General features: G+C 42.7%; 55 protein-coding genes and 1 pseudogene (2 of these 56 cut by a window edge). 14 read left to right on the top strand and 42 right to left on the bottom strand.

Going from position 1 to position 57,671, the window contains the following annotated elements:
* Together IGJ44_RS13495 and IGJ44_RS13500 are read right to left on the bottom strand one after the other, a co-directional pair.
* Window positions 1-400 carry the 5' portion of an ABC transporter substrate-binding protein gene (locus IGJ44_RS13495; RefSeq protein WP_074535427.1) on the bottom strand. Its footprint begins 926 nt before the window's first position, so 400 of the gene's 1,326 nt are visible here — the first part of the coding sequence; it begins with the start codon at window positions 398-400; its stop codon lies beyond the left edge, outside the window.
* On the bottom strand, window positions 397-2,013 hold the full coding sequence (locus IGJ44_RS13500) for a glycoside hydrolase family 43 protein (RefSeq protein ID WP_074535426.1): 1,617 nt from the start codon (window positions 2,011-2,013) through the stop codon (window positions 397-399). Before IGJ44_RS13500 ends, IGJ44_RS13495 begins: the two co-directional genes overlap by 4 nt.
* 266 nt (window positions 2,014-2,279) lie before the next feature.
* Between IGJ44_RS13500 and IGJ44_RS13505 the strand changes: the two genes are divergently transcribed.
* Entirely contained in the window at window positions 2,280-3,074 is a 795-nt protein-coding gene (locus tag IGJ44_RS13505; protein ID WP_074535425.1) for a helix-turn-helix transcriptional regulator, read from the top strand.
* A 262-nt stretch (window positions 3,075-3,336) separates the two neighbouring features.
* Here the strand turns inward: IGJ44_RS13505 and IGJ44_RS13510 are convergent.
* From IGJ44_RS13510 to gnd, 11 genes and pseudogenes are all read right to left on the bottom strand, one after another.
* Window positions 3,337-4,059, bottom strand: a pseudogene (locus IGJ44_RS13510) (HAD family hydrolase).
* Window positions 4,060-4,155: 96 nt separating this feature from the next.
* Window positions 4,156-4,773: a bifunctional 4-hydroxy-2-oxoglutarate aldolase/2-dehydro-3-deoxy-phosphogluconate aldolase gene (locus tag IGJ44_RS13515; RefSeq protein ID WP_074535424.1), complete on the bottom strand. Its 618-nt coding sequence runs from the start codon at window positions 4,771-4,773 to the stop codon at window positions 4,156-4,158.
* Window positions 4,770-5,867: a mannonate dehydratase gene (gene uxuA / locus IGJ44_RS13520; RefSeq protein ID WP_074535423.1), complete on the bottom strand. Its 1,098-nt coding sequence runs from the start codon at window positions 5,865-5,867 to the stop codon at window positions 4,770-4,772. The genes IGJ44_RS13515 and uxuA overlap by 4 nt, the downstream gene beginning before the upstream one ends.
* A 20-nt stretch (window positions 5,868-5,887) precedes the next feature.
* Window positions 5,888-6,343 carry a PTS sugar transporter subunit IIA gene (locus IGJ44_RS13525; RefSeq protein WP_005228436.1) on the bottom strand — a complete coding sequence of 152 codons (456 nt, stop codon included), beginning with the start codon at window positions 6,341-6,343 and terminating at the stop codon, window positions 5,888-5,890.
* A 24-nt stretch (window positions 6,344-6,367) separates the two neighbouring features.
* Complete coding sequence (locus IGJ44_RS13530) at window positions 6,368-7,243, bottom strand: hypothetical protein (protein WP_074535422.1); 876 nt, start codon at window positions 7,241-7,243, stop codon at window positions 6,368-6,370.
* 103 nt (window positions 7,244-7,346) lie between these two features.
* Window positions 7,347-7,853 (bottom strand): PTS system mannose/fructose/N-acetylgalactosamine-transporter subunit IIB, encoded by a 507-nt coding sequence (locus IGJ44_RS13535; RefSeq protein ID WP_005228434.1) that lies wholly within the window; start codon window positions 7,851-7,853, stop codon window positions 7,347-7,349.
* A gap of 18 nt (window positions 7,854-7,871) precedes the next feature.
* Entirely contained in the window at window positions 7,872-8,729 is an 858-nt protein-coding gene (locus tag IGJ44_RS13540; protein WP_430605803.1) for a PTS system mannose/fructose/sorbose family transporter subunit IID, read from the bottom strand.
* Window positions 8,730-8,748: 19 nt separating this feature from the next.
* On the bottom strand, window positions 8,749-9,582 hold the full coding sequence (locus tag IGJ44_RS13545) for a PTS mannose/fructose/sorbose/N-acetylgalactosamine transporter subunit IIC (RefSeq protein WP_005228432.1): 834 nt from the start codon (window positions 9,580-9,582) through the stop codon (window positions 8,749-8,751).
* 11 nt (window positions 9,583-9,593) lie between these two features.
* Window positions 9,594-10,697 (bottom strand): iron-containing alcohol dehydrogenase family protein, encoded by a 1,104-nt coding sequence (locus tag IGJ44_RS13550; protein WP_005228431.1) that lies wholly within the window; start codon window positions 10,695-10,697, stop codon window positions 9,594-9,596.
* 15 nt (window positions 10,698-10,712) lie between these two features.
* Entirely contained in the window at window positions 10,713-11,714 is a 1,002-nt protein-coding gene (locus IGJ44_RS13555; protein ID WP_074535420.1) for a D-isomer specific 2-hydroxyacid dehydrogenase family protein, read from the bottom strand.
* 11 nt (window positions 11,715-11,725) lie between these two features.
* Window positions 11,726-12,625 (bottom strand): phosphogluconate dehydrogenase (NAD(+)-dependent, decarboxylating), encoded by a 900-nt coding sequence (gene gnd / locus IGJ44_RS13560; protein WP_074535419.1) that lies wholly within the window; start codon window positions 12,623-12,625, stop codon window positions 11,726-11,728.
* Window positions 12,626-12,777: 152 nt separating this feature from the next.
* Between gnd and IGJ44_RS13565 the strand changes: the two genes are divergently transcribed.
* The gene (locus IGJ44_RS13565; RefSeq protein ID WP_005228428.1) at window positions 12,778-13,629 is read left to right on the top strand and encodes a MurR/RpiR family transcriptional regulator; all 852 of its coding nucleotides are present in this window, start codon (window positions 12,778-12,780) and stop codon (window positions 13,627-13,629) included.
* Window positions 13,630-13,874: 245 nt separating this feature from the next.
* On the opposite strand, the gene IGJ44_RS13570 is transcribed toward IGJ44_RS13565, so the two are convergent.
* The 3 genes from IGJ44_RS13570 to IGJ44_RS13580 all read right to left on the bottom strand — a co-directional run bounded on the left by IGJ44_RS13570 (window position 13,875) and on the right by IGJ44_RS13580 (window position 16,664).
* Window positions 13,875-14,246: a YccF domain-containing protein gene (locus IGJ44_RS13570; protein WP_074535418.1), complete on the bottom strand. Its 372-nt coding sequence runs from the start codon at window positions 14,244-14,246 to the stop codon at window positions 13,875-13,877.
* A gap of 162 nt (window positions 14,247-14,408) precedes the next feature.
* Window positions 14,409-15,473 (bottom strand): DUF1002 domain-containing protein, encoded by a 1,065-nt coding sequence (locus tag IGJ44_RS13575; protein WP_015510302.1) that lies wholly within the window; start codon window positions 15,471-15,473, stop codon window positions 14,409-14,411.
* A 177-nt stretch (window positions 15,474-15,650) separates the two neighbouring features.
* Window positions 15,651-16,664: an acyltransferase family protein gene (locus IGJ44_RS13580; protein WP_074535417.1), complete on the bottom strand. Its 1,014-nt coding sequence runs from the start codon at window positions 16,662-16,664 to the stop codon at window positions 15,651-15,653.
* A gap of 232 nt (window positions 16,665-16,896) precedes the next feature.
* Here IGJ44_RS13580 and IGJ44_RS13585 point away from each other — a divergent pair, with 232 nt between their 5' ends.
* Entirely contained in the window at window positions 16,897-17,688 is a 792-nt protein-coding gene (locus IGJ44_RS13585; RefSeq protein WP_015510303.1) for a helix-turn-helix domain-containing protein, read from the top strand.
* A 48-nt stretch (window positions 17,689-17,736) separates the two neighbouring features.
* On the opposite strand, the gene IGJ44_RS13590 is transcribed toward IGJ44_RS13585, so the two are convergent.
* The gene (locus IGJ44_RS13590) at window positions 17,737-18,405 is read right to left on the bottom strand and encodes a CPBP family intramembrane glutamic endopeptidase (protein WP_060791459.1); all 669 of its coding nucleotides are present in this window, start codon (window positions 18,403-18,405) and stop codon (window positions 17,737-17,739) included.
* 399 nt (window positions 18,406-18,804) lie between these two features.
* On the opposite strand from IGJ44_RS13590, the gene IGJ44_RS13595 reads away from it, so the two are divergent.
* The 3 genes from IGJ44_RS13595 to IGJ44_RS13605 are packed head-to-tail and all read left to right on the top strand — an operon-like array spanning window position 18,805 to window position 21,358.
* Window positions 18,805-19,779 (top strand): ABC transporter ATP-binding protein, encoded by a 975-nt coding sequence (locus IGJ44_RS13595; RefSeq protein WP_015510305.1) that lies wholly within the window; start codon window positions 18,805-18,807, stop codon window positions 19,777-19,779.
* Window positions 19,776-20,579 carry an ABC transporter permease gene (locus IGJ44_RS13600; RefSeq protein ID WP_430605807.1) on the top strand — a complete coding sequence of 268 codons (804 nt, stop codon included), beginning with the start codon at window positions 19,776-19,778 and terminating at the stop codon, window positions 20,577-20,579. The genes IGJ44_RS13595 and IGJ44_RS13600 overlap by 4 nt, the downstream gene beginning before the upstream one ends.
* Window positions 20,580-20,584: 5 nt before the next feature.
* Window positions 20,585-21,358 carry an ABC transporter permease gene (locus tag IGJ44_RS13605; protein ID WP_167826902.1) on the top strand — a complete coding sequence of 258 codons (774 nt, stop codon included), beginning with the start codon at window positions 20,585-20,587 and terminating at the stop codon, window positions 21,356-21,358.
* A 55-nt stretch (window positions 21,359-21,413) separates the two neighbouring features.
* On the opposite strand, the gene IGJ44_RS13610 is transcribed toward IGJ44_RS13605, so the two are convergent.
* The 4 genes from IGJ44_RS13610 to IGJ44_RS13625 all read right to left on the bottom strand — a co-directional run bounded on the left by IGJ44_RS13610 (window position 21,414) and on the right by IGJ44_RS13625 (window position 26,049).
* The gene (locus IGJ44_RS13610; protein ID WP_167826901.1) at window positions 21,414-21,872 is read right to left on the bottom strand and encodes a PTS sugar transporter subunit IIA; all 459 of its coding nucleotides are present in this window, start codon (window positions 21,870-21,872) and stop codon (window positions 21,414-21,416) included.
* 13 nt (window positions 21,873-21,885) lie between these two features.
* A complete protein-coding gene (locus tag IGJ44_RS13615; protein WP_128488517.1) occupies window positions 21,886-23,052 on the bottom strand; it encodes an MFS transporter in 1,167 nt (388 codons plus the stop codon).
* Between the two features lie 65 nt (window positions 23,053-23,117).
* Window positions 23,118-24,449, bottom strand: coding sequence for a 6-phospho-alpha-glucosidase (locus tag IGJ44_RS13620; RefSeq protein ID WP_010749959.1), 1,332 nt, complete (start codon window positions 24,447-24,449; stop codon window positions 23,118-23,120).
* A 28-nt stretch (window positions 24,450-24,477) separates the two neighbouring features.
* The gene (locus tag IGJ44_RS13625; protein WP_016612789.1) at window positions 24,478-26,049 is read right to left on the bottom strand and encodes an alpha-glucoside-specific PTS transporter subunit IIBC; all 1,572 of its coding nucleotides are present in this window, start codon (window positions 26,047-26,049) and stop codon (window positions 24,478-24,480) included.
* 180 nt (window positions 26,050-26,229) lie between these two features.
* On the opposite strand from IGJ44_RS13625, the gene IGJ44_RS13630 reads away from it, so the two are divergent.
* On the top strand, window positions 26,230-27,003 hold the full coding sequence (locus IGJ44_RS13630; protein WP_167826900.1) for a MurR/RpiR family transcriptional regulator: 774 nt from the start codon (window positions 26,230-26,232) through the stop codon (window positions 27,001-27,003).
* A gap of 27 nt (window positions 27,004-27,030) precedes the next feature.
* Here IGJ44_RS13630 and IGJ44_RS13635 read toward each other — a convergent pair whose 3' ends face one another.
* The 9 genes from IGJ44_RS13635 to IGJ44_RS13675 all read right to left on the bottom strand — a co-directional run bounded on the left by IGJ44_RS13635 (window position 27,031) and on the right by IGJ44_RS13675 (window position 39,195).
* A complete protein-coding gene (locus IGJ44_RS13635) occupies window positions 27,031-27,276 on the bottom strand; it encodes a hypothetical protein (RefSeq protein WP_016608418.1) in 246 nt (81 codons plus the stop codon).
* Between the two features lie 572 nt (window positions 27,277-27,848).
* Window positions 27,849-30,764, bottom strand: a complete 2,916-nt coding sequence (locus IGJ44_RS13640) for an NADH-dependent flavin oxidoreductase (protein ID WP_167826899.1) — start codon at window positions 30,762-30,764, stop codon at window positions 27,849-27,851.
* Window positions 30,765-30,902: 138 nt separating this feature from the next.
* Window positions 30,903-31,742 carry an SDR family NAD(P)-dependent oxidoreductase gene (locus IGJ44_RS13645; protein WP_074535410.1) on the bottom strand — a complete coding sequence of 280 codons (840 nt, stop codon included), beginning with the start codon at window positions 31,740-31,742 and terminating at the stop codon, window positions 30,903-30,905.
* 87 nt (window positions 31,743-31,829) lie between these two features.
* On the bottom strand, window positions 31,830-32,489 hold the full coding sequence (locus tag IGJ44_RS13650; RefSeq protein ID WP_074535409.1) for a hypothetical protein: 660 nt from the start codon (window positions 32,487-32,489) through the stop codon (window positions 31,830-31,832).
* A 24-nt stretch (window positions 32,490-32,513) separates the two neighbouring features.
* On the bottom strand, window positions 32,514-34,634 hold the full coding sequence (locus IGJ44_RS13655; RefSeq protein ID WP_430605809.1) for a hydantoinase/oxoprolinase family protein: 2,121 nt from the start codon (window positions 34,632-34,634) through the stop codon (window positions 32,514-32,516).
* A 17-nt stretch (window positions 34,635-34,651) separates the two neighbouring features.
* Window positions 34,652-35,980: a citrate transporter gene (locus IGJ44_RS13660; protein WP_074535407.1), complete on the bottom strand. Its 1,329-nt coding sequence runs from the start codon at window positions 35,978-35,980 to the stop codon at window positions 34,652-34,654.
* 115 nt (window positions 35,981-36,095) lie between these two features.
* Entirely contained in the window at window positions 36,096-37,379 is a 1,284-nt protein-coding gene (locus IGJ44_RS13665; RefSeq protein ID WP_015510311.1) for an MFS transporter, read from the bottom strand.
* An 87-nt stretch (window positions 37,380-37,466) separates the two neighbouring features.
* A complete protein-coding gene (gene aroE / locus IGJ44_RS13670) occupies window positions 37,467-38,315 on the bottom strand; it encodes a shikimate dehydrogenase (protein WP_074535406.1) in 849 nt (282 codons plus the stop codon).
* 28 nt (window positions 38,316-38,343) lie between these two features.
* Window positions 38,344-39,195: a sugar phosphate isomerase/epimerase family protein gene (locus IGJ44_RS13675; RefSeq protein ID WP_074535405.1), complete on the bottom strand. Its 852-nt coding sequence runs from the start codon at window positions 39,193-39,195 to the stop codon at window positions 38,344-38,346.
* Between the two features lie 236 nt (window positions 39,196-39,431).
* Here IGJ44_RS13675 and IGJ44_RS13680 point away from each other — a divergent pair, with 236 nt between their 5' ends.
* A complete protein-coding gene (locus tag IGJ44_RS13680; RefSeq protein WP_074535404.1) occupies window positions 39,432-40,331 on the top strand; it encodes a LysR family transcriptional regulator in 900 nt (299 codons plus the stop codon).
* Between the two features lie 140 nt (window positions 40,332-40,471).
* Here IGJ44_RS13680 and IGJ44_RS13685 read toward each other — a convergent pair whose 3' ends face one another.
* The 5 genes from IGJ44_RS13685 to IGJ44_RS13705 form a co-directional block, all read right to left on the bottom strand.
* On the bottom strand, window positions 40,472-41,098 hold the full coding sequence (locus IGJ44_RS13685) for a restriction endonuclease (RefSeq protein WP_074535403.1): 627 nt from the start codon (window positions 41,096-41,098) through the stop codon (window positions 40,472-40,474).
* A gap of 492 nt (window positions 41,099-41,590) precedes the next feature.
* On the bottom strand, window positions 41,591-41,854 hold the full coding sequence (locus tag IGJ44_RS13690) for a type B 50S ribosomal protein L31 (RefSeq protein ID WP_005233979.1): 264 nt from the start codon (window positions 41,852-41,854) through the stop codon (window positions 41,591-41,593).
* A gap of 99 nt (window positions 41,855-41,953) precedes the next feature.
* Window positions 41,954-43,249: a transcription termination factor Rho gene (gene rho, locus IGJ44_RS13695; RefSeq protein ID WP_005228301.1), complete on the bottom strand. Its 1,296-nt coding sequence runs from the start codon at window positions 43,247-43,249 to the stop codon at window positions 41,954-41,956.
* Window positions 43,250-43,251: 2 nt separating this feature from the next.
* Complete coding sequence (locus IGJ44_RS13700; RefSeq protein WP_074536819.1) at window positions 43,252-44,511, bottom strand: UDP-N-acetylglucosamine 1-carboxyvinyltransferase; 1,260 nt, start codon at window positions 44,509-44,511, stop codon at window positions 43,252-43,254.
* A gap of 173 nt (window positions 44,512-44,684) precedes the next feature.
* Window positions 44,685-45,554 (bottom strand): class II fructose-bisphosphate aldolase, encoded by an 870-nt coding sequence (locus tag IGJ44_RS13705; protein ID WP_005228297.1) that lies wholly within the window; start codon window positions 45,552-45,554, stop codon window positions 44,685-44,687.
* Window positions 45,555-45,922: 368 nt separating this feature from the next.
* On the opposite strand from IGJ44_RS13705, the gene IGJ44_RS13710 reads away from it, so the two are divergent.
* Window positions 45,923-46,378, top strand: a complete 456-nt coding sequence (locus IGJ44_RS13710) for a YehR family lipoprotein (RefSeq protein WP_005233973.1) — start codon at window positions 45,923-45,925, stop codon at window positions 46,376-46,378.
* A 263-nt stretch (window positions 46,379-46,641) separates the two neighbouring features.
* Here IGJ44_RS13710 and IGJ44_RS13715 read toward each other — a convergent pair whose 3' ends face one another.
* A complete protein-coding gene (locus IGJ44_RS13715) occupies window positions 46,642-48,249 on the bottom strand; it encodes a CTP synthase (RefSeq protein WP_005228290.1) in 1,608 nt (535 codons plus the stop codon).
* Window positions 48,250-48,969: 720 nt separating this feature from the next.
* On the opposite strand from IGJ44_RS13715, the gene IGJ44_RS13720 reads away from it, so the two are divergent.
* Both IGJ44_RS13720 and IGJ44_RS13725 read left to right on the top strand, forming a co-directional pair.
* Complete coding sequence (locus tag IGJ44_RS13720) at window positions 48,970-49,455, top strand: RNA polymerase sigma factor (protein WP_074536817.1); 486 nt, start codon at window positions 48,970-48,972, stop codon at window positions 49,453-49,455.
* Window positions 49,445-50,134, top strand: coding sequence for a hypothetical protein (locus IGJ44_RS13725; protein WP_074536816.1), 690 nt, complete (start codon window positions 49,445-49,447; stop codon window positions 50,132-50,134). The genes IGJ44_RS13720 and IGJ44_RS13725 overlap by 11 nt, the downstream gene beginning before the upstream one ends.
* A gap of 56 nt (window positions 50,135-50,190) precedes the next feature.
* Here IGJ44_RS13725 and IGJ44_RS13730 read toward each other — a convergent pair whose 3' ends face one another.
* From IGJ44_RS13730 to IGJ44_RS13750, 5 genes are all read right to left on the bottom strand, one after another.
* Window positions 50,191-50,898, bottom strand: coding sequence for a zinc metallopeptidase (locus IGJ44_RS13730; protein WP_005228270.1), 708 nt, complete (start codon window positions 50,896-50,898; stop codon window positions 50,191-50,193).
* Window positions 50,899-50,992: 94 nt separating this feature from the next.
* Window positions 50,993-51,325 (bottom strand): zinc ribbon domain-containing protein YjdM, encoded by a 333-nt coding sequence (locus tag IGJ44_RS13735; RefSeq protein WP_010749972.1) that lies wholly within the window; start codon window positions 51,323-51,325, stop codon window positions 50,993-50,995.
* A 243-nt stretch (window positions 51,326-51,568) separates the two neighbouring features.
* A complete protein-coding gene (gene dapF / locus IGJ44_RS13740; protein ID WP_005228261.1) occupies window positions 51,569-52,402 on the bottom strand; it encodes a diaminopimelate epimerase in 834 nt (277 codons plus the stop codon).
* Window positions 52,403-52,425: 23 nt separating this feature from the next.
* On the bottom strand, window positions 52,426-53,742 hold the full coding sequence (gene lysA, locus IGJ44_RS13745; RefSeq protein WP_005228260.1) for a diaminopimelate decarboxylase: 1,317 nt from the start codon (window positions 53,740-53,742) through the stop codon (window positions 52,426-52,428).
* Between the two features lie 4 nt (window positions 53,743-53,746).
* Window positions 53,747-54,916, bottom strand: a complete 1,170-nt coding sequence (locus tag IGJ44_RS13750) for a M20 metallopeptidase family protein (RefSeq protein WP_005228259.1) — start codon at window positions 54,914-54,916, stop codon at window positions 53,747-53,749.
* 222 nt (window positions 54,917-55,138) lie between these two features.
* On the opposite strand from IGJ44_RS13750, the gene dapA reads away from it, so the two are divergent.
* From dapA to dapD, 3 genes are read left to right on the top strand one after another with little or no spacing between them, the layout of a single operon-like run.
* The gene (dapA, locus tag IGJ44_RS13755; protein ID WP_008380503.1) at window positions 55,139-56,020 is read left to right on the top strand and encodes a 4-hydroxy-tetrahydrodipicolinate synthase; all 882 of its coding nucleotides are present in this window, start codon (window positions 55,139-55,141) and stop codon (window positions 56,018-56,020) included.
* Window positions 56,021-56,033: 13 nt separating this feature from the next.
* Entirely contained in the window at window positions 56,034-56,789 is a 756-nt protein-coding gene (gene dapB / locus IGJ44_RS13760) for a 4-hydroxy-tetrahydrodipicolinate reductase (RefSeq protein ID WP_015510324.1), read from the top strand.
* Between the two features lie 12 nt (window positions 56,790-56,801).
* The gene (gene dapD, locus IGJ44_RS13765; RefSeq protein WP_005228253.1) at window positions 56,802-57,515 is read left to right on the top strand and encodes a 2,3,4,5-tetrahydropyridine-2,6-dicarboxylate N-acetyltransferase; all 714 of its coding nucleotides are present in this window, start codon (window positions 56,802-56,804) and stop codon (window positions 57,513-57,515) included.
* 140 nt (window positions 57,516-57,655) lie between these two features.
* On the opposite strand, the gene IGJ44_RS13770 is transcribed toward dapD, so the two are convergent.
* Window positions 57,656-57,671, bottom strand: the final stretch of a protein-coding gene (locus IGJ44_RS13770; protein WP_074536814.1) for a DHH family phosphoesterase. It continues 938 nt past the right edge of the window; only the last 16 of its 954 coding nucleotides appear in the window; its start codon lies off the right edge, out of view — the gene reads right to left on this strand; the stop codon is at window positions 57,656-57,658.

Consider the following 57,671-nt stretch of genomic DNA (forward strand, 5'->3'; position numbering starts at 1 on the left):
GATACGTATCTGCCGCGGCTTCATCAAGTCCCAGTGAACCAAGGTCTGCCATCATCCCTGATTCCACATATTTTTTGACAAAGGCAGATTCTAAAGCAATCACATCTGGTGCATCTTTGGAACCGAGAATCGGATCGAGCTTGGTCTCGAATTGGTCAGAAGGAATCTCCACGATCCGAATGTCATAGGCCAAATCGTCATGCGCCGGCAAATAGTAATCATTGATCATCGTTGATAATTCTGAAGTAAAGGTCCAAACCACGAGTTCATCCTTGCCACTACTTCCTGATGCGCTGTTATCCGAGCCGCTGTTTCCTGAACCATTCCCGCAGCCACTAAGCATAAAAGCCGCTAAGCTAGCCACTGACGCTGTTTGTAAGACCCGTTTCCAATTTTTCATCTTTCTTCCTCCTCGATTTTTTGATAGTCAAATGAATCAAAATCAGCCGCCAAACGATTACCAGTCGTATCGATCGCAAACATCCCCACAAAAGCCCCCGTAAAGAACCCACCGTAATGTTCTGCCACATAGTCGTCAGACAATTGCAAGCTGTCAAATAGCTGATCGATGACCTGCCACTCTTTTTGATCAAACGAGTACGCGTATTGATAGTGGGCATAATGAACGATCGTTTTGAAGTAGACTGTTTGTACATCGGCTGGTATCACAACTTCTGGTGCTTTTTGACTCTTCAGTTGGCCCTTTTCGCTTGCCAATACAGTGATGATTCTGCCTTTCGTCTCATCATGAGTGATGTAGATCGCCGACCAGTTTTGTGTATTGTAGTAATTCGTCATGCCTGCTAACTGTAGAAACGAGGTCGGTGAAAATTCAACGGCAGTCGTTGCTTCGAAACGAAAATCGCTCCATCTTCTTGCCACCAGTGCTTGATGGAACAAGGAATTGAACGACTCTCGCCCATACAAGCGCAAGTACCCTGGTCGTGCGGTCAAACTACCGATTTCCTCAGAAAAAGGAATCCGCAAGGTTTGAAACACTGGTGCCAACGACGCCTCTTCAAAATCATTAAAGCCTGATTCTGTTTCCCACGGATGTTCGGGCAGCTGTGGCTGTGGGACTTCCTCTTTTGGAAAGTTTCCGCCTGTGATATACGGCCAATCATTTTCCCAATAAACAGACTGGATCGCTGTTTCTCGTCCGAGCGGGCAATAGCCGCGATTTTCTAAGAGGGGCGTTTCGGGATACTTCAGCGCTCGCCCTGTTAAGTGAACAAAATACCATTCATCGGTCTGCGTTTTCACAAATGAACCATGGCCAGCTTTTTGTAGCAGGATCTCTGGCTGTCCCCAGGAACTGATCAGAGGGTTTTGAGGATGAACTTCATAAGGCCCTTCGATGTGCGTCCCACGAGCGATGGTACTTGCATGTTCAAACTTGGTGCCGCCTTCTGCCGTCAATAAATAATAATAGCCGTTCACTTTATACATAACCGGTGCTTCCGTCAATTTGCGCTCTGTTCCTTTGAAGATGATTTTGGGCTGCCCCACCAATTTCTTGGCTTGCCAATCAAACTCTTGGAGAGAGATCCCATAAAAGGAATGGTTTGTCGGACGATAATCCCAAACCATGTTCAGAAAATATTTTTTGCCGTCGTCGTCATGAAATAACGAGGGATCGAAACCAGAAGAATTCATATAGATTGGTTCTGACCAATCCCCATCAATGGTTTCACAGGTGATCAAATAATTGTTCACATCTTTCCAACTATTAGATTGTGTTTTGACATCTGAATAAATCAACCAAAAACGACCATCACTGTAACTTAAGTTTGGCGCCCAAACACCCCCAGAATCTGGGTTTCCCAGCATATTCAACTGACTGACACGATTGACTGGTGTACTGATCAAGCGCCAGTTCTTCAAATCCTTCGAATGGAAGATGCGCACACCTGGAAACCATTCAAAGGTCGACGTAGCAATGTAATAATCTTCACCTGCACGACAAATACTCGGGTCTGGATGAAAGCCTGTTAGTATCGGATTGGTAATCAAAAAAATTTCCTCCTCTTTCCCTTTTTGGCATTTTGTGATTCAACTGAGTGTCAGTAGGAATGAGCTTCATTCAGTTAGTAAGTTTTCTTTACTAATATACCTAACAAAAAAAAGAAACTTACTGCTGCAGATCATTTTAAAAATATTCACTAATCATTGTTCTATTTACTTTCTTCAGCTGAACTGTCATAATTATAGAATGAAATCGCTATCATTCACAGGACGATTTCCACACAACGATAGACAAAAAATGGAGGATAGATCGCGTGACCATTTTAGAAGAATACCATTTCGGCGAATACCTAGGCGTTTCCAGTTACCATCCCTACTCGCTTAATTACATGGAACATTTTCATCGTTCCTTTGAATTGCTTTTTTGTAGTGATGGCGAAGCGGTTGTCAAAATCGAAGAAAGTCCCTATGTCCTTACGACAGGCCAAGTGTTATTAGTCATGCCTTATCAGACTCATGCCATTGAAACCCCTAAGGAATCACAATTGCATATTCTGGTGTTTTCACCTGAGTATATTCCAGATTTTTACGCCAAAACGAAAGATTTCGCTTTGTCAGATCCGGTGATCACCATTGATTCCTCTGTTGCCAAGCAGCTCTACTATCCTTTATTTGAAACGGATTCCCTCTATTTACGAAAATCGGCACTGTATCAAGTCCTTTACCTTTTTGAACACCAAACGACTTTATTACCAGCCAAAAATCAAGAGGATATCCTGATCCAGCTACTTGTTTACATCGAATCCCACTTCAAAGAAGAACTGACGCTCGAAAAACTAAGCAGCAGTATCGGTTATAGTAGCGTCTACGTTTCCAGAATGATCACTGAGAAATTGAAAAGCACCTTTCCTCGGCTTTTGAATCAAGCAAGAATTCGCCATGCCTCTTTTTTGCTGACCCATAGTCTCTTGCCGATTACGGAAGTAGCAGAACAAGCAGGCTTTCAAAATGTGCGAACCTTCAATCGAAATTTCAAAGCATTGACCTCACTGACGCCAAAAGAATACCGTTTAAAACACAATGCTCATTTTTCGTTGCTGAAGGAATAGCGTAAAAAAGCAGCTTCACTTAGCTGTAAAGTGAGCTGCTACAATCTTATTCGTTTTTCTAGTCAGCCTTTTGCCTCATTCCCAGAAACTAGTGAAAAACGCTCTAACTCCCCCTTCTTCATAGAGAAATGAGCAGGAAAAAAACAATTGCAAAAATGAACCTTTGTTGTTTTACTGATTCCACAAAACTATGCCTGTTTTAAAACACCGTACTTTCTTGCTTCATACCCTTTTGCTTTGTCGATACTTCTTGGAATATCGATCAATCCCAAGAAAAATGATTCACGACGAGCCAGTCTTTGACTTCCGTCAGATCAGAAAAAGTTTCCACCTGTGCAGCTACTTCTTGCTCAAGTTTTGGCTGTTTAAGCAAAGGATACTTCCCATTTTTCTTGACTGGCAAAGCACTCAAATCATCCGCAATCAGAAAAGCTGGGATCTCAGCTTGTTTTGCGGCTTTTATGCCAGCTAGAGAATCTTCTAATACTAAGGCTTCTTCAGGCTTTACGCCTAATTGTTGGCAAGCTGTTAGAAAGATTTCTGGATCAGGTTTGCCCTTTCGCACTTGATCCCCAGAAACCACCGTATCAAACCAATCTGGCATCTGTTCCATTTCAAAGTACGCCTTGATTTTTTCTTTCGATGAAGAGGATGCCACGGCTATCAAGCAATCTTGTTTTTTTTAAGCTTCCAACAGTTCAAGAAGGCCGGGCTTTTTGAATACCCGTTTTTCTTCAGCTAAAATCACTTCTTTCTGACGATTCATCGCTTCTCGCCACCGATCCGTCGGTACTTGATTGCCATAAAGTTTCTGCATCCCTATACGAATATCTGCTTCCGTTCTGCCAGTCAGGTAATAATAAACTTCTTGGCAAACTTCAAAATCATATTCCTCCGCGGCTCTTAAATAAGCGCGGTAAGCTAGACGACCTGTTTCAAACATCAAACCGTCCATATCAAAAATCACCAGTTTTATCTTTTTCATCCTATAACCTCCTTTACTTTTCTGCGAATAAAAAAGCAATGGTACCAAAATCCTTTGGCACCCATTGCTTCACCTTGTTTATTTACAGCTGACTGCTCAACTTAGCAATGATTTTACATGCGCCAAATGGCTGTCAGCCTTTTCCCGACCTTCTTTTACTAGTGATTCTGAAAGAATGAAGGAGCCGCCAACTGCTAGCACTTGCGGATCAGATAAATAGTCTTGCATATTTTCGAGGTTGATTCCGCCAGTTGGGACAAATCGAATATCATAAAATGGACCGCTGAGGGCTTTGATCGCCGGCAAGCCCCCGTAGATATCCGCGGGGAAAAATTTCACAACTGATAAGCCATAAGCCACTGCTCGTTGAATGTCATTTGGGGTAGCTGTTCCTGGAAACACTGGAATGTTTTCGGCAAGACAAAATTCCACCACATCAGGTACAAGAGCAGGGGAAACAATAAAGCGCGCCCCTTTCTCAACTGCTGCTTTCGCTTGTTCTAAGGTGCGCACCGTGCCTGCGCCTACGATCAATTTGCCTGATTGAGAGAGTTTTTCAATCGCTGCTAAAGCAAGGTCACTGCGGAAGGTCACTTCAATAAAGGGTAGTTCATGTTCGATCAACAGTGATTCTACTACTGGCAAATAGGTAAGATCTGTTGCAGTGTAAAGAGGCAATACCCTTGTTTTTGCCAATTGTTCATCGAGTGTCATACACTCTTTCCTCCCTTCGTTTCCTTCGATTGCATTTGTTCTTTCAAGACGGCTTCATGAAGCCCTTGAAGATAACTGATCCCAATCGCGCGATCATACAGACCATAGCCTGGCATCGCCACTTCCCCCCAGATCGTCCGCCCGTGATCTGGACGGATGACGCCATCAAAACCGATCTCAACCAAGGCTTTCATGATGGCATACATATCTAATGATCCTTCGGTGGACAGATGGGCGGACTCTTTAAATTTACGTTCCCCCATAAACAACACATTGCGGAAATGAACAAAGTTGATGCGTCCTTTTAAGGCATGAACGATCTCCACCATGTCGTTTTCTGGATCGGCACCTAACGAACCGGTGCACAACGTTACCCCATTATAAGGCGAATCCACGATGGCCATGATTTTTTTCAAATCCTCTAAATTTTTGGTGATTCGTGGCAAGCCAAAAATTTCCCAAGGTGGATCGTCGGGATGGATCGCCATTTTCACATCTACTTCTTCACACACAGGAATGATCCGCTTTAAGAAATAGCTTAAGTTATCAAAGAGGATCTCTTGAGTGACCCCTTCATAAGTTGCCATCAAACGCTGGAACTTTTTCAGTCGTTCTTCTTCCCAACCTGGTAATTTAAAGCCTTTTGATTGGCTATGGATCAGCGTATACATCTCACTAGGTTCCATATCATCCACAACGGCTTGATCATAGAGCAAAGAGAAGCTGCCATCCTCGTTTTGATAAAATAGATTTGTTTTTGCCCAGCCGAAGATCGGTTTGAAGCTATAGCAGATCATATGTACATCACAAGCTGCTAAATTCCGAATTGTTTGAATATATTGATCGATGTAGTGATCCCGTTCCTCTGTTCCGGCTTTGATCGCATCGTGGATCGCCACACTCTCAATCCCTAATAGTGAAAGATGCTCTTTTTCAATTGATGCTTTTAGTGCGTTGATTTCGGAAATCTCCCAGACATCTCCGGGCATTTTATTCAGAAGTGTTCCTACAATGCCGCGCATTCCTGGAATTTGTCGAATATTCGTTAACGGGATCGTATCCCCTTCCCCGTACCATCGAAACCCCCATTGCATTTGCTGTCATCCTTTCGTTTTTAAAAATCATCGTCCTCATCAGTTTCTTCGCTACTATCACCTGCTGAAGAATTGTGCCAAAGCGCTACACTATTTTCTCCTTGCTGGATCACTGCTGCTACCGCCTGTTCAATCGGTGTTGCCAAAAATTGGTGATTGATCGCTTCTAATACCATCGGCAGATTCACTCCGCCGATCACATACGTCTTTTCCTGAAGAGGTTCTTCTAATTGATTGATCGTTACAACCGACTGATTGTAGGGACTCGCACTCAATAGATCAGCAAACACCACTACACCGTCCCCTTGATCTGTTTCGTGGATCGCTTCATGGATTTTGTTTCCCAGAAGTTGAATATCCTCTCCGTGGTTCAAATTAACGACCGCAATATTTTCGACACTGCCCATGATCACCTCTGCAGCATCTTTAAAACCAGTACTCAGCTGTCCGTGAGTTGCCAATACGATTCCTAACAAATGTTGTTCCTCCTTTTTCGCTTCCTAACCAAATAACGCAAGGACTTTTTGCATATTCCTACTATTCAGCTCTTTTTGCTTTAATTGTTTTCTAGGCAACACATACGTCTGATCCTGCTGCTTTTCTGCACAAAACAGATAGTTGATGCTGCCCATCGCTTCACTACTGTGTTCGATCGCCAGCTGCTGCAGTTGCCCTTCATTGAATTGCTTGCCGATAGCTCGAATCGGAGCATCGGCGCCGATAGAATCTAAATAATAAATCTTCGCATTCGGCCCTACTGAATCACGTAACACTTCCAACCCGCGTTCTCCAAAACTTCCTTCATCAAGAAACGCAAAAGCAGTCGCTGTTTGACTGTTTTGACTGATCAGTGACAGCAGCGCTAAGATAGAGGAGGTATTGCGGGTTAGATTTTGCTCAAATCCTGCCCCGCGGCTTACGCGATTTAATAGCAGAAAATAAATACCGACTCCTAAAGCAAAAAGCGCTGTTTGCCATGACAACAAGGGAAATCTCCCTGATGCAAAGTGGATATAAAGCCAGGTACCTAACAACCCAAAAAAAATCATCACTGCTGAAGCAGTCAGAATAAATTGATTTGTTTTAAGCCCTTGCTCCTGCCGATCAAAAAAATGGTAATCGCCGAAATGCTGTGGCGGTGTATCATAATATGTGCAGATGATCCGTTTTGCTTTGGTCAGATCGCCAACATACAAATTGCGTGAGGCGTTTTTTTTCGTGTGATCATACTCGATCACCTGAAGATCTTTGCGAAACGGAATGATATCTGCGATGAGTGCCTTCAAAAATCTTTGTTTGCTTTTATCCGTGGAACGCGATCGGTAGACATACCGATAACGAAAAAGCCAATCACGAAATGTTTCTGTTTGATTCATGGCGGATTCTCCTATTCACAAATTACTGACAAGGAAGGAGGAACTCTATTTTTTATAAGATCCTCCGCCTTCCTCTTCAACAGATGACGAACGCGCTCAATGATTACAAATTGAACTGCTTCAACACATCTTTAAGCGTTGATTTCGGTGCAGAAGGTGTTGCTTGAAAATAGATTGATTCCACACCGTACGCTTCGTTCATTTCTTTGAGTTTTTGCGCATCAGCTTGATTTAAATAAACAGATTTTGTTACCAAGAGATCTTTCTCGGGATCTTTTTGGGCGATACCGCCTATGTTCAATTCTTTCATTGGCACGCCGTGTTTGACTAAGTCGTACATCACACTGACGGTTTTAGCGATCAAAATACAGTTGTAATCTTTGAAGTTGTATTCATCCCAGTAAAATTTGGCTTTTTCTGGTGTAACGACGATCGTTTTTTGCCCTGTGCGGCTACCGGCATTTTTGTATAATTCCCGCATGAACTTATCCTTAGCTACTACCTCATCCACTACAAAAATCGAGTTGACTCCGCTTTTTTGTGACAAAGTCATCATGACCTGCCCATGGATCAATCGTTCATCTACTCGTGCTAAATTTACTACACCCATTTTTTCCACTTCCTTTTCTTATAAAATACCGACACCGGCTAAAATAATCAGAATCAAGGTCAGCCATAGTAATGCTTGCGTGACTTTTAATCCTTTCTTTGTATAGAACCAGGAGACGCCCATTACAACTGCTAACGGCAAGATCCCTGGTACAATCTGATCAAGGATATCTTGGATAATAAATTCTCGTCCAGAAATATCAAACTGTAGCGAAGAACTGACTTTGACATAGTTTCCAGCCAGAACCCCCATCATAAATAAACCGAGAACCGACAGTGTTTCAATTGCGGTTTGGACGCCTGTACTCTGCATCAAACCAGTTGCATTGCGCCCCATCGAAAATGCTTGACGGGCGAAAAACATTCCTAGAGAAACTTGATACAGTGCAAAGCAAATGAATGGGAACAACGCACCTAGTGGACTTCCTTGCTGTGCCCAAGGAACAGCAATCGCAATAAAGATATATTGAACGGTTCCTGAGTCGATGGCATCCCCGATTCCTGCTAAAGCACCCATCAAACCAGCTTTCGTGTTGTACATTAGATCATCTTGCATCAAAATCTCTTTTTTCTCATGCTCTTCCTCGGCCCGCTGTTGTTCCATTGACGACATCAGCCCAGTGATGACTCCGCCCCCCCAACTCAGCTGGGTATTGAAAAACAGCAGTTGGCGTTTGTAGGCAGCTTTCAGTGCCTCATCGTCTTTGTAAAGTTTGCGCAAAATCGGCATCATGGCGTATAAAAGCGAGGGTGATAAATACCGTTCAAATGAATGCGGGATCTCATTGGCGAAATGCCATCTTAGGTATGCTTTTGTGACATCTTTCTTCGTGATTTCTTCTGGTGCGCCTTGCGCTTTTTGAATTGTTTCGGTCATTACTGCTCCTCCTTATCGATTAGAACCCGTCATCATAGTCATCGTCATCATCAAAGGATGGTGATGCTGTATTCGTTTCTGGGGCTGGGACCAATTTTCCTTTTTGTGACTGAACAAAAATCAACGCGATCAAAATGCCAAAAATCGCATAGGTGACCATGGTAATTTCCAGCGAACTGAAAACTACACTCATGAAATAGGCCAAGAAGAAAAAGACCATATAATCTTTTCGACCGATCACATAGACGGTAGTTGCAATCCCGATCGCTGCCAATCCTCCGCCGACTACTTCTAAAATATGAATAACGACTGTCCCCTCAAGAGCATTGATGACATCAGCAATCAGTGGAGCGCCTAAATAAAGTGCAATAAATACCAGCGGAACAAATAAAATAAATGAAGCCAGCGTTGGGTATAAAATAATTGAACGCGTCATTGCCTTGGCATTAAGATCTTCTACTGCTTTATCCGTATACTTTCCTAAGAAGGTATTGATAAAGAAACGGAACTGATACAAATAACTCCCTAGCAACCCAACAGGAACGGCAACAGCAATCGCTGCTTCTGGTTGCAGATTTCCTAGCAAAGCTACCGGTACGGCAATCGCCGCAGCAATCGAAGGTTCCGCTGGCATGGATCCGCCAGGAGAAAATACCCCCATGTAAATCATTTGTAAAGCGGCAGTAACGATCATGGCTTGAGCCACATTTCCCATCACCAGTCCGACAACTAATCCCGTCATCAATGGTGAAAAACGTAAAGTCAGTGTGGCGCCTCCGCCGAGCCAACGAGACATGACTGCTGCAACCCATAGCGCAATCAGTAAACTTTGTGTAACACTTAATGTATCCATTTTTCCTCCTCCTAAACTTCTTTCAAATAGTTTTCTAAATCAAGAACAGCTTCTTTCAAGCGTTCTTTGGTGATTAAGACTGGAATCAAGTGTACTTTTTCTTTCGAATCTATGAACTGCACCAACTGATCGATGACTTGTGCATCTTCAGGAAAAATACCCATTTGATGTAAACTCATTGGTAAGTGCAATTCTTGATAAAAGGGGATCAACTGATCGATGACCGTCCATTTTTCTTCAAGGGCTAATTGATAAAACATCCCATAGGCAACCTTTTCCCCGTGAAGAAAACGATGACTTTCAGGCAGATATTTACTGATGGCATCATGCATCGCATGCGCCGCTGCATTGCGGGCATATTTATCGCCTAGCCCGCCTACCATTCCAGCAACTGCAATAACGATCTCCGACAAGTGACAAAAGGCGTCTGTCACTTCCTGCCGCTTCATATCTTCAATCGCTTGTTTCGATTGTGTCAAAATAGCTGTTTCGCATAATTTTGCTGTATAGCCTGCCATTTGCAAGAAGGGCTCATTTTTCAAATGTGGTTGGGCTAAGATTGCTTCCGATTCAATCCACTTTGCCAACGTATCTGCTAAACCGGCGATGAAGTAGGAGACTGGTGCATCGATCACTAACGTCGGATCGGTAATCAAAAAAGCAGCCTGTCTTAAATAGTGTTCCGACTTTCCTTCAGATTCTCCCGACTCTTTATACATGACAGACAAGGGTGTCCATGGTGCACAATTACTGGCCAATGTTGGGATCAGTCCAAAGGGTCGATTGACTACATGTGCTGCATATCCCACTAAGTCGGCTAACTTCCCGCCGCCAACCCCCAGAATAAAATCGATCGCCAGTTCTTCAACAAGATCAGCAATCAGCCCAGCGCCATAATAGCTGCATTCTCCCGTGTAGCGATGATAAAAAATTTCCAAATGCGCATCTTCTAAAAAGAGTAATTTTGGTTTCGCTTTTTCCCATGAAACCGTTCCATGTACGAGCAGCAGTCGTTTTACTTTGTACTCTTTTAATACTTCCGGCACATAGTCGATCGCGCCTTCATGGTAACGATAAACTTGCGGTCCAACCTTTACTTTTAAATCCGTTAGCACGAGTTTCACTCTCCTTTATACAGCCAAAAACCGACTTTCCGCTTGAACAGCACGGTCTGGCAGCAGCCCCTTAACGATTCGTTCAATATCCGTTACACATTTGTTTCCCATCTCTTCTAAGCATTCCATAGTATAAGCCGATGTATGCGGTGTCATAACTACATTTTCAAAAGCTAAATACGGATGATCTTTATGACCAGGCTCTTCCTCTAAGACATCGGTGGCAAGACCAGCGATTTTCCCACTTTTTAATCCGCTTACAATTGCCTCTTCATTCAAAAGTGCGCCACGGGCACTATTGGAGAGATATACTTGATCTTTCATTTTTGAAATTTCTTCAAATGAAATCATATGATAATTTTCCTCCGTCAAGTTAGCACATAGACAAATAATATCTGATTTTGCTAGCAGCTCGTCTAGCTCGACTTTTTTTCCGCCATAGCTTTGAATATGCAAAGCGGACTTATATGGATCGTATGCCAAAACCTCGCAGCGGAAACCATTTCTCAATATTTCTACTACACAACTTCCAGTATTGCCGACACCGATCACCCCTACCGTCTTGTTAAATAATGCGCGTCCGACAAAGTCCGCTCGTTTTTCCCATTGATCTTCGCGGACCTTTGTATTCGATTCAACTGTACAGCGCAGAAGCGCCAATAGATTGGTCACGTTATTTTCTGCTACTGCATCTCGCTCGACCAAAGCTGGAATGATCGAAACAATCGTTTGGTGGTCCTTCGCTGCTTCTAAATCAATATTGTTATAGCCGATCCCGTGGCGTGTGATCAGTAGCAATTCATCTTTGTACTCAAAAAACTCTTTGGTAAAAAATGGGGTAACACTTGCTATAATGATGTTGTATCCCTTAAGCTTTTCTGCCAATTCTTTCCCATTGATTTCGCTATCGAACGTGAAGTGACTGACAGTTCCGATTGCTTTCAACCGCTCGATATGTTGCGGAAAGATTTTTCCAAAGCTGCTGGAATTCACTATAGCGATCTTAAACTGTTCCATGTTCTTCCTCCTTACTCTTTTGCAACAATCTCGTGACCACCAAAACCATTCCTTAGCGCTGAGACGACTTTTGCTGAGAAACTGTCTTCTTCTTGGGACAAATTTCTCATAAACAAACTCATAGCGATCGTCGGTACAGCAACATTCATCTCCAAAGCCGTTTCCACTGTCCACCTAGCTTCACCAGAAGCTGCAACAACCCCGCGATATTCCTCCAACTTAGGGCTCTCATTAAATTGGGCCGCTGCGATTTCCATCAGCCAGCTGCGAATAACCGATCCATGATTCCATACCTCTGCGACGGAAGCCAAATCAAAGTCATAGGCACTTTGTTCAATCAATTGAAAGCCTTCACCGATGGCTTGCATCATTCCGTATTCGATACCGTTATGGACCATCTTTAGAAAATGACCGCTTCCTGATTCCCCTGCATAAAGGTAGCCTCCTAAAACAGCCACATCTGCAAACAAAGATTCCACCTCTGAAAAAGCGATTTCATTCCCGCCAATCATCAAACATGCATCTTTTCTAGCTCCGGAAACCCCACCAGAAGTCCCACAATCAAAGTAATGCACCTCTTTTTCTTTAAACCAGGCTGCTCGGCGAATCGAATCTTTGTAATTAGAATTTCCGCCTTCAATCACGATGTCTTTCGCTGATACAAGGGGCCATAGTTCTTCAAGAATTCCCTCAGTCACAGTTCCCGCAGGAAGCATCAACCATAAAACCCGTCGGCCGCTAAAAGAATTCGTTAAATCAGCTAGCGTTTGATAGGGTGTAATTCCAGCTTCTTGCGCTGTTTTCTGCGCATGTATCGAAAGATCCAGCCCTTTTACTTGATAACCTTGATCTTTTAAATTGAGGGCCAAGTTCAATCCCATTTTTCCAAGTCCGATAATTCCTATCTCCATGACAGCGCCTCCATTTCATACTTTCATTATACAAAAAAATATTTTTTTGTAAACACAAAAAATAAAAATAATTTTTATTTGCTTTTTTTCTTTAAAAGAGGTAACGTAACAATACAAAGATAATAATGTTCATATAAAGGAGGTAACCGTCTTTGACTGTTTCGATTCGCCTGCAAATAAAAACGCTTTATAAAGACTTAAGTCTCAAAGAACAAGCGATTGCCGACTACATTTTGGAAAATCCTAGTAAAGTCAGCCACAGTTCAATCAGTGATTTATCCAATGAATTAGGCATCGCTGATTCGACCTTTTTTCAATTCACAAAAAAACTCGGTTACAACGGATTTAAAGACTTCAAAATGGCAATGCTGATGCAGGAAAATGATTTTTCTGCCATTTCGATCCATGAAAATATCCAGAAGTCTGATAATGAATTGACTATGGCTCAAAAAGTATTTGATTCCAATATGACCACATTGACTGATACCAAAAATCTTTTGAAAGAAGAAGATTTAAAGCTTGCTGCTGCAATGATCAATCAATCTAAACGACTTTTTTTCTTCGGCGTTGGTGGTTCAGAGATCGTGGCAACCGATGCCTATCACAAATTTTTGCGCTCGCCGATCACTGTTTTTCACAGCAGTGATTATCACATCCAACTGATGGAGGCTTCATTGTTGACGCCAGATGATTGCGGCATTTTTATCTCTCATACTGGAAAATCAAGAGAAACCATTGAACTAGCTCAAGTTGCCAAAAACAATGGGGCCAAAATTATCGTCATTACTAGCCATGCTGCTTCCCCTTTAGCCAAACTCGGCGACGTGGTTTTCATCTCTATTTCCGAAGAAACTGAGTTTCGCTCAGAGGCATTGGCATCCAGAATCGCTCAACTGAGCATCATGGATTCCCTCTATGTCATCTTAATGTTTATTAATCGAGACAAAGCGCAACAATCGATTGCCAAAATTCGGCGCTCCATTTCAAAAATCAAAGAACCCTGAGAAGGGAAGAAAAAACTTAGATTTTTCTGCGTTTCGCTAATTCTTTTGTGAATCACAGTTGATATGCAAAAAAGCTTGTGCTTTTTTCTGTACTCTTCTTTGGTTTCTTATCAACTTTTTCAGTTCTGAATCTCAAATGCGCTGAGCCTGCCAAAAATCCTGTCCCTTACTCTCGCAAAAAAACCACATCACAAAGCTATCCGCTCTGTAATGTGGTTTTTTAAGACTATCTTTTTTTAGGTAAATCAATAACGACTAGACACAATCTCTGCTCCAAAGGGCATCAACGCTAAGCGCGCCATCTTCAATGATTGCGCCGCAAATGGAATGCCGATGATCGTGATGGCTAGAATGACTGCGCTAGCTAAATGTCCTAAAGCCAGTGGTATACCAGAAAAAATCAACCATAAAATATTTAGAAACACGGACACGCCACCGCCACGGTAAGCGATGTCTTTCCCAAATGGTGCGAGTGACAACGTCGCAAACTTAAAACATTGCAGACCAATGGGAATGCCGATGATGGTGATACACCATAAACACCCAGCCAAAAACCATGAGATCGCACCGATCAAGCCGCCAAAGACAAACCAAATCACGTTGCCTAAAAAATTCATCTGATTGCCCTCCTTCTTTTTTTAATAAAGACTGCTCCTGTTTTAGCAAAGAAAGCAGAGGACATCGAAAGCCCTCAGACGTGCGCTATCGTCTGGTGCTCCTTCCCCTGCGCGCTTCTCTTTTTTCTTAATACAAGCGAAATGTGTTATTTTGTAAAATGCTTATTGCCCAGAATCAACCGTTGATTCGCTGCTATTGTTGGACTCATTTGAGTCATTACCGAAGACACCGGTGATCGAAGACCAGATGCCGCTAAAGAAGCTCTTGATATTTTCCCAAAGGCCCTTAGAGGTTTCTTCGATTTGCTTGCGGGCTTCTGACAGATCCAATTCTTTGATGAAGTCATCGAAGATATTGTTGTCTCGCATGTCGCTCATCAAAGAGGTCAATTCAGAAATTTGATTTTCCGTAACGATTCCTTCCAGTCCGTTGTCTTTCAAGGCTTTTTCTACTGTCTCTTGAATATCGGCTTGGGTTAATTCCGTACCATCTGCGGTTTGAGCAGCCAAATCGGTTTTCGCTTGTTCTTGCGCTGCATTCAAAGCTTCATCGGAATAGCCTTCTTTATCTTTATTCTCTTCGGTGATCGTAGACAGCACATCCATCTCATCTTGAGCTACGGCTACTCGATTCTGATTGATGACACCGCCTGATTCTTCAACGATTTTGTATACCCCAGCTAAAGCTCCGGAACCGTCGATCGGTACGGCAGAAGCGACCGTTAGCTTCGCATCAGTGATCCCTGCAGTCAGCGCTGCATTTTGGTACTGGGCTGCAGTGATGCGGGTAATGTTATCTGGTGTCGCGATATCGACAGTGATTCCTGCACCGCTTTCTAGCGTCTGCATTCTGACCGAGCTATAGACCGCCCAATCTGCAGTAAAGCCGCCATCGGGAATGTATTTCATCAAGTCATTACCGTTTGTCGTATAAATCGGTGTTTCGCCTTGAATGCCTAAGCGTTCCAGTGTGTAGTCTTCTTGTGCTTTCGTCAAGGCATTTCCGATCGCCACGGCATTGACTTGCAAACGATCTGAACTGCTGTCAGAAGTACTTGTTTGACTATCGGTAGTGGCTGTCGTTGCGGTAGAATTGCTCGTTGCAGTGGAACTGCTGGTCGTTGAATTGGTTTCGTCAGCAAAAACTTGTGGTGCTGCTAATAAAACTTGGCTAGATACCAAGAGAGTCGCTAAAATCATCGCTGGTTTTCGAGTCTGTTTTTTCATCACTATATCCTCCAAGTGTTGATCTCTTTTTCAGGGATTTTTCCCTCTTACTGCTGTAATTGTACTATAGGTTTTCTTGCAAAGCCTACGTCTAGGGTCTGAAATGAAGAAAAACTTAGAACTCTGCTGCTATTTAAAAAAGGCGTAACTTGGTATTATCCTTGGTACAGCAATACTTTAGACGCTTTTCTTTTCATCAACTGTTTTTTTAGCAAACCCAACAGTATAGGATTTTAAACGGCTGCCCACTTTCCTCAAACCAAGAAAGGCTCCCGTTAAAGCTATCGTATAAAAGAACAACGGAAACCCTGCGAGTGAAAAAAAGACCTTCCCGGTTTCTAGAAACAGCGGGTGACTCAGAAAGATCAATCGACTAGCCTCAACTGCTTGTTTTGCTTGCCAAGTCCGCTTTGGGGGTTGCTGCTTGATCAGCCAAGCAAGGAAAAAAAGAGTCGTCGGCACAAAAAACAGCATGAAATTCTTATCGTCCCCCTGATTGAGATACACCAGTCGACCTTCAATGCCTAATAAGCAAAGAGAGACCGCGAGTTTTCTACCAAGATGCTTCGTAAAAAAAGGGTGTTTTTGGTGTTCTCTTAAACAAACCCCACACAGTAAAAATAAAAACCCATAAAAGAGTCCGTTTCTCGTTGTAAAAAATAGTGTCCGATAGCTTTGATAGCATACCAATAAAGGTCCCCTTAAATAACTGCTGTACGTTTCAAGACAGCCAATCACATACAAACTGATCGCCAGTAAAAACTGCCGCCGATAGCCAAGAAAGCGAGTTTTTCGTACTAACCACATGCCAAAGAGCAACGCTGGAAAATACCAAAGATGGTACCAGACCCCTACTGTAAAAAAGCCAGTAGCCAAACCGATGACCCGTAATGAATCAGCAAGATTTTGCTGCCCTAAGTAAAACCAGCCTAAGGGAAGATACACGATCGACCAACGCAAATAAAGCTTGAGTTGTCGTTTGCACCATTGCTGCCATGAACAGGTACTCTTTTGAAAAAAATAGCCATTCAGCAGCAGAAAAAAAGGAACCGCCAAACGACATAAGAGACTCTTTAACAAAAAATGAAGCCCGTTGTTTTCTGCCAGTCGGCCACAATGAACGAGAATCACCAATAAGGAAGCGATGAATTGGATGTAGCCAATTGGAACCATAGGTTGTTTTGTCTTCATTCGATCGTTTCTCCTTTCTCCGTCAAATTTGATCAAACATACTTCACTCTACTGGTCCTTTCTTTTTGTGACCAGCACGGAAAGCTTCCAAGATAGAAAGGCAGCGCAACAAGTAGAAACATTGATAAATAAAGATGTTACCCTTTGTTGCATCGCTAATTTCATAGATCCTCGTTCGCATAGAAAAGAGTTTGCTATAATATAAGAAGAATGATGGAGGCAAAACAGACACATGGATATTGGGAAAATTATCAAAGAAGAACGCACCAAACGAAATCTCACACAAGAACAATTGGCGCAGGAATTTTTTGTCACTCGGCAACTGATTTCAAAATGGGAAAACGGCAAGAGCTATCCTGATCTAGACCAAGTAGTCAAGCTGAGCAGCTATTTTGAATTGACCTTGGACTATTTATTAAAAGAAGATCAGCAGATGGTCCAAGAACTTAATCTGACCACCCACCGCAAACGAATTGGCCTCGTATTGATCGCCCTTTTGACTATTCTCAGTATTAGCTTAAGTACGATTTTGTTGGCAGCATTTTGGATCGATCCAGTCTTTTTTACAAAAGAAGACCTAACGATCACTTCTATAAAAAAGTATCGCTTGCCTGCCACTGAGATAACGAATGAGGCAACCGGACAAGTGATTCAACTGCCTGAAGATACGGAATACTTGATCACTTATACGATCGATCGGCCGCTGGTAAAAACGGATCGTCTGTCGGGTTATAAAGAATACAGCAGCGAAAATGCCAGCCAATTAACGGCTTTGGGTCATCGCGGTTTTCATTTTGGCGCGCAAACAAGCAAAATCGTCATTCGCAGCAATCGCGAAGACAATTTAGCTGCACCAGAATTAAATGCAGGCAAGGATCTTTATCTTCGTAATATGAATAAAGCGCGCGTCTATCAAAAATCTGCAGCTGGTGTCGCATTTTCTATCGAAGATGAAGGCGACCTCCTCTTTACTGCAGAAGAACTGGCGCAATTGCCCTTTGAACAAGGACAGCTGCCAGAGTAAACAAAAACCACCGAATCGTTTTGATTTGGTGGTTTTTTGCTGACTTTCTTATCCTAGCAAGATCATTGCGATCGCCGCCAAGGCGTTGTTGAGAAAATGCATGGCGATGGCTGTTTCTAGACGCTTAGTTTTTACATAAATCAACGCCATGATCAGTCCCATAGCACCATAAATCAAAAACTCGACCAGATTGGTGACGGAATGGATGATACTAAAAACCGCTACACTTGAAATGATCCCGACTATTGGGTATTTCTCGAATAAAAGGCCAATAAACCCACCACGAAAAACGATCTCTTCCATAATTGGCGCAGCAACAGCGATCAATAAAAAGATCAAAAGCGGATTTTCGCCTGTAAACAGTTCCCCTAACAATGCATCATTGGCGGTCGCCTCTTGATCGGATATATGCTGCAGATAGAGCGTTCCGCCAACTGCAACGACTCGACCTAAAACAAACCCTCCGACGATCCATAGCCAATTTTTCTTCGTTGACCAGCCAAAGTCAAAGGTGGCAAGTCCTAACTTTTTAGCCAAAAACATCAGTAGACCAATGTTTGCCAAAAGCAAGGCAATCAACCCATAGCTGATCATCGCAGGAATCGTCGGTTCTCCTGCTTCCAAATAATAGATTTTTACCACGCTAAATGCGGTCATCCCTACTTGACTAAGTAAGAATAAGCCAATCAAAATAAAGACATTCTTTACTGCTTTCATGCTCTCCTCCATTGTTTGCTCATTGCATTTTTCAGGATTGGGTTACGACAAATCATGACACAGCCCATCATTTGGTTCCCCATGTTTCCAGAAAATGCTTAGCCACTATCGGCTTGTTTCTAATGATACTGAGTTTCCTCAGTATTTACAACTAATAAAAAATAAAAATAGTTATTTTGCTCATTTTATCGAATAAACCACGCTTTTTCATTCCCATTCTTTTCAAAAAAAATATAAGTAATGTTTGAAAAAAGCGCTCTCTTATGCTACACTGTTCCTACTTTTGTTTGGCTGACGAACCGCTGCCCCAACCATGTTCGTTTGGACCAACTCGTTGCGAGTATTCGATTTCGAATGCTCTTTTTGTCGCGTTTGTCAAAAGAAAGTGAGTGAATCCAAATGATCCAAGTAGAACACCTCAGCAAGACCTTCCAAGTATCCAAGCGAAAAAGCGGCTTTCGCCAAGCAGCCAAAGCCTTTCTTTCTCGTGAAACCACCACCGTCCATGCGTTGCAAGACATCAGCTTTACCATCAATGAAGGCGAAATGGTTGGATACATCGGGCCTAATGGTGCTGGAAAAAGTACCACCATCAAAATCATGTGCGGGATTTTGACCCCTGATCAAGGCGTTTGTCACATCAATGGTCGTACGCCTTGGCAAGAACGTATTCAACATGTCAAAGACATCGGCGTCGTCTTCGGGCAACGCAGTCAACTCTGGTGGGATGTCCCCGTCAATGACAGCTTTGATTTGATTCGTGATATCTACAAAGTCGACGCTGCTAGTTATCAACGCAACCTAGAAGAATTAGTCACCTTACTAGATTTAGGTGAGATCTTAAAAACCCCTGCTCGTTCCTTAAGTCTCGGTCAGCGTATGCGCTGTGAGATCGCAGCCTCCTTACTCCATGACCCCAAAATCTTATTTCTTGATGAACCCACCATCGGTTTAGATGCTGTGTCAAAAATCGCCGTGCGTCAGTTCATCAAAAAAAGAAACCAAGAAAAAGGTACCACAGTCATCCTGACGACCCACGATATGCAAGATATCGAGGCGCTGACACAACGAATTCTGTTGATCGGCAAAGGGCAAATTTTGCTAGATGGTCGCCTCGATGAACTAAAGCACCGTTTTTCTGATGTCAAAACGCTGGAGGTCGACTATCAAGGGAATGAGCCCCATCTGCCAGAAAATGTCCAACTTCTTCAAAAAGACGTCGGTCGCCTTGTTCTGAAGCTTGATCCCAAAGAAGTGTCGGTCGCTCAGCTGCTCAGTCTGCTCAGCAGTCAAGTCGAGATCACCGATTTGGCCGTTGCCAGTATCACCGCCGAAGAAATGGTCGCCAAGCTGTATCAGGAGTATCAGATATGAGGAAGTATCAGGCATTTTTCCGCATCCGCTTTATCAATACCTTGCAATACCGCTCGGCGGCAATTGCCGGGATGGCTACGCAACTAGCTTGGGGCTTGATGGAAATTCTGGCATTCCACGCCTTTTACCAAGCAGATCCTAGTGCCTTTCCCATGACCTTTCAACAAACCGTCTCCTATGTTTGGCTCCAGAAAGCCTTCTTGTCTTTATTTATGTTGTGGTTCTTTGAGGCAGAAATTTTCAATACCATCACCACAGGGTCGATCGCCTATGAACTTGTGCGGCCGATGGATCTATACAATCGCTGGTTTTGGCAATCGGCTGCCAATCGCTTAGCAAAAGCCGTCTTGCGTTGCGGACCGATTTTTGTGATTGCCTTTTTACTGCCAGCACCTTATCGTTTAATTCTGCCAGCAAACATCGTTGCCCTGTTCTTGTTTCTTTTGTCCATGGCGCTGAGTTTAGGTGTAGTGATCGCTATGTCGCAGCTGGTCTACATCTCGACTTTTTATACATTATCCTCCATCGGGGTGCGGATCGTCATCAGCTCCATCGGTGAATTTTTAGCTGGTGGGGTCATTCCTCTGCCTTTCTTTCCGCAGCCTTTTCGCCAATTCGTGGAACTACTGCCTTTTGCTTCCATGCAAAACGTCCCGCTGCGAATTTACAACGGGGATCTGACTGGCTTTGCGCTTGTTTCAGCATTGCTCTTACAAGCGTTTTGGCTCGTACTTTTGATCGTGATCGGAAAAATTTGGCTGCAGCAGGCGCTCAAACGCGTCGTTGTGCAAGGAGGTTAAGGAATATGGTTTATTGGCATTATTTTTGTATTCATCTCAAAAGTCAGATGCAGTATAAAGTTTCCTTTGTGTTAACCGCTTTGGGACAATTTTTAGGTTCCTTTACTGCTTTTTTAGGCATTTGGTTTATGTTTACCCGTTTTCATCAAGTGAATGGCTTCACCTTTGAGGAAGTCCTGCTTTCCTTTGCGACGGTTTTGTTTGCCTTTTCGATTGCGGAATGCTTCTTTCGCGGGTTCGATCTTTTTCCGCAAATGATCAGTAATGGCGAGTTCGATCGAGCACTCGTGCGCCCTCGCTCCTTGATTTTTCAAGTCTTAGCTTCCAAAATGGAATTCTCGCGTCTCGGCCGTTTTATTCAAGCCTTGCTGTTGTTTGCTTATGCGATTCCTAATAGTGGAATTGCTTGGCATTTTGGAAATGTCCTAACTCTTTTTCTAATGATCGTCTGCGGCGCCCTCTTTTTCGCCCTATTGTTCCTAGTGTATGCCGCCATTTCCTTCTTTACGATCCAAGGACTTGAATTTATGAATATTTTTACCGATGGTGCCCGCGAGTTCGGCCGCTACCCCTTCAGTATCTACGGAAAACACGTCTTGCGTTTATTGACCTACGTCGTGCCGATGGCTTGGTTTCAGTATTATCCGTTTCTGTATGTCATTGGTCGCGTAACTAATCCTTGGTGGATCTTATCACCCTTGGTTTGTCTACTCTTTGCCTTTCCCACCTTCTTCTTTTGGCGAGTAGGTTTGAAGAATTATATTTCTACGGGTTCGTAAATAAAAAGGAGCGCCTCTCTTTGAAACTAAGAGAATGCGCTCCTTTTTTATTCGGTTATTTCAAGTGAAAAACAGCCTCTCCTTGCTGAATATCGCCGCCAGTTCGCAGGCACTTCCCGCCTTGTTCCTCCATGAAGGCAACGATCACCATGGTCTCTTTGCCCATTTCCTCAACTGCTGCTACATCCATTTCTGCCAGCAGCTCACCTGTCGTGACTGACTGGTTTTCTTGGACCGCGATCGTGAAGGGCTCCCCAGCTAACGCCACTGTTTCAATTCCCATATGGATCAAAAGAGAACGGCCATCCACCAACTCAACGGCTAAGGCATGCTGTGTTGGAAAAATCGTTCGAACCGTCCCGGCTGCTGGTGCATAGATTTTTCCGTGATGGTGAGAAACGGCAAATCCATTTCCCATCATTTTAGATGAAAATACCTCATCTGGTACTTCTTCGATCGGTAGCAGTCGGCCTGTTGCCGGTGCACAGATTTCTATTTTTCTTTTAAAAAGCATCCGTAATCCCTCCTTAGATTGCCGACAGTGTTCTCTGACAGCTAGAATAGATAAGAAAAGCTACGAAGGGCAATAAACCAAAGATAAAGATGGCAGTATCGAGGGACAGCACCTGAGAAAGAAAGCCGCCAGCTAATGGCGAAAGAAACGATGCCGCACCAATGTACACACTGATTGATATCAGTTGTCCAGAAGAAAAAACAGCTGGCGGTGTAATAGCACTGATAATCATTCGACTGCCGATAGTAAATGCCGGTACAGTGAAAAACTGCAGAAAACTGGCTGCCAAAAGTAAGAATGGGCTACTAGCAAGCCAATAGACAAAAAATTGTAAGGTTAAAAATATGCCTGCAATCAAAATCAAGCGCTCATTTTTCCATTTAGCAATCATGCGATTCAGCAAAAGGTACGCTGGAATTTCACAAAAGGATTGGATCGACCATTTCAGACCAACAAATTCACTGCCTCTTTCCATTGTAATCAGCTTGTCGATAACGACCGTATTGTTCGCAACGATCGTCAAGTACAAGAGAAAGAACAGTCCCGTATAAACCAAAAAGCGTCGGTCTTTGCATAACAGAAGAATGTCTGCCAGCGAGACACCGCTGTTTGTTGTTGTTCCTTGCTTTTGCGGTAAGGCGTTTTTCTCTGGGATCGTTCGTGAAAATGTATAATTGATAAGCAAAAAGAGGAGCAGCGGCAAACTAAACCAGCGATAATTATTGGAAAATAAAAAGAATGGCACGCAGACACTCATCATACTCCACCCTAAAGAGCCGTTTGCTTTGATTGAAGCAATTCTTTTTGAAGTACTGGACTCCGATAATACCCAGTTATCGAGCACCGTTGCTGTTGTATTGGCTAATCCACCCGCAATAGCCAATACCAGAAGATGGATCAGCCAGTGGTCTTTTCCTAACCAATAAAAACTAATGGAGAAGAAAACCAGAAAGATCATCAGAAGCATCGAAATACGTTTTAATCGTTTGCTCTTGTCCGAATAATAGCCGATCACTAACTGAAAAAGAATTGTCGTGATGCTGTAGGAGGCTAAAAACCAGCCTCTTTCAAGCGCATCATAGCCTTGCTCAGTTAAAAAAGGAACGATTTGTGTCATCAAAATCGCCATCGTTGCATATTGAACAAAATAGATTACTTGAAATTTGTGTTTGATTTCCATTCTTTGTTTATGATCGGCTGAAGGAAATTCCTTCAGCCGATCCCTTTCCTTTTTACCTGCTGAACCTATTTAAGTTCTGGCCAATATGGTTCGTTCGCCACAATCATTTCATCTAATATTTCTTTGGCGACTTTCGCACTTGGTACAGTTTTATTCATAGTAAAGGATTGCCACAATTTTTGGTAAGACTCTTGTTCCCAAGCATCAACTGCCAATTTTTCAGATGCGATCTGCTGCTCCATCAATCCCTTTTGGAATGTTGGAATATCACCGATCGACAAGACTTCGTAGCCATCTTTTCCAACTAGACAAGGCAGTTCCACCATTGCATCATGGGCAAAGTTGGCAATTGCGCCGTTGTTTTCAACAATAAGAATCATGCGTTCTTTCGTATTAAAGGTTAGTGCGCAAGCAAGGTCTGTAATAAAGGACGCATGTTCGTTTGAGGCAAATGTTGTATCAACTGCTGTGTTGTTTGCAACGATTCGTCGGCATTCATCAAACACATACTTCTCTCGTCCGTCAATGATCTCATTGGCACGGGTATACTCTTTGTCCGCATGAGCCACCGTTTCATCAGCCATCAAATAATATTTCAGATAGGTATTCGATAAAAATTCTGGTTCAATTTCGTGCAGATCTTTAGCCGCCCACATCGTTTCCAGCCAACTGCTTTCTTTATGCTGGCCTTTTTGTGTTTGTTCGGTGTAGCCGTACTTTTGAACATGCGCACTGATTTGAGGCATCAAGTCATTGCCGTCATGGTCTTTGATGCTGGTCCACCAGCCAAAATGATTCAAGCCGAAATAGCTCGTCTCAAATTCTTTCCGATCCTTCAACCCAATCACTCGCGCCATGATATCTTCCAAACAAACTGGCATATCACAAATATTGATGATTCTTGAATTTGGTCGGAATCTTCTGGTCGCTTCGGCAACGACTGCTGCTGGGTTGGAATAGTTCAAAAGCCAGGCATCTGGCGAGTATTTTTCCATGTAGTCGACTAGTTCTAAGATCGGTCCAATCGAGCGCAGACCATAAGCTAAACCACCAGGTCCGCAGGTCTCTTGTCCGACAACATTATGCCTGAAAGGAATTTTCTCATCTTGTTCCCGCATAGCATATTTGCCGACACGAAGCTGTGCCATTACGATATCGACATCCGTAAAAGCTTCCTTTGGATCGGTTGAATATTCGAACTGTACTTCTGGCGCTCGCTCAGCAATAATGATCGCACAAGCTTTTGCTACGGTTTCTTGTCGCTTTTCATCGTTGTCATAAAATTTGATTTTTCTAACTGGAAAGCGCTCTTGACTTTCTAATAACATCATAACTAGCGATGGTGTATAGGTACTTCCGCCACCTGCAATTAAAATTGAACTTTTTTTCTTACTCATGGTACTTGTTCCTCCTTGTGATTCTGTTTTATTCGGCCATTAGTTCTTCGAATGATTCTCTAACCGTTGGTACCGTTAATCCTACAATGATTTGAATGCCGCCATTTCCAGGGTTGACCAATCCTGAGGCACCTGCTTCTTGAAACTGCGTACTATCTGCAACTTTGTCGGCATCCTTAACAGTCAAACGCAGCCGTGTCGCACAATTCGTTACATCAATGACATTGTCTTTCCCACCTACCAAGTGCATATAGGCCTGTGCTTGCCGCACATGTTTTGGTAATTTTTCATCTTGCTTTTTGTTGTCATAATCTGCTTTTGTATACAACTGCATTGCTGCAGTATCATCCTCACGTCCAGGCGTTTTTAAGTTGAACTTCTTGATCATAAAGGAGAACACAAAATACCAGATAGCGGTAAAAATCAGCCCGATAATGATTTGGGTAATATAAGTTGAGCTGTGGAATTTCCACAAGGGCAGCCAATTTAGACCTAACCAGTTGATCAATCCGCCACCAAAGTCCCCGACTACCCCGAAAGCATAGGAGATTGTGGCGATCGAAGCATCCAGTAAAGCATGAACGAACCATAATGCTGGTGCAACAAACAAGAAAGTAAACTCGATTGGTTCAGTGATTCCGGTCAAAATAGCCGTCAATGCTGCCGGTGCAATCAATGCGATCACTTTTTTCTTTTTATCAGGCCGAGCCGCTTGGATCATCGCTAAACTCAGACCTGCCGTTCCAAAGACTTTCGACATTCCTGATAGTGAGAAACCGCCAAACGGATAGAGCTCTTTCAGCGAAAACGCAGTAGTTTGGAACTCGCCAATGTGGGAGGCCCAATAAACGGCCATTCCCCCTTCGACAACCGCACTGTCATAGGCAAACGGTGCATAAACAAAGTGATGCAAGCCTGTTGGAATCAGTATTTTTTGCAAGAACTGATAAATAAAGACACCGAAGTTTCCTGATTCAATGAAAAAGCCTTGCATGCTTCTCATTCCCTCTTGGATAACTGGCCAGACAAAACACATGAGTACTGCCAAAGGAACCATGGCAAAAAAGGAAATCATGGTTACAAAGACTGATCCGCTGAAATTCGACAGCATTTCTGGCAATTCTTTTTCATAGAAGCGATTGTGGAGATAGACAACGATTCCCGAAATCAGCAAGCCGCCCATCATGCCGGTATCTAAGGTGATGATTCCTGCAATCGAGGTCAACCCAGAACCAGCAGTTGCCCCTTGAGCTAAATCTACCGCAAATGATTCTGGCCACAAAGTTAAAATTGCATTTACAAAATAATTAAAAGCGATATAAGTAACGAGTGCCTCCATCGTAGCGCGAGCGGCATATTTTTTAGCTAGACTGATCGGCAGCCCTACTACAAATAAAAGCGGTAATTGGAAAAAGGGCGTCCAGCCTCCTGCTGCGATCACATTCCAAAATTTGAACCAGAGGGTATCTGGTGCTGCGATATCCCCCATAATCGTCTGATTCGAAAATAGCAGAGAAAAGCCGATAACGATCCCAAAAAAGGAAAACAGCATGACCGGTGCCAGCATCGCTCCGCCGAACCTTTGAATTTTTTTCATCATAGTTTTTCGTCCTTCACGTTTTTTAGTTAAGCGCTTTACTGATTCTCATTTTACTATTAAAATGATGCTATGAAACCCTTTTCCGTTGTTTAAAAGTTTCTCACATTTGAAAGGTTTTTTTCACAACAAATGTGAATTGTCACACATTATCAATGGAGAGATAAAATGAGGAGATAGCCTATGCTGCAAGACCGTATCACTACCTACCAGTCAAGATTAACCGAGAATGACTTTTTGATCTGGTCCTACATCACCACTCACAAAAAGCACTGCTTGGCAATGTCCATCAATGATTTAGCCAAGGAGTGCATCGTTTCTAGGACGACGATTATGCGCTTTTGTCAAAAAATCGGCTTTGATGGTTTTTCAGAATTCAAATACCATTTAAAGAACGAGGTACAACAAGAAAATGCCCTACTCTCTGAGATTGAAGGCGAAATTCTAGACAATCATATTCAAACGATTGAAAATTTAAAAAAGAAAGATTTTACAGCATTGTGCAAGATGATGGCTCATGCCAAACGAATCTTTGTCTATGGTTCAGGGGACATTCAAAACCTTGTTTCCAATTATATGAAACTCTTATTTTTGCCTAATGGACTACTTGTCTACGATTTTGGTGCGATCTCAGTCAATGAACAATTTTATCGCATCATCGAGCCAGATGATTTAGTGATTTTGATTACTTTAAATGGTGAGTCACCCACCGTTGTCAAACTAGCAAAGCAACTGAAACAGCGCAACATCCACACGATCGGGATTACGAAGCTGAGAAACTCAACGGTTTCTAAACTTTGTTCTGAAACGATTTTCTTTTTAAATCCAGAGATCCAGTCAACCGAAAATGCGATCGCTCCCTTTGAAACGACCGCCACACTTTTCTTTGTGATCGAGTACTTATTGTTAAAATATGATGCTTGGCAAAAACAAGCCGCAAGCGTCTCAGAGCCATAAAAGTTCTCCTGATTTTCCTTCATTCATTTAACTTACAGTATTTTGAAAGACGCTTGAATAAGCCATTTTCAGCCAATTTCTGCTAGGAAAAGCCGCCAATCTCTGGTAAGATAAATAAAAACGTAAAAGAGGACCAGTTATGGAATATTTAGCGATTTTACTTGTTTTCTTTCTATTGAATGTAGTAATACTTGTACTTGGATTGAAGAAGAAACGAATCATGCTGCTTTTTCTGTCACTCTCTGGTTTATTGTTGGTTTGCTTGATTGCCATTTCTTACGTTTTCTTCTATTCAAATACACTTTAAATCGTCAAAAACACGGGAAGCTGGCTACGAACCTACCGAAACAAACGAGACTGTTTTAGTCATTACACCCGATTTAGAAGCTATTGGACACACAATTTGCGTCCACCTTCAAACAAATCGCTGTTCTTTTGCTCTTTATCAAGTCTAGCGAAAGCAACATATGCACCTTTGATGTCGGTGATACCGTCCCCATCTTCGCACCAACCTTTGTGGATGCCCGTGCGTTCGCCGATCACTCTTCCAAGTCCGAGGTGGAACGATGTACCACTTATGTTTTTTTGCAAAGTAGATAGACAGTGGCTACAGGCGATCAACCAGTCGTATACGACAAGTTTGTTAAAATCACATAAAAAAAACAAAAAACCAGAACCTCCCAAAGGATCGTTCTGGTTTTTTTGCTGATTTGATTGTCCAGAGAAACGACCTAAATCGCTCAGATTCTAGCCAATTTTCAGGAAGAGTATATAGAAGGATTCTCCTAGACGATCAGTCATCGACACTGTTTTCTCAATTTAGTAATAAAGCTAAAAAGCGGATCCTACGCTTTTTTCGGTCCTTTCGTCACTTCCCAAACAGCTTCTGCTGCTAGTTTACCAGAAGTCAATGCCCAGGCATTATTGGCACCAGATGGAGAGTCTGATCCCATGACGCCTCCCACTACCTCACCTGCAGCATAGAGCCCTTTAATGGGCTGGTTTTGCTGATTCAAAACTTGTAACGAGCGATTGACCGCTAGTCCACCCAAAGTAGTCGCAAACCGAGGTTTTTGTTCGATAAGATAATAAGGTCCTACACCAATCGGTTCTTGCAAGTATTCAGTTGCACGGTGAAATTCTTCATCTCTACCTTGCGCTACCCAGTAGTTAAAATTATCCACTGTTTCGATCAATTGTTCTACAGGCATCTGCGCTTTGATGGCTAACTGTTCTAATGTGGCTGCTTTAAGGATGCGAGGCGTGGCCTTCCCCTCTTGAGCAATCCAACAAGCCAACTCTTCACTGGTGATTCCTCCTTCTGCTACGCCTTGGCTAAAATGCTCAAAGTGTTTGCCGTCTAGCAATAAATACAGCATTGGCGGGGTTTGTTTTAATAATGCTTCTAATACTTTCTTGTTACTAGCTCGTTCGTTGACTACCCGCTTTCCAAGTTGATTCACTAGAATACCATTTTCTTTCAGCACGATCAGATTGCCGCCAATCGTTGATTTCGCCACACCTTGAGAAATTTCCAATCCATTCGGATAGATTTTCCCTTGATCCATCGCTCGCGTTTGTGCTTTTAAAGCAGGGATCGTTGCCATCAAAAGACCATCGCCGGTGGCAGATTTTGGTCCATAATACAAAATTTGCTTGAATCTTTCCTTGAGTAAAGCGGCATTATTCCCATAGCCACCGGTTGTCACAATGACAGTTGAGGCGTAGATCATATACGTTTTCCCTGATTCTTCAAGGGCTTTGACGCCTATGACATTATTTTGATCATCTACTAATAGCTGTTGGGCTTTCGTTTGTAGTAAGACCTGAACCCCACTATTTTGTAATGTTTTACGGACGGTTTGGGCAAATCCAGCACCGCCCCCTTGATAGGCAAGTTCACGATTTTTTAGATATTCTGCTAAAACGTGCAGCCCTTGTTTTATATCGTACGCCACACCTAAGTACTCATGGACCCAATCTGTGGTTTCTCCTATATTCTCAGCGAAAAGGGTCAAAAGTTTTTGATCGTTCAGCCCATTTCCGTTTTCTAGAAAATCAGCCACCATGGCTGCCGGCGTATCATCTTTTACACCAGCTACTTGTTGTAGTTTCGAACCAGTTACGACTTGGTTTCCACCACTAATAGAGATCGCTCCGCCAACAAAACTCAATTTTTCCATTAAAATGACTTTTAATCCTAATTGATCCGCCCGCAGTGCAGCAGCAAGCCCAGCAGCTCCTGAACCAATGATCACTACATCAACTGATTCTTCAACCACCTCTTCTGACCAAGACACGACTGGCTTTGGCCGTGCTTTGAGGACTTCTACATCGGCGCCCGCAAGTTTTACCGCTTCTTCCACGCCTGCGATCACCCCTTGACTGGAAGCAGAAGCACCAGAAACAGCATCGACATTCAATGTCTGCCCTTCAATGATCTGTTCCGGGATTCGCGTAAAGACTAAATCAGACAAGCCTTCAGATTCATTGCCTTTATCAATGGTGATCTTTTCAATCTTCTCTTTTGAAAACGTCACTTGCATTTCGATTGGACTATTATGCCCTTGGGCTTGTACAAGATATGTCCCCGGTTGGTAAGCAACTTTCCGCTTTTGGAGTTCTTTCAAGCGTTCATGCTTTTGTTTCTCCTCTTCTGGATCAATGACCATTTCTTCCATAAACTGCCACAATTGTGTTGGGATTTTCAACTCACTTTGCGCATGACTAAGAGCAAAATGACGAACAACTTTCTTCTCGGCGATCATCTGAACCCAATTAGGTTCGACTAAAAACCCTTTCCCGATGGCGAGCAAATCGTAGCCAATTTCCAATGCTGCTTCTGCGTCTTCTCGTTGCAAGATAGAGCCCACTCCTACAATCGGAATAGTAGAAAGTTCAGGCGAACGCATTGTTAAAAACTTCACAATTAATGGTTCGCTGCTCTCGGTATCGATAATAGAGCTTCGTTGGTACGTTCCCATTGAAAAATGAAGGTACTCTGGCTTGCTTTTCGCTAGTTGATTCAACAAGTACATCGTTTCTTCAAAACAAATCCCAGGCTTTTCCATTTCTTCTGGCGAAAAACGATAGCCGATAATAAAGCCCTCAGCAGCTTCTTCTTGACGGACCCGCTGAACTTCTTCTAATACGGCTAGTGGAAAGTGCGCTCTTTTTTCCAGACTGCCTCCCCAATGGTCGTTTCTGAGATTTGAGTGGGGCGAGAAGAATTGTTGGATCAAAAAAGTATTCGCACCATGTATCTCTACACCATCGTAACCAGCTTTGATCGCACGCCTAGTCGCGTCTCCAAATCGTTGGATCATCGTTAGGATCTCATCATCACTCATTTCTTTCGGCACAGGTGCATTCGGTCGTAAAGCTGCGACGGGACTTGCGCAAATCGGGTGTGCTCCACCATTGTACTCAGGCCAAGCCATTCGTCCAGCATGATAAATTTGCAGGATCGCTTTCGATCCTTTTTCTTTGATGGCTTTTGCTAATCTAGTGAGCCCAGCAATTTTCTTGTCCGTATCTACCCCGAGTGCTCCCGGAAACCCACGCCCATGTTCTTCGATAAAACAGCTTTCTACGATCACTGCCGCAGCTCCACCGGCACGACAGCGATAGTATTCAATGATCTCTTCCGTTATCTCACCATCGTAAAAAGCAGATTGGGTCGTCATAGGTGCCATAACGAGTCGATTTTTAAGTTCAACGCCAGAAGATAGTTTGATCGGTTCAAATAATTTTTTTTTCATAAAAATCAATTCCTTTCAAATAGCTTGCTTCGTCAGACCGCATGTATTAAGGCATCACGAAATACACCCATCTTTTTCTAAATATTAGGAAAGGATGAGTGTACTTCTTATTCAATTGTTTTCTATTTCATTTCCCCGTTAGTTTTGATTTTCTGGACGAGAATTGATGGCATACTGTTTCCGTCCACCAGGTTTTGGTACTTGATCCCCCATCATTATTCCAAAACCACCTTCTACCCGAAGTTCATGACCATTCGTGTAATCAGAACGTTCGCTAGCTAGGTAAAGGACCGCATTGGCAATGTCTTGCACATCACCGATTCGTTTGTTGGCCGTCAAGCGTTTGCGCCCTTCTTCAACTTCTCGATCTGCATAGAAGCTTGCGGATAAAGGCGTCTTCACAAAACACGGCAAAACACAATTGCTGCGAATCCCATATTGTCCCCATTCTGCTGCCATTTGTTTCGACATCATGTTGACTCCTGCTTTGCTTGGGCTATATGCACCAGAATATGTTTCAGGGCTGATTGAAGCGATCGTTGATACATGAACCATCCGCCCAGATTTTTGTGCGATCATCACTCGTCCGATTCTTTGAGAAACCAAGAAGTAACCATTTAAGTTGACGTCGATCACTTGTTTCCATTCTTCAAATGGTAGATCCTCAAGCAATGAAAATTTCAAAATAGCAGCTGTGTTTACCAAAACATCAATGCGGCCAAAATCTTCTTTGACCTTTTCTGCCAATGCATCTACCTGCGCTTCGATCGTCGAATTGCAGACATAACTGTTTACTTTCACACCGAACTCATCCGCTAGTTTCACTGCGTAGTTGGCAAGGTTTTCCTCATGCAAATCAACTAATGCAAGTTGCGCGCCTTGCTCAGCAAAGTCCTGTGCGATTTTTTTCCCCATACCACCTAAAGCACCAGTAATAACTACGACCTCATTCTTAAGATTCAACCAAGATTGCTCCATTATTTGTCCCACCTCTAATATTGTTATATTCTTCACTAACAATATACCTTGATATTGATAGAGAAACTAATTCTTTTTTTCCATTGATCAATAGCTTCTGTGAATAGTTTGATTCTCTAAAGAGGCAGAGACGATTGCTTGTGCCAACACAGGATTTTTACAGTAAATCATGCAGCTTGCCAGCAGCATCGGCGAATTTTCAAGTTGATAAAATTCTTGTACAAAGGATGCAGCTGCAATCTCACTCAGCGAATAAAGACGTGCTTGTTTTTTCAAGAATCCAATATGATAGTGCAGTTGCTTTTTGACGGTCCACAGATTTTTGCGGTATTCGAGCACATGGAATATTTCATGCATCAATACCACTTCCATTAGTGTAGTCGTTGGCAGGAGTCGACTTAATTGTTGCGCTTCGATAAACTGCTGTGCTTGTGCCAAGAACGTGTGATCGATCATGATTTGATCGGATTTTCTATACAAAGCAAAGGTATAGCGCTCCTGCTGTGCTTGCGCTTCAGGCAGTTCGTTGATCTGTAATGAATCAATGATTTCTTGCAATTCTTGAGGATGCTCTCGATACCAGCAGGCTTCGTTCTTGCCTATGCTTTCGGCAGTTTCAATAAAGTACTCTACCTGTGCAGGGTCGATTTTGGCATAAAGTGGGTCTTGCTTTAGCAACTGCAAATGAGGATTGGTTGCTTGAGACCACAGTTGTAAAAACTGTCGACAAAATTCTGCTGTGCTCATGGAGTAAGATCCTCCCTTCCTACACTATTGCAATCGATTCGCCGCAATAATAATAATTTCCTCTGTACCAATCAACTGACTTAATTCAATATCGATCAACATCATCAATTGGGTATAATCTGTCGAACTAAAATCAAAGAGACGAGGACCAGCACAAATATAAAAATCTGGTCGGATCACTAGATCACTTTGGTAGTTCGCCATACTTTCCCAAAGACGCGCGATTTGTTCACTATAACTTTGGATCGTCGTTTTCACGACGGCTGCATGGTCTCTTTGCACGCGAATAAACCCTCGATGATCAATGACACAAACACGATCGCCTTTTTTTGTCGCTGCGCCATAGACATAAAAATGTTCACTTGCAGCACAAGAAACCACGTTTTCTCTAGCAACTTGCAGCTCAGTAACAGCAATCTCTTGCGCTTCTTCACGAGTGATTTGATTCTGACGCTCAGCAGCCTGAGCAGCTGTGGCACCGGAAGCTCGCGCAGTGATTTTTTGCGTCTGAGGATCGATCTCAATATGGACTTCAATACTATCGGGTGTTGCCCCACTCTCGATCGCTAAAGTAGCGGCTTCTTGTTTGATTGCTGCAATATCGGCTTTTGTTGGATTGGGAACGATTCGTTCCACCACATCTTGAACCACCGATAATGCCACCCCAATTGATGAAATCACTTCGGCGTTTTCAGGTATTTTATAATTTAATGACAATTGTTTCGCCGCATGTTTGATCAGAGAAGAAACACCACCTCCAACTCCTACTAAGGTCATTTGATTTGGTTCTAATTGATACTTGCGGGCAAATGAGTGAATCACCGGTGCTATTTTTTGAACTGCTTGATCCAAAATTTGTTGTGCAACATCCTCCACTGTCGTTTCTAAGTATTCCGCTAAAGGTTGCATAGCTTTTCTGGCTGAATGGGCATTGCCATAAGAAAAATCGTCCTTTGTCACATACCCTAAGACATTCGCAGCGCATGAATTCGTGATCGTGATTCGTTTTCCGTTAGCGAGCTTGATTGCAACATAATCCGCTGGGTCACCTGCTTTGGGCGCATAAAGCTCCAGTTCTGGCGCAATAATCTCTTCTTCTGGCAGATACGTGCTATATTCTAAACCAGCGATATGAGCACTTCTTGGTCCGACGTCTACCACGCCTTTTTTGTTCACTCGAACCATACTGCCGCCAGCCACACCTAAGACGCGAACATCTAATGAATTGACATACGTCTTATGTCCTGCAATCTCTGAGTAATCAATGACTGGCCGACCATTTTTGATCACGCCAAGATTTGTGGAAGTCCCCCCCACTTCAAAATAGATTCCATTTGATGTTCGCAGATACATCAATGCCCCCATCACACTAGCTGCTGGTCCAGAAAGCATGGTCAGTACCGGACGTTTTTTCATTTCAACGATGTCCATCAATCCGCCATCGCCACGCATGATCATCAGTGGTACATCCACACCTGCTTGGCGAACACTATTTTCTGTTGAATTTGCCGTTTCCAGCATCGTTGGCAAGATCGATGCATTGATTGCAGCAGTACGGGTTCTACGGGATAACCCATATAGTTTGGTCATTTCCGACGCCAAGGTCACTTCGATACCCTTTTGTTTCGCCACTTCAGCGATTCTTTCTTCTGTTTTTAAATCATCTACACCAAAAGCTGCTGAAGTCACAATGACTTGCGCCTGTGCTTGTTGCAGTTCTGCTAACGCCGTTTCGATCGTTGCCTTTGAAAGCTCTTTTTGAGGAATAAACCGCGCCACGACTTCAATACTTCTTCCCGTACCTAAATCAATATCTTTTAATGCCGTTTGCCACTTTGCTAGCCATCCTTCGACGCCGCCTTTCGCCGTACTGATAATACCGACCTTTGCTACATCACCTTCTAAGAGTGCATTGGTGGCTTGAGTAGTACTATGAGCGACAAAGACTACTTCCTCAGGCTGGATCTGATTTTCGGCTAAACACTTGATAAATGAGGCAACCACGCCTTCTGCCACCCCTTGTTCACTTTTGTGGGTCGTTTTTACAGATGATTTTCCAATCACCTCTTGGGTATCATTGTTGATTGCGACAGCTTTCGTATGGGTCCCGCCTACATCGATGCCAATTCGGACACTTCTTCTCATTTTCTTCACCTACTTTTTTAAATCGGGCTATATAACAGAAACGTCGCAACCTCAAGAATAAGCGAAATAACGATTCCTGGTAAAAAAGCGACTTTCATATAGTCTCTCGTGTTGATATTATTGAAGCCTAATCCCCAAGCATTCCAAGAAATGGTCAAATCAAAATGTCCCATGCCGATCATGTTGGAAATGAATAACGGATACAAAAAAGTCACTGGATAATTGGTTTGATTGCTGATCACTGCCAGCAATGCTGCGCCACAACCAATCAAAGAAAGGGGTCCGCGAAACCAAGTCAAGGGAGCTAAAAAACCAAAAAGCAGACAAAGCGCTAAGGGATGCGTCGGAATGATTCCTCCTAGCAATGATTCAAAATACGGTGCTGCAAACGTAGCAGCTGCATTGAACATTGCAAGAGTCATCCAAAAGGCAACTAAGGTCGCAGTATCTTTGACCCCATCTGCAAAAATACGGGTCAAAATCTGAGAATCTTTTCTGAACCCATCCTTTAAAACACCACAAATCCACAAGGCATAAAGACTCGCACCAATAAAACAAAAAATCACTGGAAATTGAAAGATGATGACTCCTACGACCGGTATAAAAGGGGTAAGTAACGCCAAACTAGGCACGTCATGGACTTTAGGTTCTTCTCCAACCGCCCAAGCATAGGTCAAACTTTCTACTCTCAAATACCCAATAGCAAAAATCGAAGAAACCAGAATCATCACAAAGAAAGCCAATAATCCAAACGAAAAATAATCATTATAGGTGTAATCAACCCCACCATTCACATTGCCAAAAAAGGCTTGATACTGTGTGAAATTGATTGGATTTAAGAAAACACCTGCTGCAACGGAAGCCGAAAAACTAAAGAATGCCACGACTTTAGGAATACCAATCGAAAATAAAATCGGCAATACGATCACGGCGATCGCGATGACAGATCCGGCACCTGACATGGATGAAAAGATAAAGCCGGTAATCAAATTGACAATTACTAGAATAATCGCTGGACTATCCCCGCCAAGTTCCACACTCTTGCGAATGATGGTTGTCGCAATTCCAGTTTCCAACAAGATCCGACCAAAGAAGGCTCCTACAAAAATATTCATTTGTGAAGCTCCCCAACGTTCTGGCGCCTGTTGATAAACCTGTGCCAGCATCTCGGTAAATGGTAGGTTTTCAAAAGCCGGATTGGGTGAAATAACATTCCCTATAAGTGGCAACAACACCCATAACGTTGCCATAACAATAAAACCAATCATCAGGTTATACCCTTTGATACAATAAAAAACCATGCCACCAAATGACACTACTAGTAATAAGCCAATCAAGCTATCCATACTTCTTCTCCTCCATACAATTTACGCCGTTTAAACCTGCAACCAGATACGCTAAGTCACCTGTTTAACAAAAGCGAAAAAGGAGGAAGTGGTTGGCCACTATCCTCCAGGACGTTTAGTCCTTTAACTTATCAAATGCGCTATAGCCAAAAACTCTTTTGTGTTGCAGTAACAAATAAACCATCATGATGATCGCTAATACAGCAGCTGCAAGTAATAAGCCCATCATCAGAAAAATCGCTTGCGTTTCTCCTACAGACCGAGTCATGGAAGCAACGATGTAAGGCAAAAAGGTACTTGCTAAGCCCATCCAAGTATAGTAGATCCCGGTATTTCGACCTTTTGGTCCAGGGCAAAACATTTGTCGTACCCCTAGCCCAGTTTGCAACGCCCCTCCGGCAGCAAAGAAGCCCAGGAATGCGATACTGATATAAATCACTACCACGTGTTGGATCACTAGGACCATCCCCAATGCAAGAGCGATAAACACCGTATCAATAAACAAGACTTTCAGTGGATTCCAACGCAATTTCCCCATCATCACTGCCCAAAACAAAACTGCCACCATTGAGCCAAAAGTATAGATCGATGTTAGCCCTGCTGACTGCATCTCAGTCAAACCAGCATTCGTTAACCCAAACGCTTTGGTATACTGTTGGGCACCGTACATAATAAACATACAGATAAAACCAAAGAACATTGTGAAGAAATTAACGATAACATTCGGCTTAACAAGCATCTTGGCTTTCATTGCCGCGATTTCTTCTTGAACTGCATTTGTTTCTTTTCCATCGACGGTAGCAGTCTTTTCTTTCATCATGTCATCATAAGCGAAGGGCGCGATTGCTGCTAAAATCGTGCAGACGATCGATAGGACTAACGGAATGATGATCCCCATTGATTGATTTCCAGAACCAATGAAATTCACCACAAGTAATGGATAAATGACTCCTGACAGAGAAACAAAAAACTTGATCCCAATCATCGCTGAGGCCGCATATTTCGGTGCAGCTTCTTGAGAAGCAGGATATAACGCAGCGTCCCAAAATCCAGAAGTCGCCACCCCTGCGATAAAGGCACAGACAGACGCAATCACCATGTTCGTCGTCAGTAATAACCCTAAAAAGCATAGCGTATACAAAATAGCACCCATGACCGCCATTTTTTTGCGTCCCACTTTATCCGAAATTTCTCCACCGATCCAGACGGTCAAAAATTTTCCTAATCCGGTCGCAGTGATTGCCAACGATACTGCCGCTGCTCCAGCAGAAGCATCGGTATAGCCCCATTTATCCGAAAAATAAGTCGCATTTTGGCTTAAAATAATGGCTTGAATTCCATGAGTGAAATAACACATATAGACAGTTGCCAGTGACAAAATATACTTTTTTGCTCTCATTTGTACGCTCCTTATAAAAGAACATCCAGCTTTCCTACGAAAGTTCCCCTCAAGGTATTTCGTAGGAAACGGATACTCGGTCCCTAGTTAGTTTGCTTTGATAGGCAATTCTTTTCCAGTAAATAGTTTAAAGGCGGCTTTTCCTTGTCCGATAAGCATGCCTTTTCCACCTACAGTCTTACATCCCTTCGCGCTAGCATCTTTCAATAACTGGGTCATTGGTGGGTTATAGATCGCATCAGCCACCGTCAAATCTGCATGCAGTAAATCGGTGTCTGCAATCGGTGTCGCTGTATTTCCTTCACCCATTCCAACAGTCGTTGCATTCACCAGACAATCGGCTTCGTTGATTTTTTCAGCTAATAACGCTTGGTCCGCCAAATCATAGATGTCAATTGCTAGGTCAGGGTAATACTCTTTGATGCGAGCAACGGTCTCTTTGCCTTTCTCATAAAAAGCATCTTTGATGTTAAAAATCGCAATAGAGGCTGCGCCTTCGATCGCCAACTGGACTTGAATCGCCGTGGCAGCTCCTCCAGCTCCAATTACAACAAATTTTTGATCCTTCATTTTTACATCGTGGGCTTGCAGATTATCAACAAAGCCGACACCATCGGTAATGTGACCGACGAGCTTACCTTCATCATTGACGATGGTATTGATCGCACCCACCATTTTTGCAGCAGGTGTTAATTCATCCATATATTCTGCGGCTGCCGTTTTGCATGGCATCGTGACATTCCCACTCATTTTGAAGGTTCGGAACGCCTCGATCGCTTGGGCAACTTGGTCTTCTTTGATGTCAAAAGCTAAATAAACTGCATCGATATCAAGCTGGTCAAAGCCATAATTATACATGGCTGGCGAACCAGAATGCCCAACAGGTGTACCGATCAATCCTAAGAGCTTCGTTTTTCCCGAAATTTTTTCGCTCATCGTATTTCCTCTTTTCTATTTGATTTTTTTACGCAAGCAATTCTGGCCATGCGTTTTGGATCACTTTAATACTCGTTTTGTAATTTTGCTCTGCTGCTTTTTGATAGCCTTGACTTAAAATCGGATCAGAAATCACTTCCGTGCCTACAACACGAGGCTTGATGCCGTGTGCTTTTAGTGCCCGTAAGAAGCCTTCGGTATCACCCCATCCTGTTCCTGGACATAAGCGATCGTGCATCGACTCATCGCGTAAGATCGTATCAGGATATCGTCTTTCTAAAACATCACAAATTTGGATCGAAACAACTTTCTCCGCTGGGATCCCTTCCAAGTCAGCTGCTGTCATGTTGGCTCTCGCCCAGTGCCATGTATCTAGGATCAGCATCCCATTTTCACAATCTGCCTCTTTGACAATATTCCATGCACTAGCTAGATCAGGAACACCGCTATAAGGCATGAATTCTAACCCAATGACTAATTCTTTTGCTCGTGTACATAGTTCTTTAAAGGCTTGGATATGAACCTCTGCTGGGTATTTTTCCATTAAGCCACAATTGATGTGCCCAACACCAAACAAACGTGCCATATGATAGATCGTTTGCTCTTTAAATTGTTGCAGCAGTGTTTCCGGTGTTTCCATCGTTTTATTTGGATCAGCCCACAAGGTGATATATTCGACCTCGGTTACTTTCATGTCATGTTCTGCAAGAATTTCAAGCATCCGCTCATCAGAATAGCCTTGCTTCACAGCAAGCATATAGGTCTCCGCACGTAAACCGATCCCATCATATCCTGCTTCTTTCGCAATCTTCACTCTGTCTTCAAAATTGATCTCTGTTCCTAATGTGTATGAACTGATTGTCAATGGAACGTTTCTCATGTTATTTCCCCCTTTAAAAGTCTGTAAACAACTACTACTTGGTTTACAGCTGGAAATAAAAACACGAACTAAAAAGCGGTCGCAGTAATTGTGTTTTTATTCACAATGTTTGTTACCGTTATTATAGCTTTTCCGTTTCAGCACTTCTAATTGTTTTTTCTTTATGAATCTATAGATAAAAGATATAAGTCTTATGATATACTGATAAAAAAAGAAGGGTTTTAGAGGAGGTTTCTATGAATCTTCAGCATTTGAAGTATTTTGATGTCCTTGCTAGAGAAGAACATTATACTCGTTCGAGCAAATTGCTCAACATTACACAGCCAAGCCTCAGTAATGCAATTTCCCTCTTGGAAGATGAGTTAGGTGTCCAACTCTTTGAAAAAAACGGACGAAACGTCGCCCTAACCAAACCAGGAAAAATTTTTCATGAGCATGTTATACGAACATTAGAAAATTTAGATTCCGGCATTGATACAGTAACAAAAATCAGTAAAGGCTTTGGGCATATCAGCTTTGCTTTTTTACAAGTCCTTGGTACCTCTTACGTACCAAAAGTCACTAAACAGTTCCTTGAAGCAAATCCTGAAAAAAAGATTCAATTCGAATTTCATTCAGATAGCGTCAGTACCGAAACAGTTCAAGGATTGAAAACCTTGCGTTATGATCTCGGTATTTGTTCTTACATCATCAATGAACCAACCATTGAATTCGTCCCGATTGCGAGTCAAGAGCTTGTCGTAATCACGGCGTTGAACCATCCTCTGGCACAATTTGATGAAGTCTCTTTGGAAGACTTAGCAGAATATCCTCAGATTATTTTCAGCAAAAAAAGTGCCTTACGTGAAATCATCGATGACCTTTATCAACGCAACAACGTCAGCTATCAAGTTGCTTATGAGGTCAAGATCGATCAAGTGATCGCTGGACTAGTCAGTCAAGGATTGGGGATTGCGATCATTCCCAATATGACGATGCTCGACTCTTTGCCCCTCAAACGTATCAAACTCAAAGACATCAGTTGGGAACGATACTTTTATTTAGCCTATAACAAAGAAACCTACCTGCCGCCTGTTGTCAGTAATTTCAAAGACTTTATTTTGGCCCATGCAGATCCTAAACAGATCGTTTATTGAGTGGCTGGGTGAAAAACAAAGCTTTAGAAATATGAATAAAACTACGTTCCCACCTTCTTTTGGCGTTTTCACTTATTAAAAAACAGACATTCATTAATGGAATGTCTGTTTTTTATTGCTTATTCTATTATCCCTTTTTCTCATGATGAATAATTAAACGAGCTATACTCTCCACATGTTTCACAGATATAGTAATAGTTGCGTTTCTTCTTATTGTAAAGTTTCAACTTCTTCCCATTTTTACAACTCTTGCAATCTTCTAATTCAGTCAAGGTTTTATAATAAAATAACTCACTGATCATTTCTGGATAAAAATGCGCAAGCAGCTCAATCAGCTTTTTCCTGTCAACCAACAGTAAATTCTCACCGGATATTTCTAAAGCTTGATCTGTAAAAAAATGTGTTGTGATGAAAAGCCCATTGGGAAACCCTTTGTCTGGAAAAATCCCTTTAAATGCGGCAACGAGTGGCTTACTGATCCGCTCCGTTGTCTTTTGCGGATTCCAAGCTTTACATTGGACCGCAATTGCCTTTTTATTATTAGAAAAAGCATACACATCAATACCACCATCTTTGTAACCATCGATGTTTTGGACGGTATATCCCATCTTTTGTAAAATACATTCAGCAATATAATTCAAATCCTCAGATTTACAGGTTTCTAATTGAGCCACAATCTTTTTCAATTTTTTCGGGTATGTACGTTCATTATGGTTGCTTAGTTCTGGGAAATTAATGACTTCCTTCTTTTTCTTAAATGAAAACATGTCTCTTCCTTTCTTGATTGTTTTGGATGTGATTAGTTAAAGCATAGCTAGTGAGTGGTTTTTAATTATGTAGAATAGAAACTGGTTCTTAAGAGAGGAAAAATCTACTTTTCTCAAAAAATCGTTTGAATTCGGCGAAATAAGTCAAAATAAGAAACTTATAAACGGATATTATTAATTTAATGATAATTTTATTTAAGTTAAAAGTCAATTGAAGCTTGAATATTCAATAACAATCGAAGGTTAAATCAAATCACTCTTGATCACTGCTTCATTTTAAAAAATTTCTAGATAGGATTCGTTATAGTGCTAATTTCCACATTCTTGTCTTACTGATCTATTGAGTCCTCTTACTTTACTTGTAACAGATTCTGAATGGTTTCTTTCGCTTTAGCAGTTGCGTGTCTATTACCTATAAAAACAAAAAAAGGTTTCCCATGTAAAAGGGAAACCTCTGAAATGTTGTCGAAACAACATTTGCAGTTATTTGTCTTATTCTGCAGCGTTTGTGTCTTTGAGACCGTATTTTTTGTTGAAACGGTCCACACGTCCGTCTGCTTGTGTGAATTTTTGACGTCCAGTGTAGAATGGATGTGAATCAGAAGTTACTTCGACACGGATCAATGGATACGTGTTGCCGTCTTCCCACTCAACAGTTTCTTGAGAATTCTTTGTAGAACCTGATAAGAATTTGAAACCAGTAGTTGAGTCCATGAATACAACTGGATGATAATCTGGATGGATATCTTGTTTCATTTCTTCTTCTCTCCTTTGCCCTGGCTCATTTGCTTCACCAGAGTTGATTTGTCGATTTTACAACATGACTATCTTACCATGTTTGGTTTTTAGATGCAATTATCTTTTTATATTTCTTTTTTGCCGTTTGTCTCCGAAATGGACATCATGAAAAGCCGCTAAAAACTCTTCATTGTTCTTTGTTTTACGCAAGAATTGAATGAATTGTTCTGTGAACTCCAAGGAATCCCCCAACATGTTGTTGCGTAAGCGCCAGGTTTCTTCCAATTGCTCGCTGCTCATCAGCAATTCCTCTTTACGGGTACCAGATTTCTTGATGTCGATCGCTGGGAAGATCCGACGTTCTGCTAAGCTGCGAGAAAGCTGCAGCTCCATATTGCCGGTTCCTTTAAACTCTTCATAGATGACATCATCCATGCGGCTGCCGGTATCCACCAGTGCGGTGGCAAGAATCGTCAAGCTGCCGCCTTCTTCAATATTACGGGCAGCACCAAAAAATTTCTTTGGTTTGTACAAAGCAGCTGGATCGATCCCGCCGCTTAGTGTACGTCCGCTTGGAGGTACCACTAAGTTGTAGGCTCTTGCCAAACGAGTGATACTATCCATCAGAATCACGACATCACGCTTGTCTTCTACCAAACGCATCGCCCGTTCTAGTACCAATTCAGAAACACGGGTATGGTTGCTAGGCTGCAGGTCAAAGGTTGAAGAAACAACATCGCCTTTGACACTGCGTTCCAGATCAGTCACTTCTTCTGGGCGCTCGTCGATCAAAAGAACGATCAATTCCACCTCAGGATAGTTGTCAGTGATCCCATTGGCAATTTCTTTCAAGATACTGGTTTTCCCAGCTTTAGGCGGAGCAACGATCAGTCCCCGTTGTCCAAACCCCACTGGCGACAGCATGTCGATCATCCGCGTAGAAAGGCGTCCTGACGTTGTTTCTAATTTTAAATGACGATTCGGATAAAGCGGCGTCAGCGCTGGAAAATGCGGACGCTCTTTGGCATCTTCTGGATCTTTGCCATTAACAGACTCAACGTGCATCAATCCATAATAGCGCTCAGATTCCTTGGGCGGGCGCGCCTTACCGGCGACTTTATCACCATTACGCAAACTAAACCGACGAATCTGAGAAGAAGAAATATAGATATCTTCTGCACTCGGTCCGTAGTTGATTGGGCGTAAAAAACCGTAGCCTTCTTGGCCTACGATATCCAAGATTCCTTCCATATAAAAGAAGCCTTGTTTTTCCGCCTGCGCCCGTATCACAGCCAATGACAATTCTTTTTTATTCATCTGGCTGTAATAAGGAATTCGAAACTCTTTGGCAAAGGTGTAGATCTCTTTTAAGGTTTTGTTTTCCAACTCTGCCATCGTAAGATAATCGCTCATAATTACTCCTCTATCATTTGAATATCAGCTCCAAGAGCCGTTAGTTTTTCGATGATATGATCATAGCCGCGCAAAATATACTCGACATTAAAGACGCTGGTCGTGCCAGTCGCCATCAATCCGGCAATGACAAGGCAAGCTCCTGCTCGCAAATCAGAAGCGACAACTTCTGCTCCGTGCAATTGACTCGGTCCGCTAACAAAAATCATGTTGCCTTCTGTCGTTGCTTGTGCGCCCATCCGTGCTAATTCAGGAATATGGTTGACCCGTTTGGCGTAAATCGTGTCCATGATCTCCGATGTTCCGTTTGCTTTTAGCAATAATGGTGTGATCGGCTGTTGCAGGTCTGTGGCAAATCCTGGATAAGGATAAGTTTTCACAGTCGCTGGTTTCAAGTCTTTTGAGGGATGCACATAGATTTCATCTTCGCTGATATCCATTCGTACGCCAATTTCTTCCAATTTCGCAATGTAGCTTTCTAAATGCTCATAAATCACATTTTTGACAGTAATGCCTTCCCCCGCTGCTGCGGCTAAAGAAAGGTAGGTTCCTGCTTCGATCCGGTCTGGAATGATGGAATGACGACAACCGTGCAATTCTTCCACGCCTTCGATACGAATTTCATTGGTACCTGCACCTCTGATTTTCGCTCCCATATTATTTAAAAGGGTCGCAACATCAATGATCTCAGGTTCTCGTGCGGCATTTTCAATGATCGTTTTGCCTTTCGCTTTTACTGCTGCCAGCATCACATTGATGGTTGCTCCGATGGAGACCATATCTAGGAAGATTCGTTCGCCAGCCAAGCCTTCTTCTTCGGTACGCAAATACATAGCACCATGTTCATTGGTGACTTTTGCGCCAAGTGCTTCGAAGCCTTTGATATGCAAATCGATTGGTCGCGGGCCTAAGAAGCAGCCGCCAGGCAATCCAACGACGCCTTCACCAAACTTCGCCAACAATGCCCCCATGAAATAGTAAGAAGCTCGTAAACTGTTGATTTTTCCGTTAGGCATCGGGATCGAAACGATGTTTGTCGGATCGATCTCTAGCGTATTGTTTTCAAAATGGGTCTTCACACCCATGATTTCGATAATCTCAATTAATGAGTGCACATCTTGGATGTCAGGCACTCCTTCTAAAATGACCGGTGAATCAGCTAAGATCGCTGCCGGGATCAATGCGACTGCACTGTTTTTTGCGCCGCTAATGGTGACTTCACCTTTTAAGGGACGATTGCCGTTGATGACAATTTTTTTCATGGAATTCCACCTATACTCTTTTTTAATTTATGTGTATCATTCCAATTTTAGCACAGATCACTCAAAGAAAAAAGATGCAGGATATTTTTGATCCCCGCATCAAGAATATTTTCTTGGAAAACAAAAAAACTCTTAGAATCAGTGATTCTAAGAGTTTTGATCTTTGATTAAGATTAAGCTTTACCAGCTGAACCGAACCAGTCGATGTGTTCTTCTGCATCTTTAACGATTGCAGCAACACCTGGTGCTAATAATTTACGAGGGTCGAATCCTTTACCTTCTTTATCTTTGCCAGCTTCGATGTATTCACGAGTTGCTTTAGCAAATGATAATTGGAATTCAGTATTTACGTTTACTTTAGAAACACCCATTGAGATTGCTTTTTCGATTTGGTCTTGAGGAATACCAGAACCACCGTGTAATACTAATGGTACATCAGAACCTACTGCATCAGCGATTGCTTGTAAGTGATCAAAAGCAAGGCCTTTCCAGTTTTCAGGGTATTGACCGTGAATGTTACCAATTCCGCAAGCTAGGTAATCAATACCAGTTGCAACCATTTGTTTACATTCTTCGATGTCAGCTAATTCGCCAGAACCGATGATTCCATCTTCTTCTCCGCCGATTGAACCAACTTCACACTCAACAGAAACGCCTTTTGCGTGTGCTTTTTCGACAACTTCTTTAGCCAATTTCAAGTTTTCTTCAAATGGTAAGTGAGAGCCATCAAACATAACAGAAGTGTAACCAACTTCGATACATTCCATTGCTGCATCATAATCACCGTGGTCTAAGTGGATTGCAACTGGAACAGTGATGTTCATTGAATCAACCAAGTTTGTAACGATGTCTTTAGCAACTTTGTATCCGCCCATATATTTGGCAGCACCCATTGAAGTTTGGATTAGAACTGGCGCTTTTTTCGCTTCAGCAGCTTTTAAAATCGCTTGTGTCCATTCTAAGTTGTTTGTGTTGAATCCGCCGACTGCATATCCGCCTTGACGAGCAGCTTTTAAGAATTCAGCTCCTGATACTACTGGCATAAAAAATTCCTCCTAAGTTTTGAAAAACTTTATTTGTTAAGCAATGCTTAACCGACAATGCTATTTTAGCAAAGATTTGCGGTATTTGCTACTAAAAAGAGGAATTTCTCTTTTCAAAAAAAGATTGCACAAATATAAAAATCCAGCATTTTCATCATCTTTTCTGAAAGTCTACGATTCTGTAAGGTTTTGCTCTTCTGTCTGCGGTCGTTAGATAACAAATCGGCATGTGAAAATTCGAGAAAAATTTCACATATTTTTTCGTTATTTTATCATAATCTTCCAGCAAATCCTTTCTTCTTCTCTTTTGAGCATAAGAATAGCCTTGTGAAAGCGGCTATATTATTATGTAAAAAAGGAGGGATAAAATGAAAAAAGCACTTATTGGATTTTTGGCAGTCATCGGAGTTCTTTTCTTGGCAAGCTGTAGCTCGGGGGCCAAGGAAGAAACCAAAACATTCACAATGGATCAAAATGGGGTTTCGATGGAACTGGTCTTCACTTATGAAGGCGATAAAGTAAAAACTCAGACTGCGAACAATGTCATGCCTTATTCAGCGATCGGGGTAACGACTAAAGAAGAAGCACAGACGGTACTTGATCCGATCGCAGAACAGTATCAGCAAGTCAAAGGGTTGGACTATTCCCTCGACTATACAGATAGTGAAGCGACTGAATCCTTGACCATCAATTATGATGAGTTGGATTATGATTCAGCGAAACAATTGCCTGGGGTTAGTTTCGAAGGAAACACTGAAAATGGGATCAGCATGGAACGTACAGAGGAAATGCTCTTAGACCAAGGGTATAAGCTAAAAGAATAATCCTCTCTAGGCACCAGCAAATCAACATGGGTTTCCCGCTGGCGGATTTCATTCAAACTGTTAGCGAAAAAAATAATGCATCAGCCAGAAACTTCCGGTCGTTTTGACGGAAGTTTTTTGTGTGCAGAAACAGATACCTTCTACCAACGCTCTCGCAAGTTTCAACCTTTTACGGATTATTGGGATGGCGCAACTCAAAAAAACTCCCCATCTTGAGATGAGGAGTTTCGCACATTCATTCCTTGGTTTGCCGCTAGCGATTATTATGCTTGGCGGTTGTCTAATGAAGCTCCAACAAAGGCTTTGATCAAGCGTTGTGGGCGAGTTGGACGAGAAATCAATTCTGGGTGGAATTGGCAACCCACGAAGAATTTGTTTTCTGGGATCTCAACGATCTCAACCAAACGATTGTCTGGTGACACACCTGAGAAGACCATCCCGTTTGCTTCAAAGATTTCACGGTATTTGTTGTTGAATTCATAACGATGACGGTGACGTTCTTGAACAACTTCTTCTCCGTCATAAGCTGCAGCTGTTTTGGTGCCTTTCTTCACTTTACATGGGTACAAGCCTAAGCGCAATGTCCCACCTAAGTTTTCGATGTTTTCTTGGTCAGCCATCAAATCAATGATGTTGTTGGCTGTTTCAGGATCTGTTTCTGCGGAATTGGCATTTTCCAAGCCAACGACATTGCGGGCATATTCCACACAAGCCATTTGCATCCCTAGACAAATCCCTAAGAATGGTACATCGTTTTCCCGAGCATATCGGATCGCTTCGATTTTTCCTTCAATCCCGCGATCACCGAATCCACCAGGAACAAGAATACCGTCTACTTCACCTAAGTAAGAATCCACGTTTTCTCGTGTGATTTCTTGGGCTTTGATCCAATCGATCTCGATGTCTGCATCAAAGGCAAAACCAGAATGTTTCAAGGCTTCGACAACTGATAGATAAGCATCTGGCAATTCCACGTATTTTCCGACTAATGCGATGCGTACTTTTTTCTTCAAATTCAGTACCTTTTCTTCCAATGCTTGCCATTCAGTCATGTCAGCAGCTGGTGCAGTCAGTTTCAAATGATCACACACGATTTGATCCATGCCTTGTGCTTGCAGTGCCAATGGGATCGAATAAAGGGTCTCAACGTCACGAGATTCGATCACGGCTTCTGGTGCCACGTCACAGAATTGGGCCAATTTGTTTTTCGTTGATTGTCCTACGGGTTGTTCTGTACGAACGACCAAGATATTTGGTTGAATCCCCAAGCCGCGCAGTTCCTTCACACTGTGTTGGGTCGGTTTGGTTTTCATTTCGCCCGCTGCTTTCAAATAAGGAATCAGCGTGGTGTGGATGTACATCACATTGTCTGAACCTACGTCTGCTTTCATTTGACGCAAAGCTTCTAGAAATGGCAATGATTCAATATCCCCTACTGTACCGCCGACTTCTGTAATGATCACATCTGAATCAGTCATTTTGGCTGCCCGCATGATTTTTTCTTTGATCTCGTTGGTGATATGCGGGATCACTTGAACAGTCGCGCCTAAGTATTCTCCTTTACGCTCTTTCCGCAAAACTTCTGAATAGATTTTTCCAGTTGTTACATTTGAGTATTTGTTCAAATTGATATCGATAAAGCGTTCATAGTGACCTAAGTCTAAGTCGGTCTCTGCTCCATCATCGGTTACGAATACTTCACCATGTTGGTATGGGCTCATCGTTCCTGGATCGACGTTGATGTACGGATCGAATTTTTGAATCGTTACTTTCAAGCCGCGATTTTTCAACAGACGTCCTAATGATGCTGCTACGATCCCTTTACCAATAGAAGAAACCACACCGCCGGTTACAAAAATATATTTTGTCATAAACTGAAAAACTCCTTTAATCTATTTTACAGGAAAAGCATTTAGAAAATAATAAAAGCTCCCTATCCATAAATGAATAGGGAGCGAAAATTCTAAATCACTTTCTGACTCTTGTAAAGAGTGCCCAAACAGAATGATACATTCTCACCTAGCAAATGTCAAGAAAACTTTATCTGATTTTTTCAGAAAGAAAACGAGGTTTCCAGACAAAGCGCTTTACTTATCGATACAGCTGGTTCCTTCTTTTTCTCGACTAAATTCTATGGTTATTCTTTCTTAAACAACCTTCATGTTTTCTGCACAACTTTTTGCAAATTTTTCATTGCTTCTTACGAAATCGTTGAACTCTCTTTGGCATAATACAAAGTGTAGATGAAGTCTGGCGCTTTACTCGTTTTGGTAAAAATGATCGGAACGTATTTCTGGTTATTTTTGGCAAAGACGAGGTGCAGGTTCGATTCCTGCCTTCTACGCTAAGATAATTTTTCTTTTGCAGGATAGAGGCAGCTATCCTGCTATTTTTTTGTTATAAATCGTCACTGTCTTCTGAAAAGCATGTAATTCCCTTCAAAAGCTGATTGTTTTTTTCCGATTCCTTTGAGAAAATAAGCACAACTCAATCGATTAATTTAACGTTTTCTCGATTTTTTTCGATTTTTTTAGTTGAAAGATGTTCACTTTTTTTACTTTCAGTTGTTGTATTGTTAAGGAGGGGGAAAAATGCGTTTGGATGCTTACGAACATTATTTACTGCAGTTAACGAATGACTTGGTTCATTACCTGCAGTCCCTCGGCGCTTCACAACAGGATGCCGAAGATATTGCTCAAGAAGCAGTTGTTAAAATCCTTGAAATCGATTCGGTCTTATCCGCAGAAGCGATTCGTCCGTGGCTGTTTCGTGTGGGGATCAATGGTTACTTTACGTTGTATAAACAAACAAAGCGACGGCGAGAAATCGTCAGGCAGTATTTGCCAGTGACTGCTTCTAGTATCAACTGGCAAGAAACTGATGATGATCTTTATGAGGCACTTCAAGAATTACCCGTTTCTACCTCCACCCTTTTGATCATGAAGTATGCAGAAAATTTGAGCTTAAAAGAAATAAGCTTCTTACTGAATCGCTCGGAAGATAGTATCAAAACAGCATTATATCGAGGAAGAAAACAACTGAAAAAACGAATGGAGGAAAAGAAACATGGCTATTAAAGAGCAAGATTTTAAAAAAATCGTGAAAAAAGCTCGGCTAAAAAACACACGTAGGACAATTGTTATTGCTGTACTGTCTTTGTTCGTATTGATTGGTCTACCAGGGGGGCTTTATTTAAACTATTACAATTATGGTCCTTTTCGAGGAGAAAAAATAGCGGGTGTTCCAGATAATCATCTAGTTCAAGTCGAAAATCAAATGGATCTTTCCAGACTGTTATTTGATTTTGGTTCGCAGCTAAAATTTAATACCCAAGCTCAAGCGATGACGGTTTACTTTGATCACTATCACAAAGGTGAGAAAACAACCCACAAGTTGATTGCTTCCTTAATGACAGATACCAAAAGCAATTATAACGGTTATTTAACGATTGGCATTTCTAAAGGGGAAAAAAAGCTGCTCGTAAACTTATCTTCCAATGGCGGAGCATCAGAAACAACGACAGATCTTACGGAATATCAGTATATTTCTCTTGGAGAAGACAAAGATCTTCCCGGGGGAGCAATCTACCACATTGAAGAAGATCCCCTAGAAATCAAAAAAAATGTTGAGATTCCTTTGATTTATATTGCACAAGGTGGCGACCTAAAATTATATGATATGATGGAAAATAACTTGTCCGAAGAAAATTTAAAAAGCGTTGAAAACGTCTATTACATTTACTTAATAGTAGAATAACGAAAAAAGACCAGTTCAAAATGCCTGAGCTGGTCTTTAGTCTATCACACTGTCGATTAATTCCGACGGTTGTTATTACCAAATAAAATAATCAAACGTAAGAGCTGCAATAAGGTTGCTACGGCAGCTGCGACATACGTCAACGCTGCGGCGAAGAGCACTCTTCTTGCTTGTGGTACTTCATCTTCTGTTAACAAGCCACCATCTGCCAAAATACGGATCGCCCGTTTTGAGGCATCGAACTCGACTGGCAAGGTCACTAATTGGAAAATAAACGCCAATGAGAAAGCCAACAAGCCTAAGTTGATCAGAAACGATCCTCGTAATAGGACCCCAATCAAAATCAATGGGATCGAGATGCTGGTTCCGATATTAGCGATCGGTACGATCGCATGACGCAAACGCAAAGGAAAATAACCTTTGGCATCTTGGACTGCGTGTCCACACTCATGAGCCGCAACACCGATTGCTGCTACCGAAGTTGATTGTGCAGTAGATTGCGATAAACTCAGCATTTTGTTGCCAGAATTGTAATTATCCGTCAAATCACCAGCGATCGCTTGCACACCCACATTATTGATTCCTTGGCTTTGCAAGATGTACTGCGCCGCTTTTGTGCCGGTAATATTATTTTTACTTCTGACTTTGTCATATTTGTTAAAGGTACTTTTGACGTACGCTGACGCTGCTAGTGAAATCACCATACCGATAATTACAAGAATGAAAGTCGGGTCATAAAAAAAGCCGAACCCGTATCCGCCCATACCATACACGATAAAATTCCCCCTTTTAATCTTTGACCTTATTTTACCATTAAAGTGGTGAAAAAATTATGAAGATGACTGGAAGATTTTGTTTTTAACCTTTTTTTACAAATTCTGATTTTAGTTTCATTGCGCCGAAGCCATCGATCTTGCAATCAATGTTGTGGTCGCCTTCGACTAATTTGATGTTTTTCACTTTCGTTCCTTGTTTGATGGCGCCAGATGCGCCTTTGACTTTCAAGTCTTTGATGACCGTTACTGTATCGCCATCGACTAAAATATTGCCGTTGGCATCTTTATATACGGGTGCTTCTTCCATCGCTTGTTGCTCTTGCCATTCGTTTCCGCATTCAGGACAAACAAACAGCCCGCGGTCTTCATAAGCGTATTCAGATTGGCAATTTGGACAGTTAGGAATTTGAGTCATAGTGTTGCTCCTTTGATTGATAATAGTCGTATTGTTCACTATCGAACAATACTAAGCATACAAAAAAAACCACCTTTAATCAATAAGAATTATCGAAGTGATTCTCTACCACAAAACACTAAACGTATACTAAGAAAAAATTGCCGCTGCAACAGCTGACAACTAAGGAGCATTTCTGCATGTGCAAAAACGCCCCTCAATCATGACTTATTCAACTCATTTGCGCCAAAATGGATCAATCTGTCACACAGTCAAATTCTCATCTAAAATCAAGCCTTCAGATACCATAACCGCATCGCCGATCAATTCTAATGCGCCCTGATCAACATCAACTTCTACCGTTAACTCGCCACCTAACACGTGCAGCAAGACATTCGCTGCCGCTTGCTGGTGACGTTTGGTCACGACATACGCAGTGGCACCAGAACCTGTGCCGCACGCATAGGTAAAACCTTCCACCCCTCGTTCATACGTGCGAACGATCAGATCACCCTTGTCATCTTCTTCATAGAAATTGACATTCGCCCCTTTTGGGAAAACCTCCCAATAGCGTATCTCTTTGGCAAGTTCAGCCAGCTGTTCCAACTCAGTTTCTGCCAGACCAGGATAGTGAACCACCGCATGAGGGATTCCTGGATCACCCAATTCCACATAGTCCACGAAAGAAACCATTGGATTCGGGTACGCTTGATCAAATGTAGTCACGGTCGGTGGATTCAAGGTTACTTTGTAGTGTTTTGCCGACAAGCGCCATGCGGGGACATCGCCAGCAACTGTTTCGATGGTCATCTGCTCGCCAGCAATTCCCTTCTCAAAGGCATAACGGGCAATACAGCGAGCGCCGTTGCCGCACATTTCTGCTTCGGTCCCATCAGCATTGTAAAACCGCATCCGAAAATCAGCGGTTCCTGTGGGAAAATCCACTGCCATGACTGCATCCGCGCCAACAGAAAATTTCCGATGGCAAACCTGAGCAGCAAATTGCGACAGTTGTTCATGGGAGAATTTCAATGTGCGGTTATCGATTACGATAAAATCATTTCCTGCACCTTGCATTTTTGTATAAGGAATCGTCATGTTGTCACCTGCTTTTCAAAATTTTACTTGCTGGAAGCTCCCTCTTTTAGAAACGAAGGAACCACTTCATTTTGCAGCATTTGCTCGTAGGACTGTCGTTTAACGGCTAATTCCGCTTGGCCGTTTTCCACAAAGACGACTGCAGGAATCTGTAAATTATTGTAGCTGCTGGCCATCGAATAGCCATAAGCTCCTGTTGCGAACGTAGCAAACAGATCCCCAGTTTCAACGGGCGGTAATGCAAGATCTTTTACTAAGATGTCCGTGCTCTCACAAGCTTTGCCAGAAATGGTGACCTTTTGTGTCGCAGCTTCGGAAGCGCGGTTGGCTAAGATCCCAGTGTAAGTTGCCTGATAAAGACCAGGACGAATATTGTCTGTCATGCCACCGTCAATGCTGGCGTATGTTCTGATTCCTGGCAATGTCTTGATACTGCCGATGGTGTGCAAACTGATACCTGCTTCTGCGACGATACTGCGCCCAGGTTCAATAACGATGGTCGGGCGTTCGCTCTGGTGCTGCGCATAAAAGGCGTCGATTTTTTCCATCACAGGATCTAAAAAGTAGCTGTAGGGTTGGCGAATATCTGCATCTGTGTATCGAACGCCAAAGCCGCCGCCAACATTTAGTTCTTTGATCCAATAATCAAAGCGTTCATGAATGGTTTGGACAAGGGCCAAAGCCGCATCAACTGCCGCTAGATGTGAGCGATTGTCCGACAATTGACTGCCGACATGAAAATGCAGGCCATAGAAATCCAATTCAGGTGCTTGAATCACTTCTTCCACTAACGGAAATAAGATTTCTTCATCTAAAGGAATCCCGAATTTCGAATCTTTTTGTCCGGTCGAGATAAATTGATGGGTGCTGACCGAAACCTCGGGTGTGATGCGCAACAAAATTTTAGCAACGACTTGCTTTTCTTGACATAACGCGCGGATCAAGCCGACTTCTTGAATGCCATCAACGATGATCCGTCCTACGCCATAATCAAGGGCAGCTGCTAATTCTTCAATCGATTTATTATTCCCGTTAAACTCGATGTGTTCTGCTGGAAAATCAGCTTGGATTGCTGTATACAGCTCTCCACCGCTAACCACGTCTAATGAGAGTCCTTCTGACTTGATCACTTGCAGCATTGCTGTGGTGCAGAAAGCTTTAGCGGCATAGGCTGCCCGTGTCTTGCTGTAGCGCGTCAAAAACTGCGCCTGAATCTTTTGGCATTCTTCGCGAATCTCCGAAACGGAATACACGTAAAGGGGGGTTCCGAAGGTTTTTGCCAGCTCAACGGTATCACAACCGTCAATGTATAAGTGATTGTTCTTGATTTCTTTTGCCATCGCTTTACTCCTTGTCTGTTGGCTCGTTCAACGCCTCGATCAAACGAACGTAGCATTCGATGCCTTGCAATAGATTTTTTTCGTCAAAATTCATTTTGCTGCTGTGTAAAGGGTGGACATAGCCTTTTTCTTCATTTCGGGTACCCACAAAGAAAAAGACACCTGGGATCTCCTTTTGGTACATCGAAAAATCCTCTGCCAACATATATGGTGGTGTTTCTCGGTAGCTCTCCCCGACCACTTTTTCCAACACTTCCACCATCTCAGGATCATTGTCCACGACACGATAAAGATGTTCGAATTCGACATCCGCCGTGCAATCATATCCTTTGGCGATTTCTTGTGCGACGGTGGTGATTCTGCGCGTCATCGTTTCATAGACTTCATCTTCAAACGCCCGCATCGTTCCTTTTAAAACGACCTTACCGGGAATGATATTTTCCGCATCTCCCCCATGGATCTTCCCAAAAGTGATGACCCCAGCAGAAAGCGGGCTGATATTGCGTGAAATGATCGAATGCAATCCTTGAATAATCGCAGCCGCGGCTAAAATGGCATCATGTCCTTGATGAGGCTGGGCACCATGGGCACTCGTGCCGTTGATCGTTAGATTGATCTCGCCGTTACGGGCCATCATCGGACCTTTCCGGCTCGCAATGACTCCTTCGGGAAAGTCTGGGAAGACATGCAGCCCCACGATTTTTTCCACGCCAAAATCTCGTAAGATGCCTTCATCGATCATCAATTGAGCGCCACCGGGGCTTTCCTCGGCTGGTTGGAAAATCAAAACGATCGTTCCACGAATCACTTCAGGATGTGTTGCCAAATATTTAGCAAACCCTAGCATCGTTGCCATATGGCCGTCATGACCGCAGGCATGCATTTTCCCTTCATGTTTGGAAACAAAGGAAACACCTGTCTCTTCTTTGATCGGTAGTGCATCGATATCCGTTCGAAAGGCCAGCGTCTTTCCTGGGCGATCGCTGCGAAAGACCGCAATCAAGCCGGTTTCAATCACTGGATAGATTTCTTTGATCCCAAAGGATTGCAACTGACGCAGCAAGTATTCCTTTGTTTTGAACTCAGTTAACCCTAATTCAGGGATTGTATGTAATTCACGACGAAAACGAACCACGTCTTCGGTTAATTCTTTGACTGCTTGCGATACTTGCATGTTAAAACACCTTTCTATTCATTCCTTTTAAAAATATCCATAAAAACCAACGAATATTCAGTTTTTCATTGATATTGTTTAATATTATAGTATATAATTCGAATAATCTATAGTATAAATTGTCGAAATGTTTCGATTTTTATTGAAAAATTTACCCCTCGTTTTGGTACACTTATACGTAGAGTTACGAAAAATAAATTGGTTGAAAGGATGTGTCGTAGTTTGACAATATTCAAAGGTTCTGGCGTTGCGTTGATCACCCCTATGCTTCAAGATGGTTCGGTGGATTTCGATAAGCTGAAGGAGTTAGCGGAGTGGCATGTGCAGCAAGGAACGAATGCAATCATTGCATGCGGTACGACCGGTGAAGCATCCACGTTAGACGATGAAGAACATATCGCGGTGATCGAAGCGGTGGTAAAACAAGTTGCTGGTCGAATCCCCGTCATCGGCGGAACAGGCTCCAACAACACCCAACATGGGATCCATCTTTCAAAAGAAGCACAGCGCGTTGGTGCTGACGCATTATTGGTTGTAACACCCTACTACAACAAAGCGACCAAGAAAAGTTTAGTCGCTCACTATGAAGCAATCTGTCAAAGCGTTGAACTGCCAGTGATCTTATACTCCGTCAGCTCAAGAACCGGCTTAAATTTAACACCTGAAGCTGTGGCAGAACTGAAAAAAATCCCTAATATCAAAGGCATCAAAGAAGCCAGCGGCGACATTTCGCAAATCGCAGAAATCGCTCGTCTTGCGGATGATGACTTTGCTATCTACTCAGGAAATGACGATCAAGTAACCCCAATTCTAGCTTTAGGTGGCTCTGGCGTGATTTCAACGATCGGCAATATCGCTCCGAAACAAACGGCACAACTCGTTGCTGATTTCTTAAATGGTGATGTAAAAGCCGCCATCAAAGAGCAATTGCGACAAAAACCGTTGATCGATGCGATTTTCAGTGAAGTAAATCCTGTGCCGATCAAAGCAGCGGTCTCCTTGCTAGGCAAATGCGAATTGCATTATCGTTTGCCTTTGGGTGTCCCAGAAGATGCGACCCTCGTTCATTTAGAAGAAGAAATGACCAATTACGGATTGCTGTAAGGAGGAGTTTTTGGTGAAACAGATTTTATTAAGCGGTGCAAACGGTCGTATGGGCAAAGTGTTGCAAAGCCTGATCGCAAAGCACCCTCAGTTAGAAGTGGCCGCCGGATTGGATCGTACCGAGCAATTAGATGGTCCCTTTCCAATCTATGATCGTCCAGAAAAAATCACGCAGCCGATCGATTTGGTGATTGATTTTTCTCATTATAGCAATGTCCCTGCCTTATTGAACTATTGTGTCGAACAGCAGCTGCCTATCGTGGTTGCTACAACTGGTTTGACGGAAGACACGCAGATGATGCTGCCGTTGGCTGCTAAAGTGATCCCAGTTTTCTATTCTGCCAATATGTCGTTGGGGATCAATGTACTGATCAAAGCACTACAAAGTATCACCCCCGCATTAGAAGCTGACTTTGACATTGAGATCATCGAAAAGCATCATAATCAAAAACTCGATGCACCAAGTGGTACAGCTTTGCTGTTGGCAGATAGTATCAATGACAGCTGCGAAACGAAAAAAGAGTATCTCTACGGGCGTGAAGGCAGTGATCTAGTAAATGACCGCAAGCAGATGGGCATCCATGCCGTTCGCGGTGGAACGATTCCTGGAGAACACATTGTCATCTACGCTGGGCAGGATGAAATCATTGAATTAAAACACACAGCGCTCTCCCGCGAAATCTTCGCCAATGGTGCGCTAAAAGCAGCGGAATTTTTAGCCAACCAACCAGCTGGTTTTTATTCCATGCAAAATCTAATCGACAAGTAAAGGTGGTCTCTCATGACAGAATTACAATTTTCCGATCCTTATCAATTAGCAAAATACATCAAAGAAGCAAATAAACAAACACCTGTAAAAGTCTATATCAATGGAGATCTTAGTAACGTCCAAGCAGATGGCATCCAATTGTTTGGTAACGGCACTTTCTATTTCGTGGTTGGTGACAGTCAAAAAGTGGCTGAGTTTTTAACCGCGCATCAAGACAAAATCACCGATCACTATCTGGAAAATGATCGCCGCAACTCAGCAATCCCTTTATTGGACTTGACGAAAGTCGATGCCCGTATCGAACCAGGTGCCTTTATCCGTGACCAAGCCATCATTGAAAAAAATGCCGTTATCATGATGGGGGCCGTGATCAACATTGGTGCCGTCGTTGGTGAAGAAACCATGATCGACATGGGTGCGATTTTAGGCGCCCGAGCAACCGTTGGGAAAAAAGCCCATATTGGCGCTGGTGCTGTCTTGGCTGGCGTTCTTGAGCCACCTTCAGCAAGCCCAGTCATCATTGAAGACAATGTTTTGATCGGTGCAAATGCCGTCGTCCTTGAAGGCGTCCGTGTCGGCGAAGGTGCAGTCGTCGCTGCCGGTTCTGTGGTAACGGAAGATGTCCCTGCTGGAGCAGTCGTTGCTGGCTCACCAGCCAAAGTCATCAAAATGAAAGACGAGAAAACGAAAAGCAAAACCGAATTTTTAGACGATCTACGGGGCTAAACCGCGCTTTTCTCAAAAATAAACAAAAAAACGCAGTGCGGGTTCAGTGATGAGCCTGCGCTGCGTTTTGTCTAAAAAAGGGCGTGCCGAAAGCTTTTGGCACGCCCTTTTTCTATTGGTAAATGTTCTTGTAAAAGTGTTTATTCTGCTTGAAAT

It is taken from the genome of Enterococcus sp. DIV1368d (genome assembly GCF_050542975.1).
GTDB lineage: Bacteria > Bacillota > Bacilli > Lactobacillales > Enterococcaceae > Enterococcus_D > Enterococcus_D casseliflavus.

Excerpts from the sequence above, each read along its gene's own strand:
- IGJ44_RS13515 (WP_074535424.1), bottom strand. The coding sequence starts at position 4,773 with ATGACACTCGATGAACAATTGGCAAAAACAAGGGTATTGCCTCTTTAC.
- uxuA (WP_074535423.1), bottom strand. The coding sequence starts at position 5,867 with ATGCAATGGGGGTTTCGATGGTACGGGGAAGGGGATACGATCCCGTTA.
- IGJ44_RS13530 (WP_074535422.1), bottom strand. The coding sequence starts at position 7,243 with ATGAATCAAACAGAAACATTTCGTGATTGGCTTTTTCGTTATCGGTAT.
- IGJ44_RS13535 (WP_005228434.1), bottom strand. The coding sequence starts at position 7,853 with ATGGGTGTAGTAAATTTAGCACGAGTAGATGAACGATTGATCCATGGG.
- IGJ44_RS13540 (WP_430605803.1), bottom strand. The coding sequence starts at position 8,729 with ATGACCGAAACAATTCAAAAAGCGCAAGGCGCACCAGAAGAAATCACG.
- IGJ44_RS13545 (WP_005228432.1), bottom strand. The coding sequence starts at position 9,582 with ATGGATACATTAAGTGTTACACAAAGTTTACTGATTGCGCTATGGGTT.
- IGJ44_RS13555 (WP_074535420.1), bottom strand. The coding sequence starts at position 11,714 with ATGGAACAGTTTAAGATCGCTATAGTGAATTCCAGCAGCTTTGGAAAA.
- gnd (WP_074535419.1), bottom strand. The coding sequence starts at position 12,625 with ATGGAGATAGGAATTATCGGACTTGGAAAAATGGGATTGAACTTGGCC.
- IGJ44_RS13570 (WP_074535418.1), bottom strand. The coding sequence starts at position 14,246 with ATGAATTTTTTAGGCAACGTGATTTGGTTTGTCTTTGGCGGCTTGATC.
- IGJ44_RS13575 (WP_015510302.1), bottom strand. The coding sequence starts at position 15,473 with ATGAAAAAACAGACTCGAAAACCAGCGATGATTTTAGCGACTCTCTTG.
- IGJ44_RS13580 (WP_074535417.1), bottom strand. The coding sequence starts at position 16,664 with ATGAAGACAAAACAACCTATGGTTCCAATTGGCTACATCCAATTCATC.
- IGJ44_RS13585 (WP_015510303.1), top strand. The coding sequence starts at position 16,897 with ATGGATATTGGGAAAATTATCAAAGAAGAACGCACCAAACGAAATCTC.
- IGJ44_RS13590 (WP_060791459.1), bottom strand. The coding sequence starts at position 18,405 with ATGAAAGCAGTAAAGAATGTCTTTATTTTGATTGGCTTATTCTTACTT.
- IGJ44_RS13595 (WP_015510305.1), top strand. The coding sequence starts at position 18,805 with ATGATCCAAGTAGAACACCTCAGCAAGACCTTCCAAGTATCCAAGCGA.
- IGJ44_RS13600 (WP_430605807.1), top strand. The coding sequence starts at position 19,776 with ATGAGGAAGTATCAGGCATTTTTCCGCATCCGCTTTATCAATACCTTG.
- IGJ44_RS13605 (WP_167826902.1), top strand. The coding sequence starts at position 20,585 with ATGGTTTATTGGCATTATTTTTGTATTCATCTCAAAAGTCAGATGCAG.
- IGJ44_RS13610 (WP_167826901.1), bottom strand. The coding sequence starts at position 21,872 with ATGCTTTTTAAAAGAAAAATAGAAATCTGTGCACCGGCAACAGGCCGA.
- IGJ44_RS13615 (WP_128488517.1), bottom strand. The coding sequence starts at position 23,052 with ATGGAAATCAAACACAAATTTCAAGTAATCTATTTTGTTCAATATGCA.
- IGJ44_RS13620 (WP_010749959.1), bottom strand. The coding sequence starts at position 24,449 with ATGAGTAAGAAAAAAAGTTCAATTTTAATTGCAGGTGGCGGAAGTACC.
- IGJ44_RS13625 (WP_016612789.1), bottom strand. The coding sequence starts at position 26,049 with ATGATGAAAAAAATTCAAAGGTTCGGCGGAGCGATGCTGGCACCGGTC.
- IGJ44_RS13630 (WP_167826900.1), top strand. The coding sequence starts at position 26,230 with ATGCTGCAAGACCGTATCACTACCTACCAGTCAAGATTAACCGAGAAT.
- IGJ44_RS13635 (WP_016608418.1), bottom strand. The coding sequence starts at position 27,276 with ATGGCAATCAAGCAAACCAACAATAAACCAGAGAGTGACAGAAAAAGC.
- IGJ44_RS13640 (WP_167826899.1), bottom strand. The coding sequence starts at position 30,764 with ATGAAAAAAAAATTATTTGAACCGATCAAACTATCTTCTGGCGTTGAA.
- IGJ44_RS13645 (WP_074535410.1), bottom strand. The coding sequence starts at position 31,742 with ATGGAGCAATCTTGGTTGAATCTTAAGAATGAGGTCGTAGTTATTACT.
- IGJ44_RS13650 (WP_074535409.1), bottom strand. The coding sequence starts at position 32,489 with ATGAGCACAGCAGAATTTTGTCGACAGTTTTTACAACTGTGGTCTCAA.
- IGJ44_RS13655 (WP_430605809.1), bottom strand. The coding sequence starts at position 34,634 with ATGAGAAGAAGTGTCCGAATTGGCATCGATGTAGGCGGGACCCATACG.
- IGJ44_RS13660 (WP_074535407.1), bottom strand. The coding sequence starts at position 35,980 with ATGGATAGCTTGATTGGCTTATTACTAGTAGTGTCATTTGGTGGCATG.
- IGJ44_RS13665 (WP_015510311.1), bottom strand. The coding sequence starts at position 37,379 with ATGAGAGCAAAAAAGTATATTTTGTCACTGGCAACTGTCTATATGTGT.
- aroE (WP_074535406.1), bottom strand. The coding sequence starts at position 38,315 with ATGAGCGAAAAAATTTCGGGAAAAACGAAGCTCTTAGGATTGATCGGT.
- IGJ44_RS13675 (WP_074535405.1), bottom strand. The coding sequence starts at position 39,195 with ATGAGAAACGTTCCATTGACAATCAGTTCATACACATTAGGAACAGAG.
- IGJ44_RS13680 (WP_074535404.1), top strand. The coding sequence starts at position 39,432 with ATGAATCTTCAGCATTTGAAGTATTTTGATGTCCTTGCTAGAGAAGAA.
- IGJ44_RS13685 (WP_074535403.1), bottom strand. The coding sequence starts at position 41,098 with ATGTTTTCATTTAAGAAAAAGAAGGAAGTCATTAATTTCCCAGAACTA.
- IGJ44_RS13690 (WP_005233979.1), bottom strand. The coding sequence starts at position 41,854 with ATGAAACAAGATATCCATCCAGATTATCATCCAGTTGTATTCATGGAC.
- rho (WP_005228301.1), bottom strand. The coding sequence starts at position 43,249 with ATGAGCGATTATCTTACGATGGCAGAGTTGGAAAACAAAACCTTAAAA.
- IGJ44_RS13700 (WP_074536819.1), bottom strand. The coding sequence starts at position 44,511 with ATGAAAAAAATTGTCATCAACGGCAATCGTCCCTTAAAAGGTGAAGTC.
- IGJ44_RS13705 (WP_005228297.1), bottom strand. The coding sequence starts at position 45,554 with ATGCCAGTAGTATCAGGAGCTGAATTCTTAAAAGCTGCTCGTCAAGGC.
- IGJ44_RS13710 (WP_005233973.1), top strand. The coding sequence starts at position 45,923 with ATGAAAAAAGCACTTATTGGATTTTTGGCAGTCATCGGAGTTCTTTTC.
- IGJ44_RS13715 (WP_005228290.1), bottom strand. The coding sequence starts at position 48,249 with ATGACAAAATATATTTTTGTAACCGGCGGTGTGGTTTCTTCTATTGGT.
- IGJ44_RS13720 (WP_074536817.1), top strand. The coding sequence starts at position 48,970 with ATGCGTTTGGATGCTTACGAACATTATTTACTGCAGTTAACGAATGAC.
- IGJ44_RS13725 (WP_074536816.1), top strand. The coding sequence starts at position 49,445 with ATGGCTATTAAAGAGCAAGATTTTAAAAAAATCGTGAAAAAAGCTCGG.
- IGJ44_RS13730 (WP_005228270.1), bottom strand. The coding sequence starts at position 50,898 with ATGGGCGGATACGGGTTCGGCTTTTTTTATGACCCGACTTTCATTCTT.
- IGJ44_RS13735 (WP_010749972.1), bottom strand. The coding sequence starts at position 51,325 with ATGACTCAAATTCCTAACTGTCCAAATTGCCAATCTGAATACGCTTAT.
- dapF (WP_005228261.1), bottom strand. The coding sequence starts at position 52,402 with ATGACGATTCCTTATACAAAAATGCAAGGTGCAGGAAATGATTTTATC.
- lysA (WP_005228260.1), bottom strand. The coding sequence starts at position 53,742 with ATGGCAAAAGAAATCAAGAACAATCACTTATACATTGACGGTTGTGAT.
- IGJ44_RS13750 (WP_005228259.1), bottom strand. The coding sequence starts at position 54,916 with ATGCAAGTATCGCAAGCAGTCAAAGAATTAACCGAAGACGTGGTTCGT.
- dapD (WP_005228253.1), top strand. The coding sequence starts at position 56,802 with ATGACAGAATTACAATTTTCCGATCCTTATCAATTAGCAAAATACATC.